General features: G+C 60.9%; 50 protein-coding genes (1 of these 50 running past the window's edge). 35 read left to right on the top strand and 15 right to left on the bottom strand.

The window, feature by feature from the left end:
• The 4 genes from K0U62_10820 to K0U62_10805 all read left to right on the top strand — a co-directional run.
• A protein-coding gene (locus tag K0U62_10820; protein ID MCH9802003.1) for a heme o synthase crosses the window boundary here: on the top strand, positions 1–849 show its 3' portion. It extends 123 nt beyond the left edge of the window; 849 of the gene's 972 nt are visible here — the last part of the coding sequence; its start codon lies off the left edge, out of view; it ends in the stop codon at positions 847–849.
• Positions 850–950: 101 nt separating this feature from the next.
• Entirely contained in the window at positions 951–2,258 is a 1,308-nt protein-coding gene (locus tag K0U62_10815; GenBank protein ID MCH9802002.1) for an MFS transporter, read from the top strand.
• A gap of 30 nt (positions 2,259–2,288) precedes the next feature.
• Complete coding sequence (locus tag K0U62_10810) at positions 2,289–3,488, top strand: FAD-dependent oxidoreductase (protein MCH9802001.1); 1,200 nt, start codon at positions 2,289–2,291, stop codon at positions 3,486–3,488.
• 117 nt (positions 3,489–3,605) lie between these two features.
• Positions 3,606–6,380, top strand: a complete 2,775-nt coding sequence (locus tag K0U62_10805; GenBank protein ID MCH9802000.1) for a cation-translocating P-type ATPase — start codon at positions 3,606–3,608, stop codon at positions 6,378–6,380.
• Between the two features lie 27 nt (positions 6,381–6,407).
• On the opposite strand, the gene K0U62_10800 is transcribed toward K0U62_10805, so the two are convergent.
• Genes K0U62_10800 through K0U62_10785 form a run of 4 tightly spaced genes read right to left on the bottom strand, consistent with a single transcriptional unit; the run spans position 6,408 to position 9,914 of the window.
• Entirely contained in the window at positions 6,408–7,397 is a 990-nt protein-coding gene (locus K0U62_10800) for a COX15/CtaA family protein (protein ID MCH9801999.1), read from the bottom strand.
• Positions 7,394–8,218: a tyrosine-protein phosphatase gene (locus K0U62_10795; GenBank protein ID MCH9801998.1), complete on the bottom strand. Its 825-nt coding sequence runs from the start codon at positions 8,216–8,218 to the stop codon at positions 7,394–7,396. Before K0U62_10795 ends, K0U62_10800 begins: the two co-directional genes overlap by 4 nt.
• Positions 8,206–8,979, bottom strand: a complete 774-nt coding sequence (locus K0U62_10790; GenBank protein ID MCH9801997.1) for an ABC transporter permease — start codon at positions 8,977–8,979, stop codon at positions 8,206–8,208. The genes K0U62_10795 and K0U62_10790 overlap by 13 nt, the downstream gene beginning before the upstream one ends.
• On the bottom strand, positions 8,976–9,914 hold the full coding sequence (locus K0U62_10785; GenBank protein ID MCH9801996.1) for an ABC transporter ATP-binding protein: 939 nt from the start codon (positions 9,912–9,914) through the stop codon (positions 8,976–8,978). Before K0U62_10785 ends, K0U62_10790 begins: the two co-directional genes overlap by 4 nt.
• On the opposite strand from K0U62_10785, the gene K0U62_10780 reads away from it, so the two are divergent.
• The 12 genes from K0U62_10780 (at position 9,892) to K0U62_10725 (ending at position 21,305) form a co-directional block, all read left to right on the top strand.
• Complete coding sequence (locus tag K0U62_10780; protein ID MCH9801995.1) at positions 9,892–10,785, top strand: helix-turn-helix domain-containing protein; 894 nt, start codon at positions 9,892–9,894, stop codon at positions 10,783–10,785. The genes K0U62_10785 and K0U62_10780 overlap by 23 nt on opposite strands.
• Positions 10,782–12,191: a Fe-S cluster assembly protein SufB gene (gene sufB / locus K0U62_10775; GenBank protein MCH9801994.1), complete on the top strand. Its 1,410-nt coding sequence runs from the start codon at positions 10,782–10,784 to the stop codon at positions 12,189–12,191. Before K0U62_10780 ends, sufB begins: the two co-directional genes overlap by 4 nt.
• A complete protein-coding gene (gene sufD, locus K0U62_10770; GenBank protein ID MCH9801993.1) occupies positions 12,188–13,315 on the top strand; it encodes a Fe-S cluster assembly protein SufD in 1,128 nt (375 codons plus the stop codon). The genes sufB and sufD overlap by 4 nt, the downstream gene beginning before the upstream one ends.
• On the top strand, positions 13,312–13,659 hold the full coding sequence (locus tag K0U62_10765; protein ID MCH9801992.1) for a non-heme iron oxygenase ferredoxin subunit: 348 nt from the start codon (positions 13,312–13,314) through the stop codon (positions 13,657–13,659). Before sufD ends, K0U62_10765 begins: the two co-directional genes overlap by 4 nt.
• Positions 13,656–14,414, top strand: coding sequence for a Fe-S cluster assembly ATPase SufC (sufC, locus tag K0U62_10760; protein ID MCH9801991.1), 759 nt, complete (start codon positions 13,656–13,658; stop codon positions 14,412–14,414). The genes K0U62_10765 and sufC overlap by 4 nt, the downstream gene beginning before the upstream one ends.
• Complete coding sequence (locus K0U62_10755) at positions 14,414–15,700, top strand: cysteine desulfurase (GenBank protein ID MCH9801990.1); 1,287 nt, start codon at positions 14,414–14,416, stop codon at positions 15,698–15,700. The genes sufC and K0U62_10755 overlap by 1 nt, the downstream gene beginning before the upstream one ends.
• Before the next feature lie 14 nt (positions 15,701–15,714).
• Positions 15,715–16,188: an SUF system NifU family Fe-S cluster assembly protein gene (locus tag K0U62_10750; GenBank protein ID MCH9801989.1), complete on the top strand. Its 474-nt coding sequence runs from the start codon at positions 15,715–15,717 to the stop codon at positions 16,186–16,188.
• Positions 16,185–16,508, top strand: coding sequence for a metal-sulfur cluster assembly factor (locus tag K0U62_10745; protein ID MCH9801988.1), 324 nt, complete (start codon positions 16,185–16,187; stop codon positions 16,506–16,508). The genes K0U62_10750 and K0U62_10745 overlap by 4 nt, the downstream gene beginning before the upstream one ends.
• Positions 16,509–16,611: 103 nt before the next feature.
• Complete coding sequence (locus K0U62_10740) at positions 16,612–18,207, top strand: ATP-binding cassette domain-containing protein (protein ID MCH9801987.1); 1,596 nt, start codon at positions 16,612–16,614, stop codon at positions 18,205–18,207.
• Positions 18,208–18,302: 95 nt separating this feature from the next.
• The gene (locus K0U62_10735; protein ID MCH9801986.1) at positions 18,303–18,521 is read left to right on the top strand and encodes a transcriptional regulator; all 219 of its coding nucleotides are present in this window, start codon (positions 18,303–18,305) and stop codon (positions 18,519–18,521) included.
• 6 nt (positions 18,522–18,527) lie between these two features.
• Positions 18,528–19,337 carry an enoyl-CoA hydratase/isomerase family protein gene (locus K0U62_10730; protein MCH9801985.1) on the top strand — a complete coding sequence of 270 codons (810 nt, stop codon included), beginning with the start codon at positions 18,528–18,530 and terminating at the stop codon, positions 19,335–19,337.
• Between the two features lie 87 nt (positions 19,338–19,424).
• The gene (locus K0U62_10725) at positions 19,425–21,305 is read left to right on the top strand and encodes an ABC transporter ATP-binding protein/permease (GenBank protein ID MCH9801984.1); all 1,881 of its coding nucleotides are present in this window, start codon (positions 19,425–19,427) and stop codon (positions 21,303–21,305) included.
• Between the two features lie 61 nt (positions 21,306–21,366).
• Here the strand turns inward: K0U62_10725 and K0U62_10720 are convergent, their stop codons facing one another.
• From K0U62_10720 to K0U62_10705, 4 genes are all read right to left on the bottom strand, one after another.
• Positions 21,367–22,104, bottom strand: coding sequence for an SURF1 family protein (locus K0U62_10720; protein ID MCH9801983.1), 738 nt, complete (start codon positions 22,102–22,104; stop codon positions 21,367–21,369).
• 106 nt (positions 22,105–22,210) lie between these two features.
• On the bottom strand, positions 22,211–22,564 hold the full coding sequence (locus K0U62_10715; GenBank protein ID MCH9801982.1) for a DUF3099 domain-containing protein: 354 nt from the start codon (positions 22,562–22,564) through the stop codon (positions 22,211–22,213).
• 18 nt (positions 22,565–22,582) lie between these two features.
• Positions 22,583–23,974, bottom strand: a complete 1,392-nt coding sequence (locus K0U62_10710; GenBank protein MCH9801981.1) for a TldD/PmbA family protein — start codon at positions 23,972–23,974, stop codon at positions 22,583–22,585.
• Complete coding sequence (locus K0U62_10705; GenBank protein MCH9801980.1) at positions 23,971–25,470, bottom strand: TldD/PmbA family protein; 1,500 nt, start codon at positions 25,468–25,470, stop codon at positions 23,971–23,973. Before K0U62_10705 ends, K0U62_10710 begins: the two co-directional genes overlap by 4 nt.
• Positions 25,471–25,518: 48 nt before the next feature.
• On the opposite strand from K0U62_10705, the gene K0U62_10700 reads away from it, so the two are divergent.
• Complete coding sequence (locus K0U62_10700) at positions 25,519–26,022, top strand: histidine phosphatase family protein (GenBank protein MCH9801979.1); 504 nt, start codon at positions 25,519–25,521, stop codon at positions 26,020–26,022.
• A gap of 30 nt (positions 26,023–26,052) precedes the next feature.
• Here K0U62_10700 and serB read toward each other — a convergent pair whose 3' ends face one another.
• From serB to K0U62_10685, 3 genes are all read right to left on the bottom strand, one after another.
• The gene (serB, locus tag K0U62_10695) at positions 26,053–27,243 is read right to left on the bottom strand and encodes a phosphoserine phosphatase SerB (protein ID MCH9801978.1); all 1,191 of its coding nucleotides are present in this window, start codon (positions 27,241–27,243) and stop codon (positions 26,053–26,055) included.
• Positions 27,244–27,308: 65 nt separating this feature from the next.
• Complete coding sequence (locus K0U62_10690) at positions 27,309–28,208, bottom strand: DUF2236 domain-containing protein (GenBank protein ID MCH9801977.1); 900 nt, start codon at positions 28,206–28,208, stop codon at positions 27,309–27,311.
• A gap of 108 nt (positions 28,209–28,316) precedes the next feature.
• Entirely contained in the window at positions 28,317–29,030 is a 714-nt protein-coding gene (locus tag K0U62_10685) for a hypothetical protein (GenBank protein ID MCH9801976.1), read from the bottom strand.
• A 204-nt stretch (positions 29,031–29,234) separates the two neighbouring features.
• Here K0U62_10685 and K0U62_10680 point away from each other — a divergent pair, with 204 nt between their 5' ends.
• The 4 genes from K0U62_10680 (at position 29,235) to K0U62_10665 (ending at position 32,317) form a co-directional block, all read left to right on the top strand.
• The gene (locus tag K0U62_10680; protein MCH9801975.1) at positions 29,235–30,017 is read left to right on the top strand and encodes an ABC transporter ATP-binding protein; all 783 of its coding nucleotides are present in this window, start codon (positions 29,235–29,237) and stop codon (positions 30,015–30,017) included.
• Between the two features lie 110 nt (positions 30,018–30,127).
• A complete protein-coding gene (locus K0U62_10675; GenBank protein ID MCH9801974.1) occupies positions 30,128–30,553 on the top strand; it encodes an NfeD family protein in 426 nt (141 codons plus the stop codon).
• 22 nt (positions 30,554–30,575) lie between these two features.
• Positions 30,576–31,460: an SPFH/Band 7/PHB domain protein gene (locus K0U62_10670; GenBank protein ID MCH9801973.1), complete on the top strand. Its 885-nt coding sequence runs from the start codon at positions 30,576–30,578 to the stop codon at positions 31,458–31,460.
• A gap of 50 nt (positions 31,461–31,510) precedes the next feature.
• Complete coding sequence (locus K0U62_10665; protein MCH9801972.1) at positions 31,511–32,317, top strand: RNA methyltransferase; 807 nt, start codon at positions 31,511–31,513, stop codon at positions 32,315–32,317.
• Positions 32,318–32,343: 26 nt separating this feature from the next.
• On the opposite strand, the gene K0U62_10660 is transcribed toward K0U62_10665, so the two are convergent.
• Positions 32,344–33,729, bottom strand: a complete 1,386-nt coding sequence (locus tag K0U62_10660) for an amino acid permease (protein MCH9801971.1) — start codon at positions 33,727–33,729, stop codon at positions 32,344–32,346.
• 130 nt (positions 33,730–33,859) lie between these two features.
• Between K0U62_10660 and K0U62_10655 the strand changes: the two genes are divergently transcribed.
• The 4 genes from K0U62_10655 (at position 33,860) to miaB (ending at position 39,539) form a co-directional block, all read left to right on the top strand.
• The gene (locus tag K0U62_10655) at positions 33,860–34,399 is read left to right on the top strand and encodes an NUDIX hydrolase family protein (protein ID MCH9801970.1); all 540 of its coding nucleotides are present in this window, start codon (positions 33,860–33,862) and stop codon (positions 34,397–34,399) included.
• Positions 34,399–36,489, top strand: a complete 2,091-nt coding sequence (gene pta, locus K0U62_10650) for a phosphate acetyltransferase (protein MCH9801969.1) — start codon at positions 34,399–34,401, stop codon at positions 36,487–36,489. Before K0U62_10655 ends, pta begins: the two co-directional genes overlap by 1 nt.
• Before the next feature lie 4 nt (positions 36,490–36,493).
• The gene (locus K0U62_10645; protein MCH9801968.1) at positions 36,494–37,666 is read left to right on the top strand and encodes an acetate kinase; all 1,173 of its coding nucleotides are present in this window, start codon (positions 36,494–36,496) and stop codon (positions 37,664–37,666) included.
• A 421-nt stretch (positions 37,667–38,087) separates the two neighbouring features.
• Positions 38,088–39,539 (top strand): tRNA (N6-isopentenyl adenosine(37)-C2)-methylthiotransferase MiaB, encoded by a 1,452-nt coding sequence (miaB, locus tag K0U62_10640; protein MCH9801967.1) that lies wholly within the window; start codon positions 38,088–38,090, stop codon positions 39,537–39,539.
• 109 nt (positions 39,540–39,648) lie between these two features.
• Here the strand turns inward: miaB and K0U62_10635 are convergent, their stop codons facing one another.
• Positions 39,649–39,990, bottom strand: a complete 342-nt coding sequence (locus K0U62_10635) for a hypothetical protein (GenBank protein MCH9801966.1) — start codon at positions 39,988–39,990, stop codon at positions 39,649–39,651.
• Positions 39,991–40,049: 59 nt separating this feature from the next.
• Between K0U62_10635 and miaA the strand changes: the two genes are divergently transcribed.
• Complete coding sequence (miaA, locus tag K0U62_10630; protein MCH9801965.1) at positions 40,050–40,997, top strand: tRNA (adenosine(37)-N6)-dimethylallyltransferase MiaA; 948 nt, start codon at positions 40,050–40,052, stop codon at positions 40,995–40,997.
• Between the two features lie 36 nt (positions 40,998–41,033).
• Here the strand turns inward: miaA and K0U62_10625 are convergent, their stop codons facing one another.
• Positions 41,034–41,795 (bottom strand): PIG-L family deacetylase, encoded by a 762-nt coding sequence (locus K0U62_10625; protein ID MCH9801964.1) that lies wholly within the window; start codon positions 41,793–41,795, stop codon positions 41,034–41,036.
• A 96-nt stretch (positions 41,796–41,891) separates the two neighbouring features.
• Between K0U62_10625 and K0U62_10620 the strand changes: the two genes are divergently transcribed.
• The 4 genes from K0U62_10620 to K0U62_10605 all read left to right on the top strand — a co-directional run bounded on the left by K0U62_10620 (position 41,892) and on the right by K0U62_10605 (position 47,589).
• Positions 41,892–43,025: a glycosyltransferase family 4 protein gene (locus tag K0U62_10620; protein ID MCH9801963.1), complete on the top strand. Its 1,134-nt coding sequence runs from the start codon at positions 41,892–41,894 to the stop codon at positions 43,023–43,025.
• 2 nt (positions 43,026–43,027) lie between these two features.
• The gene (gene dapF / locus K0U62_10615; protein ID MCH9801962.1) at positions 43,028–43,894 is read left to right on the top strand and encodes a diaminopimelate epimerase; all 867 of its coding nucleotides are present in this window, start codon (positions 43,028–43,030) and stop codon (positions 43,892–43,894) included.
• A complete protein-coding gene (gene hflX / locus K0U62_10610) occupies positions 43,876–45,255 on the top strand; it encodes a GTPase HflX (protein MCH9801961.1) in 1,380 nt (459 codons plus the stop codon). The genes dapF and hflX overlap by 19 nt, the downstream gene beginning before the upstream one ends.
• Before the next feature lie 423 nt (positions 45,256–45,678).
• Complete coding sequence (locus K0U62_10605) at positions 45,679–47,589, top strand: ATP-dependent DNA helicase (GenBank protein MCH9801960.1); 1,911 nt, start codon at positions 45,679–45,681, stop codon at positions 47,587–47,589.
• A gap of 21 nt (positions 47,590–47,610) precedes the next feature.
• Here the strand turns inward: K0U62_10605 and lexA are convergent, their stop codons facing one another.
• A complete protein-coding gene (gene lexA, locus K0U62_10600; GenBank protein MCH9801959.1) occupies positions 47,611–48,333 on the bottom strand; it encodes a transcriptional repressor LexA in 723 nt (240 codons plus the stop codon).
• A gap of 229 nt (positions 48,334–48,562) precedes the next feature.
• Between lexA and K0U62_10595 the strand changes: the two genes are divergently transcribed.
• From K0U62_10595 to K0U62_10575, 5 genes are all read left to right on the top strand, one after another.
• Positions 48,563–48,973, top strand: coding sequence for a LysM peptidoglycan-binding domain-containing protein (locus K0U62_10595; GenBank protein ID MCH9801958.1), 411 nt, complete (start codon positions 48,563–48,565; stop codon positions 48,971–48,973).
• 196 nt (positions 48,974–49,169) lie between these two features.
• Positions 49,170–49,628 carry a transcriptional regulator NrdR gene (gene nrdR, locus K0U62_10590; protein MCH9801957.1) on the top strand — a complete coding sequence of 153 codons (459 nt, stop codon included), beginning with the start codon at positions 49,170–49,172 and terminating at the stop codon, positions 49,626–49,628.
• Between the two features lie 103 nt (positions 49,629–49,731).
• Entirely contained in the window at positions 49,732–52,566 is a 2,835-nt protein-coding gene (locus K0U62_10585) for a vitamin B12-dependent ribonucleotide reductase (GenBank protein ID MCH9801956.1), read from the top strand.
• Positions 52,567–52,872: 306 nt separating this feature from the next.
• Positions 52,873–56,397: a choice-of-anchor D domain-containing protein gene (locus tag K0U62_10580; protein MCH9801955.1), complete on the top strand. Its 3,525-nt coding sequence runs from the start codon at positions 52,873–52,875 to the stop codon at positions 56,395–56,397.
• Positions 56,398–57,079: 682 nt separating this feature from the next.
• Entirely contained in the window at positions 57,080–57,379 is a 300-nt protein-coding gene (locus K0U62_10575; GenBank protein MCH9801954.1) for a fibronectin type III domain-containing protein, read from the top strand.
• The last annotated feature ends 292 nt before the right edge of the window (positions 57,380–57,671 follow it).

The following is a 57,671-nucleotide window of genomic DNA, read 5'->3' as shown; positions in this document are numbered from 1 at the left end:
TATCTTGCCCTAACCAAGCCACGGATTATTGAGTTGCTGTTGGTGACGACCGTGCCAGCCATGCTGTTGGCTGCTGATGGCTGGCCGCCGTTTGGGGTAGCAATCGGAACTTTGGTAGGTGGTGCACTCGCTGCTGGTGGCGCCAACACCTTCAACTCGTACCTGGATCGTGACATTGATGCGCTCATGCATCGCACCGAAAACCGTCCCTTGGTCTCGGGTGCGGTACCACCCCGTCACGCGCTGATTCTCGGTTGGACGCTGGCGGTGCTGGCGGTAATCATTCTGGCGGCAACCAGCAATCTAGTCGCCGCTGCGCTGGGTGCCGCTGCCATCGGGATGTACGTTCTCGGCTACACGTTGCTGCTGAAACGGCGCACGCCGCAGAATATCGTCTGGGGCGGTGCCGCCGGCTGCATGCCAGTGCTGATTGGTTGGTCAGCCGTTACCGGCGGGCTCGCCTGGTCACCAGTCGTGCTGTTCATGATCGTCTTTTTCTGGACCCCCCCGCACTATTGGCCGCTCTCGATGCGATACCGCGAGGACTATGCCGCGGCTGAGGTGCCGATGCTGCCGGTCGTCAGCGAGGACACCACGGTCATGGTCCGCATCATGCGCTACTCCTGGCTGATGGTCGGATGTTCGCTGCTGTTGATACCAGTGGCGGGAATGGGATGGTTGTACTCGGTAGCGGCAGTGTTACTCGGGGCTGGCTTTCTCTGGCAGGTATACGTATTGCGGGGTCAAGTTCGTGCCGGGGTCCCGCGACCCATGCGGCTATTCCACGGCTCGATTACCTACCTGTCGCTGCTTTTTTTGGCGGTTGGTGTCGACCCCTTCGTCGGTTAGTCGCTACTGTTTGCGCAATGAAAAGCTGCTGATTCATATGCCAAGCGATGGCGGTTGTCCGCAGGGGAAATCCGCGTTTTCGTTGATCTGAGGGGAGACTAATGAGTCGGCCGATGTCCGATCACAAGCCCGCTTCAGGGCGCGACGGGCGATTCCTTGGGTACCTGATCTTGTCAGCGGTGAGCTCCTTGGGTGCGACCGCGGTCTACCTCGCCACGGCTGTCCTCGCGGCTACGGCGGCCGGTGATGATCTTGGCGAGAAGGCCCGGATCACATCGCTGGTCTTTTCGTTGAACCTGGTGCTCCGGTCGCTCGCGATCCCCTACGCAACCCGGATTGCCCGCAAGATCGGGACAGTAAGAACTATCTGTCTGGTCAAGATCGGCTCGGTGTCGGTCACCTTCATCGCGGGAATCTTGCTCACCATCGACGAAGCCGGTGGTTCGATCCTTCCGGTGCTCCTCGGCTACGGCGGTTTGGTTGGTCTGCTGAGTGGCATCAAGAAGCCGCTCAATCCGCCGCTGTTGGAGTGCTACTCGGGTTTGTCGTTGGACGATGCAACCGCGCAAAACCGGATGTTCTATGGCGCGGCTTCTGCCGTCGGTGCCTTGGCTGGCGGCTTTGCGATCGATGAATTTGGTGCGGAACCGTTGTACTTCGTAGGCGCGGTTCTCGCGATTCCAGCCGTGATTTTCCTGGCCCTGCTGCCCCCAAGAACGACGCTACCGCGCCCCAAGACGGTGGTTCACCCCTGGCGTGACATGGTGAATTGCCTACGCTCCTCGCGACCGCTGCGCTCTGCGGTGTGGCTGGGGTTGGCCTCTGCGATCCTGTTAGGCCCACTGATCACCATGATCGTTCCGATCTTGAACCAGTTGGGGCACAACGATGCCAAGAAGGCTGGCCTTGTCCTCACGATTGTGGCCGCCGGACAGGTGCTCACCCCGTTTGTAGTTCGTAGATTGCAACGCGGCCGGGCCTCGCTGGTGGCAGCAACCCGTGCAGTCCAGATCACCAGTGTGGCCTTGCTGTTGTTGAGCGGACTCGTTTTCATTGGCGCTTCCGACCGGTTCTACCTGCTGGTCGTTTGCCTGTTCATTTTCGGTGCGGTGTTCTTCAGCGTGTCCTCATTCTTGTATGTCTCTGCAACACGTGGGGTCTCCGGCGAAGAGGAGAATGAGTATCTGGCTACCTACATGTTGGTTACCGGTCTAGGCGCTCCGGTCGGCACCCTCATCTGGGGGCACGCGCTGGGCTCGGTATCGCTAGAGATTTTCTTCCTCGCGGTCAGTATTGCCGCTGCAATTATCGTGCCGGGTTTGCTGCGCCGAGCATTGCGACGAGCGAATGCCAACAAACAAGCGGATCTACAGGCTGCTCAGGCTGAGAGTAGGTCTGACTCGCGTTAGTCTCGGGAGGCTGCGTCAGAAAGGTTGATAATGGCTGCCATTCACCGAGAAGTTGTCATAGTTGGTGGCGGGTTTGGCGGCTACTACGCAGCTCACGAACTCACCAGCCACGATATTCCGGTCTCGTTGATCGATACCAACGGCAAGCAGACCTTTCAGCCGCTGCTATATCAGGCTGCTACCGGTCTTATCGATCCGGACACGCTAGATTTCAGTTTCGCTCGGATGGACAAGGTCACCGCCATTGCCGATCGAGTCGTCGCGGTGGACCTGGCGAACCGCGAAGTCACCACGGCGGATGGCGAGCAGGTAAGTGCTGATCACCTGGTGCTAGCCACCGGCGCGACGGTGAACTTCTACGGAATCCCCGGTGCTGCCGAGCACAGCTACCCGCTCTACACCGGCGCGCATGCCCGCGCGATCAAGGCCCGGCTACAGGAGTTGGGCCCCACCGTTGCTGGGCCGATTCAGATCGTGGTTGTGGGAGCGGGTGCGACCGGAGTAGAGATCAGTGGCGCCCTTACCGATGTGGTGACCAAAGTCCTGCCGCGCACTTTTCCGGAGCTGGACTCGCGCTCCATTAATCTACATTTGGTTGACCGGGGTGAGGTTCCGCTGCCGGCTATGGCGGCAGAGAGTCAACAGTTCGCTGCCGAGGAAATGTCGGAGGCTGGAGTGCAGTTGCACCTCGGGCATGCAGTCTCGGAAATCACCGAGTCGGAAGTCCGGTTCGACGATGGCTCGTCGCTGCCCTCACATCTCACCATTTGGGCGGGTGGGCTATCCGTGTCCGGACCTGCAATGGACCCAGAACCGGAGCGGGGTCATGGCGGCCGCTACCAGGTGGACGAATCGTTGCGGTTGCCCGGATTCGAAAACGTATTTTGTGTCGGAGATGCCGCTATTTCTGCCGAACAGCCGCTGCCACAACTTGGCTCGGTAGCTAAGCAGCAGGGAACTCACGTCGGTAGGGCAATTAGGAGGCAGCGAAAGGGTGACGACCCGGGCACGTTCCGCTATCGGGACATGGGGGACATGGCCATGGTCCGCCACAACGCGGCGGTAGTGGAGATGGGCAAGCAGCATCATGTCGTGACTGGAACTCCTGCCTTCTTCATGTGGCTGGGTTTGCACGCCTACTTGTTGCCGGGAGAACGTCATCGGGTCGAGGCGGTCCGCGATTGGATGCACACGCTGCGCACCGGCAAGTCGAACTATCTGGGCTCGTAGCGGCCTGCGGTTGTCAGCCCCAACGCCCAGAGTTCCGAGTGGGCTGCTCCGATGCGTCGCCCAATGAAGTCAGCCGGTCCGATACGCTCGCGTTGTTGACTCTGAAATGGAGCGTAAATGGCTGATACGGCTACAGAATCCGCAGTTGAAACCGCCTGGTACTCACAAGCCACGGATCAGGTGCTCGAAGCACTTGGTACCAGTGCCTCCGAGGGATTGAGCAGTCAGCAGGCGGAATCAGGTCTGTCACAGTACGGCCCCAACGAGATCATCAGCGAACCGCCGCCGTCGGTGTGGGCGGTCGCCTTGATTCAATTCAAAGACTCCATGAACCTGATGTTGGTTGCCGTCGCGATCGTCAGCGTGCTGATCGGCGAGTTCGGCACTGGCATCTTGGTCGGACTGCTGGTGGTGGTCAACGTCATCATGGGCACCCAGCAGGAGATGAAAGCTCGCGCCAGCGTGGATGCGCTCGCCAACATGCAGATTCCCCAGGCCCGAGTCGTGCGCGACGGATCGCTGCGCGAGATACCCGCTACTCAGTTGGTTCCGGGCGACATCGTCAATATTGAGGCAGGAGATCTAGTTCCGGCTGACGGTCGACTTTTACGCTCTGCCTCGTTGGAAACTCAGGAAGCCGCGCTCACCGGCGAGAGCGCCCCGATCAGTAAGAACCCCGCCACGCTCGAATCTGACGACGTCGCGCTGGGTGACCGCACGAATATGGTTTTCCAGAACACGTCGGTGACCCGAGGAACCGGCGCCATGGTCATTACCGAGACCGGCATGTCCACCCAAATGGGCCGGATCGCGGCGATGCTGTCGGCAGTCCCGCCGAGCAAGTCGCCACTACAGCGGGAACTAGACACCCTGACCAAGGTGCTGGGTGGCATCGCCTGGGCCGCGGTAGCCCTTATCGTCATCCTCGGGCTGGTCCGCGGCGAGACATTGCAGTCAGTGATGTTGCTCGGTGTGGCCATGGCGATCTCAGCCATCCCCACCGGCCTACCCACCTTCGTGCAAGCCATGCTGTCCTACGGCGCCAAGCAACTCGCCGCTGCGCAGGCAGTGGTCAAGAACCTCACCGATGTCGAGACACTAGGCGCTACCAGTGCCATTAATTCCGACAAGACCGGCACGCTCACCAAGAACGAGATGATGGTGCGCAAGCTGTACTACCGGGGGAACTGGTACGGCGTGCAAGGTGATGGCTACGCCAAGACCGGTGCCATCGAGCACGTGGCTGGTGAGCCGGAACCGGACTTCACCAACTTGGCCTACGGTCTAGCGTTGGACAGCGATGCCACGGTGTCGGACGACGGTGTCGTGGTCGGCGACCCCACCGAGGCGGCTCTCGTTGTACTGGCAGCAAAGATCGGTGTGGACGCCGAAGAAACTCGGCGTGCCTACCCCCGGTTCGCGGAAGTTCCGTTCGACTCCGCCTACAAGTTCATGGCGACCTACCACCACCTACCTTCCCCCGACGGGGAGCGTTGCCTGGAACTGGTCAAGGGTGGCCCGGACGTGGTGTTGGCGCGTTGCTCGAAGGTGCTCAACGCAGATGGGAGCACCACACCACTGGCCGAGGTCCACGACCAGGTAATGGACGCTAACCGCACCATGTCCGAGAAGGGGCTGCGCGTTTTGGCTTTCGCGGTCCGTGACGTAGCTGGTCAAGAGGACGCGGTGAAGAATGATCCGATGTCCTTCGTCGAGGACCTCACCTTCGTCGGCATGGTGGGCATCATCGATCCGCTCCGCCCCTCGGCTATTGAGGCGGTGCGAGTCGCCCACGAAGCCGGTATCGAGGTACGCATGATCACTGGTGATCACGCCATCACCGCGTCGGCCATCGGTGCCGAACTGGGCCTGGGGCCTGGTGCGATCTCCGGTGCGGAAATCCAGGAAATGTCTGACGACGAACTGCGAGCAGCGCTACCCAATCTGCACGTGTTCGGTCGGGTAACACCGCAGGATAAGTTGCGGCTAGCTCGCTTGATGCAAGAAGACGGCGACATTGTGGCCATGACTGGCGATGCGGTCAACGACGCAGCCGCGCTCAAGCAGGCGGACATCGGCGTGGCGATGGGTTCTGGCAGTGAGGTCACCAAACAGGCCGGCAAGATGATCCTCACCGATGACAACTTCGGCACACTGGTGACGGCTATCCGGCTCGGCCGCAGTATCTACGACAAGATCGTGTCGTACGTCCGCTACCAGATGAGTCAGTTGCTGTCGTTGGTGCTGCTGTTCTTGACCGCGAGTATCTTCAATATCAATGCCGGGGTTGCGTTGACCCCGTTGATGGTGCTGTTCCTGAACTTCTTCATCTCGATTTTCCCGGTCATCGTCATCATGCGGGATCCACCCAACGATGGGCTGATGTCGAAGCCACCTCGTGACCCGAATCTGACCATTTCCAATCCCCGTGCGATCACCCAATGGGTGGGCTACGGCGGCACCCTGTTCCTCGTCGCGTTGATCGCTTTGCTCTTTGGGCCGGGGGAGGCTAGCCCCGATCAGCCCAGCACCCCAGTAACCATGGCCTTCGTCGTGATGGCACTGGGCACAATCTTGAGTGGTCTGGCGATGCGACGTGATCCCGGGTCCGGTTTGGCTGAACCGATCCTGCCAGCGCTGCGGGTCCTCGCCATTCCCACGCTGATCGTCGTCGTTGCGGTGGAGTGGACCTTCATGCAGCAGATTCTGACTACGACATCGTTGACTGGTGGCGAGTGGTTGGTGTGTGTGCTGTTGGCCCTCGTCGTCCCGATTGTGGTTGAGATCAGCAAGCTCATTCGCCGGAATAAGGCGAAGCAGACTGAGGCTGCGGTGGCACTAGATTCCGAAGCGGTAGTAGTACCGGAGCGGGCTCGCACCGGTGCCCACTAACGGCTGACGCGGGTAGCTAGCCGGCTGCTACTGCGGGAGTTTTGCTGGCTGTGGCTCCGTGGGAATAGCGGGGGCAATCATGTCCACCGTGCCTCGCTGCCGCATGGCCAGCCGCACTCGGATGACTGCCACCCAAACCAGGCAAGCCAGCAGCATATGGATGCTGACGGCTAGCCAAGGTAGCCCGGTGGCAATCTGCAGATAGCCCACGGTGCCATTGGCCACCGTCAACCCAGTGAGGATCCAGGCGCGCCGCCGCACGACGTCGGGAGCTGCCACCAGATGTATAGCCAGTAGCAGACCCACGAGCAGACCCACGAACAAAAAGACAGTGTCGGCATGTACCCACGCCACGGTCTGTTGTTCAAGTCCAAACCGGTTGGCCACATCGGCGTCGCCGGAGTTCGGGCCACTGCCTGTCACAATCGTGCCCAGCGTGATGATCACCAACGCCAGTACGACCAAGGCATCACCGAGTCGACGCAAGGCGGTGCGCACCACCGGAGTCACCGGTTGATCGCCATCGTCATGGGCTCGATCCACCAATACCGCGACTCCGGCGATGATCCCGATTGAAACCAGGAAGTGAGCTGCGACGACTGCGGGATGCAGCCCGGTCAGTACGGTGATCCCACCCAACACGGCCTGGACCACGGTGCCGATCAAGGGAATCGCGGCCAACAGCACCAGCGGTTTCCTGCCCGGTGTGCCGGCGGCTCGCAGACGTCGATGCCATAGCAGGGCCCCGACGACCGCTGCGATCGCTAGCGCGGCCAAGATAAACGTCAATGTGCGGTTACCGAACTCCACCATCTTGTGCCAGGACTCTTCCTGGCGAGCGGTAGGTAGCAACGAGCCGTCCACGCATTCCGGCCAGGTCGGGCAGCCGAGGCCGGAACCGGTGAGGCGAACGAGGCCACCGGTCAGCACGATACCGACTTGCGCCACTAAGTTGGCACGAAAAACATTGAGCAGCCAGCGCGGTGCGCGCCGGTCGGTGGTGGCGGTGACGGTCACGGTTCTAGGGTACGCCGATCGCTCCTGTCGGCATCCGGGTCGGCAACCAGAGCGTGGGTCTGTAGTCGCTCGGTGAAATCGGCAGGTAGGCCCAGTCCGGCTGTCAGGTACTGCGATAGCGAACCGTATTCCTCAGTCATGGCGGTGAGAGCCGTATCTAGGTATTCCTCCCGGACCGACAGCACCATATCTACCGCATCGACGTTGCCCCCCTGTTCCGCTACCTTGCGGCGAATCGGCTCCAGCAATACCGCCACCTCGTGGGCACTCGCGAGATAGTCCGCCATCACGTCGTCGCGATCTACCCCCAGGGACAGCAGAATCAACGCTGTCGCCCAGCCGGTTCGATCCTTGCCCGCGGTGCAATGCAACAGCATCGGCCCCGTGCTGGGTGTGACCAGACTGGCCAAAAGTTGGCTGTACCGCTGTCGAGCCCCGGGACGGAGCGCGAACGTGCGATAGGCGTCCAGCATGATGCCACGAGTCAGGTCTGGGGTGATGCTGTCCGGGTCTGCAGGTGGCGATCCGGCAGCCAACCGCCCTAGCGACGCCGGCGCATCATCTGGTTCGTCGGCCAGGATGTCCAGATGCACTGTCTTCACATTGGCAGGTACGGTCAGCGGTTGGCCGGTTCGTTCTGCGTTGGTGCGGAAATCCACCACCGTTCCGATGGCCAACTGCGAAATGGCCGCGCTATGTTCGGCCGTCGTGGGCGCAGCCGACCGGAGTACCCAACTAGATTTCACTTGCTGTCCGCTCGCACCTCGATGTCCTCCCAGATCCCGAGCGTTAGGGAGTTGCTGGAGGGTTAGGACGTCCATCGGAACCAACGACGGACGACGAATGAGCCCAATAGCGCCCAGATGACCAGCACCATCGCCCCTGCACCCAAGATCGCGAAGTCTGTTTGAGCTGACATGGTTTGTCGCAACCCCTCCGCGAGTGCTGCTGAGGGGAGTGCTTCGATGAGCGTTTGCCACGGCTCCGGAATGCTGCTGCTGGGAATAATCACACCACCGCCCAGCAGCAGCAGCACGTACACCGCGTTGGCTGCCGCCAAGGTTGCTTCCGCTCGCAGCGTCCCGGCCATCGCGAGACCGAGTGATGCAAAGGCCAGCGTGCCGAGGGCGATGAGCGGGAGCGAGAGCCATACCGATCCACCAGGTCGCCAGCCGATGAGCAGGCCCACGCCTAAAATCACTACGAGCTGCACGACTAGTACGCCTAGCACCGCTAGGGCCTTGGCGTACAACAGACCAGTGCGACTCAGCGGCGTCGTGCCCAAGAACTTGATGGCTTCTGATCGACGATCGAAGCCGGTAGCGATGGCCAGGGCCGTAAAGGCGCTGGACATCACCGCAAGTGCGGTAATGCCCGGCACCAGGATTTCCAGTCGCTCGGAGCGACTGTCTGCTCCGAGATCAACGAACTCGGTCAGCCCGAGGCCGACCAAGAGGACAACGGGAATGATCAGCGTCAACAGGATTTGTTCCCCGTTGGCCATCATTAGTCGCCACTCCAGCCCGGCCTGGGCTCGAACGATTCCACCGGGGGATGCCGCCCGCACCCGAGTTGGGCTCATGGCGACACCTGCGGGGTAGACCGGGTGGCCTCGTGGAAGACCTGTTCCAGATTTCGGCGAGAAATCGTCAGTTCGGAGGCCAGTACCCCCTGCTCGGCACACCAAGCGGTAACCGACGCCATGATCGTCGGCGAAATCTCCGCTCCAGCGAGTCGGTAGTGACCTGGAGCGTCTTCGGTCAACTCGAACCCGGTGGGTAAGGCGCGCAACAGCGCCGCGCGAGCCAGATTCGGTGCCGCTCGGAAATGCAGCGTTTGGCTGTCGGGGTCGGAAGTGAGGTCAGCGGTGGTCCCACTCGCTACACATTGGCCGTTGTCGATAATCGCGACCCAGTCAGCCAACAGCTCGGCTTCCTCCAGCGAATGTGTTGAGAGCACGACGCTGGTTCCGGAGTTTCGCAGTTGCAGGATTAAGTCCCAGATCTCACGGCGAGTGCCCGGATCCAACCCGGAACTTGGCTCGTCCAGAATGGCTAGTTCTGGGCGCCCCACGATGGCGCAGGCTAGTTTCACTCGTTGTTGTTCACCGCCACTCATTCGGCGAAATGGCGTGGAACCAATCTTTTCCAGCCGCACCCTTGCCAGGAGTTCCGCCGGATCAATGGAGTTGCGGTAGAAGCGCGCGATATGCGACACCGCTTGCAATGCCGAGGCGCCCGACCAGATACCACCGGACTGCAGCATCACGCCGGTGCGCGCCCGCTGCTGAGCGCTAGCACGCCAGGGATCGTTACCCAGCACTGCGACGGATCCGCTGTCCGGGCGATGGAGTCCAGCGCAGATTTCCAGCGCGGTGGTTTTGCCGGCACCGTTGGGTCCGAGGAGTCCGGTAATCTGCCCCGCCTGCACAATGAGGTTCAACCCGTCGAGTGCGGTGGTCGACCCGTAAGACTTGTGCACGTCTGCCAGGTTGATGGCAGGTCGTTGCGTTGTCACCGTCCAAGTGTACGTAGCCTATGAATGTCGGGCACTGCGGCAGCCGCAATACCCGACGACATTGGTCGTAACCCGCTGTGCCCGACCGGAATCTGGTCGAAAGTTCCGGTTTCTCGCACCCCATTGTTGCGCCCACTGGTATTTAGGCAACAATGGTGTTGTGAAATCCCCAACCGAAGCAGGACGTCGCGTCGCGCGATCGCTGCTCGAGGACGGTCCGGCCACGGCGCCGGAACTCGCCGAGCGGCTTGAGCTGACTCCTGCGGGAATTCGGCGGCATCTCGACGTGCTGGAAAGTGAGAGCATCGTCTCCTCAGGAGAACGCCCGGCATTCGGTCCGGCACCCACGCGTGGCAGGGGCCGACCACCACGTATCTATTCCATCACCGAGGCTGGTCGGGATTTCTTTGGGCAGGCCTACGACGACCTGGCGGTCGCGGCATTGCGCTACCTGGCTGCCACTGGGGGCGAAGCGGCAGTGGCTGACTTTGCCCGTCATCGCGCCGCTGATATGGAGCGCCGCTATCTGCCGCTGCTCCGTAGTGCCGACACGATGGCTGGACGGGTGGAGACTCTTGCGCGGGCACTGGCTGACGACGGCTACGCAGCTTCGGTCAGCGATACGCCGATGCCCGATAGCGGGCCTGTCGCCATGCAAATCTGCCAACACAACTGCCCGGTGGCGCACGTGGCTGCCGAGTTCCCGCAACTATGCTCAGCCGAGGCAGAGTTATTTGCCCGCCTGCTGGACAGCAACGTCACTCGACTCGCCACCATCGCCCACGGGGACGGCATTTGCACCGCTGTAGTTGGCGCCGCACCCGCACAACCTGAACCCACCCGACGTTCCGCAGAGAGGACACCGTCATGAGTAACCCCGCTGATCAGTTAGAGGGACTTGGTAACTACGAGTTCGGTTGGAGTGATAGCGACTCCGCTGGGGCCGTGGCCCGTCGCGGGCTAAACGAGGATGTCGTGCGCGACATCAGCGCCAAGAAGAACGAGCCGGAGTGGATGCTGGAGTTACGGCTGAAGGGACTGCGCCTGTTCGAGAAACAGGCGATGCCGACCTGGGGCGCGGACCTGTCAGGTATCGACTTCGACAACATTAAGTACTTCGTGCGTTCGACTGAGAAGCAGGCGGAATCCTGGGAAGACCTGCCCGAGGACATCAAGAATACGTACGACAAGTTGGGTATTCCCGAGGCGGAGAAGCAGCGGCTGGTCGCCGGTGTCGCCGCTCAATATGAGTCTGAGGTGGTGTACCACAAGATTCGTGAGGATTTGGAAGAGCAAGGCGTACTGTTCTTGGATACCGACACGGCTCTTAAGGAACACGAAGACGTATTCAAGGAGTACTTCACTAGCGTCATTCCCGCGGGTGACAACAAGTTCGCCGCACTCAACACGGCGGTTTGGTCCGGTGGCTCATTCATCTACGTGCCGAAGAACGTCCATGTAGAGATTCCGTTGCAGGCCTACTTCCGGATCAACACCGAGAACATGGGTCAGTTCGAGCGCACGCTAATCATCGTCGACGAAGGCGCGTACGTGCACTACGTCGAAGGCTGCACGGCTCCGATCTACTCCAGTGACTCGCTGCATTCTGCAGTTGTGGAGATCATCGTGAAGGATGGCGCCCGTTGTCGGTACACCACTATTCAGAACTGGTCGACCAACGTGTACAACCTGGTGACCAAACGGGCATTTGCCCACAGCGGTGCCACCATGGAATGGGTGGATGGAAACTTGGGTTCCAAGGTCACCATGAAATATCCGGCTGTCTGGCTGATGGGTGAGCATGCCAAGGGCGAAACCTTGTCGGTCGCGTTTGCGGGCGAAGGGCAGCACCAAGATGCGGGTGCGAAGATGGTCCACGCGGCGCCGAACACTTCGTCATCGGTCATCAGCAAGTCGGTTGCCCGCGGCGGCGGTCGCTCCTCCTACCGTGGTCTGGTGCAGGTGCAGGGCAATGCCACCGGCTCGGCCAGCACCGTCCGATGCGACGCACTGCTCGTCGATGACATCAGCCGCTCCGACACCTATCCCTACAACGACATTCGAAACGATGACGTTTCCATGGGGCACGAGGCAACTGTCAGCAAGGTCAGTGAGGATCAGCTGTTTTATCTGCAGTCGCGGGGTATCGCCGAGGATGAAGCGATGGCGATGATCGTGCGCGGCTTCATTGAGCCGATCGCCCGTGAACTTCCGATGGAATACGCCCTAGAACTGAACCGGCTTATCGAACTCCAGATGGAAGGTGCGGTCGGATGACGGTACCCGTAACTGATCTCAGCCCGACCACCTCGTCCTTCGATCCGCAAGACTTTGGCGTCCCGACCGGCCGCGAGGAGATGTGGCGCTTTACCCCGATGCGGCGTCTTCGTGGCTTACATCAGCAAGCCGAAAGTCGCGGTGGTGTGACGTACCAACCGGGTGCCGCTACTGGAAACAACATCGCGATCGTGGACCGGGACGACCCGGCGCTAGCTCAGGCCGCTATGCCCACTGATCGCATCGCTGCCCTTGGCTGGGCCAACTTCGATCAGGCCGCAATCGTGTCCGTTGCGCCCGGTGAAGCTGTGGCCGAGCCGCTGCTCCTGACGGTGCAGGCTCAAGGGCAACCACATAGTTTTGGTCAGGTAGTCGTTGACTGTGGTGCGGACGCCAGCGCCACCGTCGTGATTGACCACACTGGTTCTGGCGCCTACGCCGGAACCACCACCATCCGAGTCGGCGATGGCGCGCGGGTGACTGTGGCCGTGCTCCAGCAAATGGATGCGGATGGTGTGCTCGTGAACAACGTCCGGGCCGAACTCGGCCGTGACGCTTCGCTGCGCTGTGTCGCAGTGACCTTAGGTGGCGACGTGGTTCGCCTGGCCACCTCCGTGGACTACACCGCACCTGGTGGCTCGGTGGAGCTGTTGGGTGCCTTCTTTACCACTGGTGGCGCTCACCACGAACACCGACAGTTCGTTGACCATTCGGTGCCGGACTGCAGTAGCGATGTGGTGTACAAGGGTGCGTTGGCTGGTACCAAGGCTCACAGTGTTTGGGTGGGGGATGTCTTGATTCGGGCGGCCGCCACTGGCACCAGCACCTATGAGACCAACCGGAACCTCGTATTGACCGACGGTGCGCGAGCTGACTCGGTGCCCAATCTCGAAATTGAAACTGGTGAGGTTGTCGGAGCGGGACACGCAGCGGCCACCGGTCGCTTCGACGATGAGCAACTGTTCTATCTGCAGTCTCGCGGGATTCCCGCCGAGCAGGCGCGCAAACTCGTCGTGCGCGGATTCTTTGCCGACATTGTGCGCCGTATCGGCGTCGCTGAAGTCGAGGCTCCGCTGCTGGCCGCAGTAGATCGTGAGTTGTCCGCTCTTGGGGAATCAACGTGAGTGGATATGAGACGGTGTGCGCCCTGACCGAGCTAGCCGACTGCCAGCCCCGGTCAGTGGTAATCGACGGCAAGCCAGTCGCAGTAGTCCGCATCCGCGACGAAGTGTTCGCGGTGTCGGATGTCTGCTCACACGCTGAAATTCCGCTGAGCGAAGGCACCGTCGAGCTTGCCGGAAAAATCTCCTGCTGGCTGCACGGTTCTCGCTTCGATTTGCGCACCGGCGAACCAGAAGAACTTCCCGCCTGGGAACCAATCAACGTCTACAGCACCGCACTCATCGACGAGGCCGGTGTCCAAAAGGTGGCAGTGTCGCTGTCACCGCGAACCGAAGGGGAATCATGACCGCTCTAGAGATTAACGACCTGCACGTCAGCGTCGATGCCGACGGTGAGGAGCGCGAAATCCTCAAGGGCGTAAGCCTGACCATCCGCAGCGGCGAGACTCACGCCATCATGGGGCCCAATGGCTCCGGCAAGTCCACGTTGGCCTATGCCATCGCAGGCCACCCGAAGTACACCATCACTGCGGGTTCGATCACGTTAGATGGCGAGGACGTCCTAGAGATGTCGGTCGATGAGCGCGCCCGGGCCGGACTATTCCTGGCCATGCAGTATCCAGTGGAGGTGCCGGGAGTGTCGATGTCGAACTTCCTGCGTACGTCGGCAACTGCAGTTCGTGGCGAGGCGCCGAAGTTGCGGCTGTGGCTAAAGGAAATGCGCAGCGCCATGAGTGACCTGTCCGTTGACCCGTCGTTCGCGGAGCGCAACGTTAACGAGGGATTCAGTGGTGGCGAGCGCAAACGAGCCGAAATCCTGCAGTTGGAGTTACTCAAACCCAAGATTGCCGTCCTAGACGAAACTGACTCAGGCCTAGACGTTGACGCCCTCCGAGTGGTGTCAGATGGCATCAATCGTGTGCGAGACACCGGGGAGACCGGCGTCATGCTTATCACTCACTTCACTCGCATTCTTCGCTACGTGCAGCCGGAGTTCGTACATATCTTCCTCGATGGCCGGATCATCGCGGAGGGCGGACCGGAACTCGCGGATCAAATTGAGGCTGAAGGTTACGAGCAGTTCACTCGGGAGCCCGTCTGATGGGTCAGTTGGACATCGCCGCGATCAGGTCGGATTTTCCGATCCTGAGTCGCACGGTGCGAAACGACAAACGCCTGGTCTATCTGGATTCCGGCGCGACCTCGCAGAAGCCGCGGCAAGTGCTGGCGGCTGAACGAAACTTCCTAGAAAACAGCAATGCTGCGGTTCATCGGGGCGCTCATCAGCTGGCGGAAGAAGCAACCGACGCTTACGAAGCCGCACGGGCAGCCATCGCAGGATTCGTTGGTGCCGAGGCGCGCGACCTGGTGTTCACTAAGAATGCCACCGAGGCGATCAACATGGTTTCTTATGGTTTCCTGAATGCAACGCTGCAGGCGAGCCGTTCGAGTGTTAGTGATCCGGTAACCCAACGCTTCGTGCTCGCCGAAGGTGACGAAATCGTGGTCACCGAGATGGAACACCACGCAAACCTGATCCCCTGGCAGGAGCTATGCGACAAGACCGGGGCGGTGCTGCGTTGGATTGGCCTGACCGAGGAAGGTCGCCTAGACCTTTCTGACCTGGACTCGATCATCACCGAACGGACCCGAGTGGTGTCGTTCACCCACCAGTCCAATCTGCTCGGCACTATCAACCCGGTAGTGCCCATCGTGCGTCGAGCGAGGGAAGTCGATGCACTCGTACTCCTCGACGCCTGTCAGTCGGTTCCACACATGGTGGTAGATGTCGCCGCGCTAGATGTCGACTTCGTCGCGTGGAGCGGGCACAAAATGCTGGGTCCCATGGGAATCGGCTGCCTGTGGGGTCGACGGGAACTGCTGAAAGCGATGCCGCCTTTCATCACTGGTGGCTCCATGATTAAAACCGTTGACATGACCGGCAGTACCTTTGCCGAGCCGCCGCAACGATTCGAAGCGGGCGTGCCGATGGTCTCGCAAGCGGTTGGCCTACATGCCGCTGTCGACTATCTGTCCGATCTCGGTATGACTGCCGTACATGATCACGAACTGGCGCTGGTGGGTCGAACGCTGGAACAGATGTCGCAAATTTCTGGCCTGCGGGTGATCGGTCCCCATGACCTCATTGATCGAGGCGGTGCAGTGTCGTTCACCGTCGATGGCATCCATCCACATGACCTCGGCCAGGTTCTTGATGACGCCGGCGTCGCAGTACGCGTCGGCCACCACTGCGCCTGGCCCACCTGCAAGCGTTTTGGTGTGCCCGCTACGACCCGGGCCACCTTCTACCTCTACAACGATGACAGTGACGTTGATGCACTCATCGAAGGCATCCGATCCGCCCAGCGCTTCTTTGGCGTCGGATAGCGGAGGAGTCAACTATGGATATGGCGGCGATGTATCAGGAAGTGATCCTGGACCACTACCGCAATCCCGAAGGTCGAGGTCTGCGCGATCCCTTCGACGCGGAAGTGATGCACGTGAACCCAACCTGCGGTGATGAGATCACCCTGCGGGTGCGGCTCGCGGACGGCGCGGACCCGATCCTCGCTGACGTTTCCTACGACAACCAAGGCTGCTCCATTTCGCAGGCCAGCGCCTCCGTGCTTTACGGGGAAGTCGTTGGTAAACCACTGTCAGCAGCGTTTGCCCTACTCGACGAGTTCGTGGAACTGATGCACGGCAAGGGTCAGGTTGAACCCGACGAAGATGCGCTGGGTGACTTGGTGGCGTTCGCCGGTGTTGCGCAGTATCCCGCCCGAGTGAAATGCGCTCTCTTGTCCTGGATGGCATTGCGTGACGCAGTAGAGCAAATCAATGGACCACAAGACACACCAGCGAGGGAGCAGGTATGACTGAGCAGACGATAGCCAGCGTTGATGATGTGATGGAGGCATTGCACGACGTTGTCGATCCAGAACTGGGAATCAACATTGTTGACTTGGGCTTGATCTACGGTGCCAATGTTAATGAGGACAACCACTGCATCATCGATATGACCCTGACCTCGGCAGCATGCCCGCTGACGGATGTTATCGAAGATCAAACTCGCGCTGCCCTTGATGGTGTGGTGGCGGAGTTCGTCATCAACTGGGTGTGGATGCCGCCGTGGGGGCTCGACAAGATCACCGACGATGGCCGCGAACAGTTGCGGGCCATCGGTTTCAACGTGTGAGAATTCTGGTTTTGGCGCCGACCACCTGGTCTGGTGTCGATCCAGCCAACCAACCGACCGAAGTGTCGGTTAGTGCTAGACCGAGTCGGGGGGTAGCGAACGCATGATTACAGTCAAGGATTTAGAACTCCGCGCGGGCGCACGATTGCTGTTGGGCGAAGCGGGATTCCAAGTGGGCTCTGGCGACAAAGTGGGTCTCGTGGGGCGCAATGGTGCCGGCAAGACCACCCTGACTCGGGTCATGGCCGGCGAAGCCGAGCCAGCCGCAGGTTTGGTGCAACGCTCCGGTGATATCGGCTACCTGCCGCAAGATCCGCGCTCGCCCGATATGGATCAAACGGCGCAACATCGCATCTTGTCCGCTCGCGGGATTCATGAAGCTCGGGAACGGATGGAGCGCGCTTCCCGGCGGATGGCCAGCGCCGACGATGAAACACGCGACAAGGCGATGCGCCGTTACGGCAACGCAGAGGAAGAGTTTATCCGGCTCGGTGGTTACGCTGCCACCGCTCGCGCCGACGCCATCGCCAGCAATCTCGCCTTACCGGAGCGGGTGCTAGAACAGTCGCTACACACCCTGTCCGGCGGACAGCGTCGTCGGGTGGAACTGGCCCGGATCCTGTTTGCCGAGGCTCCCACCCTGCTACTGGACGAACCCACAAACCACCTAGATGCGGATTCCGTCACCTGGCTGCGGCAGTTTCTGGCGGGCTTCGAAGGCTCGGTAGTGGTCATCAGTCACGACGTCGAACTACTCTCAGCCACGGTCAATCGAGTTTTTCATCTGGACGCCACCCGCGGCGTACTAGACATCTACAACACCGGCTGGGAACGCTATCTGAAACAGCGGGAGCTCGACGAACGGCGTCGGCGACGAGAACAAGCCAACTCGGAACGGCAGGCCACCGCGCTGCGTGACCAAGCAGAACGGATGCGGGCCAAAGCCACCAAGGCTCGCGCAGCGCAGGTGATGCTGCGACGAGCGGATCGACTCATGGATAGCATCGAGGTGCGGCAGGCTGATCGGGTTGCCCGACTGCGACTGCCCAAGCCAGCGCCCTGTGGCCGGGTTCCGTTAACGGCGGCCGAGTTGAGCAAGAACTACGGATCGCTGGAGGTATTCACCGACGTTGACTTGGCCATTGATCGCGGCTCGCGGGTCGTGATCCTCGGCCTCAACGGCGCCGGCAAGACCACATTGCTGCGGATCCTCGCCGGCGAAGATCCCCCCGACACCGGTCAAGTAGAACCCGGTCACGGACTGCGAATCGGCTACTACGCCCAGGAGCATGAGCAACTAGACACCTCAGCCACCGTGCTGGCGAACATGATGGCTGGTGCCGCCGACATTGGCGAACAGCAGGCGCGAGATGTTTTGGGGTCTTTCCTATTCAGTGGTGACGACGTCGAAAAACTGGCAGGAGTGTTGTCCGGTGGGGAGAAGACCCGGCTCGCGCTGGCGATGCTGGTGGTGTCGGGAGCGAACGTTTTGTTGCTGGACGAGCCCACCAACAACCTAGATCCGGCTAGTCGCGAGGAAATCTTGGCGGCGCTGCGGGACTATCAGGGGGCAGTGGTGTTGGTCAGCCACGACGAGGGAGCGGTGACTGCGCTGAATCCAGAGCGGGTATTGCTGCTGCCCGATGGTGTTGAGGATCACTGGGGAGCGGACTACGCCGACCTGGTTGCGCTGGCCTAAATGGGGGAACCGGGCGCTCGCCGCGCATCGCGGGCACCATTACAGCATCCTGTGACAGAAGAGCCCGACGTCGCTCAGCAGATCAGGGAGGACCCGTGCCGACACTCGCCAAAGGTAAACGAATTACCGGATCTGATCGAGACAAATTGGCGAAGGATTTGAAGAAGCAGTACCAGGCTGGCGCCAGTATTCGTGAACTTGCGAATGAAACCGGTCGCTCCTACGGCTTCATCCATCGGTTGCTCAGTGACAGCGGTGTCAAACTGCGTGGCCGCGGTGGCGCGACCAGGGGGAAGGCAACGGGCAAGCGCTAGGGCAGAATGGCCGTTATGGATGAACTGCCACAGATCGCTGACGGAGTCCGGGTAGAAACTAGTGACCGCGTAATGCGGATTACCTTGTGTTCCCCGGACAATCGCAACGCGCAAACCCCAGCGCTATGGCGTCGGTTAGCCCAGGCGGGGGAGTTCGCCGCTGAGACGGGTATTGACGTCGTGCTCCTTGCGGCGGAAGGCCCCTCTTTCTCCGCCGGCCTGGATCGTCGAATGTTCACTCCCGAGGGGATTCCGGGGGAGGGGTCGCTGGTGGAACTGACAGCGGCACCCGATGCTGAGATCGATGCCGTCATCGCGCAGTATCAGCACGGTTTCTCCGTGTTCACCGATGGTCCCTTTGTCAGTATCGCGCTCGTGCAGGGGCACGCCGTCGGGGCTGGATTTCAGTTGGCACTCGCCTGTGATCTGATTCTGTGCGCTGATGACGCACAATTCAGCATGCGCGAGGCGTCCTACGGTCTGGTGCCGGATTTGACTGGAACATCTCGGTTGACTCGCACGGTTGGTTATCAGCGGGCCATGGATATTTGTCTCACTACCCGCTGGGTCGTCGCCGAGGAGGTACGCAATCTCGGCTTGGCGGTGGACGTTCGACCGGTGGCTGAACTAGCTGCAGCGGGGGATGAGTTGGCTGCTGGCCTGGCCGGCGCGGTACCCGGCACTGCTCGGGACATGAAGTCGCTGCTGCGAGCAGCCGAGATCCGTTCGCCCCGAGAGCAGCGCGATATGGAGCGGCTCACCCAGATCCGGCGACTGCGCACGCTTGCCGAACTGGCGGCAGCGGCGGGATCGTAGTCACAATATCCAGGGGGTAATCAGTTTGGGCCGCGAGAGCACCCGCAGAAGTAGCAGCGCTAGCCGAAGAAGGAGTGCCATATGAGCATGGGCCCTATGGGCGGCAGCCGTTTGACCGCTTGGCGTTCCTATTCGCGCGACCGTGGGGTATTGAACGAAACTTTGCCACGAGACCTGTGGCGGCGAGTGCTTCGGTATGGCCGGCCGTTTCGACCGCTAGTGGTGCTGTTCCTCATCACGCTAGTCATCGGCTCACTGCTCACCGTGGCGCAGCCGCTACTCTTTCGCAGGATTGTGGATGATGGCATCACCCCGGGAAACGCGAGCATCGTCAGCTTCACCGCGATCGCTGTCGGAGTGGTGGCCATCATCGATGCCGGCATTGGACTGTACGGCCGCTATCTGTCGGCGCGAATCGGTGAAGGTCTGATCTTCAACCTGCGTGCCGAGGTATTCGATCACGTGCAACGACAGTCGTTGGCGTTCTTCACCCGGGCCCAGACGGGCGCGTTGGTGTCCCGATTGAACTCCGATGTCATCGGGGCCCAGCAAGCTTTCACCTCCACCCTCAGCGGTGTGGTCGGCAATCTGATCTCGGTGGTCGTCGTGCTAGTCACGATGTTGATCCTGAGTTGGCAGATCACCGTGCTCGCGTTGGTGCTGGTGCCACTCTTCCTGTTACCCGCCCGGTGGCTGGGTCGCCGTCTGCAAGTGCTCACCCGAGAACAAATGCAACTCAACGCTGATCTGAGTGCGCAGATGACGGAGCGATTCAACGTCGCTGGCGCCCTGTTGGTGAAACTCTATGGGCGCCCGCAAGAAGAGGATGAGCTGTATCAGGGCAAGGCCGCCGGCGTTCGGGATCTGGGAGTCCGGATTGCGATGGCGAACCGCTACTTCTTCACCGCACTGACGTTGGTAGCGGCGCTAGCCACTGCGATCGCCTACGGCGTCGGCGGCAATCTTGTCATCGGCGAAACCATCACGTTGGGAACTTTGCTCGCCATCGTTGCCCTATTAGCGCAGCTCTATGGTCCGCTGACCGCGCTGTCTAATGTCCGGGTGGACGTCATGACCGCGCTGGTCTCGTTTGATCGGGTCTTCGAGGTACTGGATCTTAAACCCCTCGTCGCAGACGAGCCTGATGCGCGACCGCTACCCGCCGGCATCGAGGCCCGGTTAGAGTTCCGAGACGTCGGTTTTACCTATCCACGAGCCAGCGAAGTGTCATTGGCCTCGCTGGAGGGGGTCGCACGCTCCACGAAAGAGGCGAGTGCAACGGCACCAGCACTCCACGAGATCGACTTCACCGTAGCGCCGGGAACTATGACTGCGTTGGTGGGACCGTCCGGTGCGGGTAAGACCACCATCACCGCCTTGGTGTCCCGGCTCTATGACCCAGACGCAGGTGCGGTGACAATCGGCGGACACGATCTGCGGGAGATGACCCAGCAATCTGTCCACGACGCGGTCGGCGTTGTAACTCAAGATGCCCACTTATTCCACGACACCATTCTTGCCAACCTGCGTTATGCCAACCCATCGGCGAATATCGACGAGGTGTGGGCTGCCTGTGAAGATGCCCGAATCGCTGAACTGATTCGTTCGCTGCCGGACGGGATGGACACGATGGTGGGGGACCGCGGTCATCGGCTGTCGGGCGGCGAAAAGCAGCGGTTGGCCATTGCCCGACTGTTGCTGAAACAGCCGCAGTTGGTGGTCTTGGACGAAGCTACCGCGCACCTCGACAGTGACAGCGAAGCCGCGGTACAGCGAGCTTTAGCCCGAGCCTTGTCTGGCAGGACTTCGCTCGTCATTGCCCACCGGCTGAGCACGATCCGGGAAGCAGACGAAATCCTGGTGGTCGACAGCGGCCGAATCGTTGAGCGGGGCAGCCACGCTGATCTGCTGGCAGCGGGCGGACTGTACGCCGAGCTATACCGCACCCAATTCTCGCAGCCTGATTAGCGCGTAGTCGTCCTAGTCTGCTGGCGTCGCTGCTGCCAGTCTGCTGTCCGGTGGGGTCTTGCTACCCCGTGGTGGTAGGAGTCCGTTCCGGTTCCGCGGCGGCAGTTTCTGCCGCCTCGCGCCGGAGGAAGAAGAACCAGCCGCCAATCACCACCGCGGCAAATAGTAGCCACTGTCCGGCGTAAGACAGATTGCGACTGTCGGTGGCTTCCGGGGGTGGCACCGCTGCTAGTTCCGGGTCATTAGTAGCAATCACGTACCAAGCAGCGGGTGCTGGCGCCGCCACTATTTCGGAGAGGCCGGTTGGATTCACTGCAGTGGCCTGTCCGGCCGGGATGTCATCGGCGCGGCGGGCGGGCTCGCCATCTGGGGCTCGGGCGTAACCATCTACCACGACGGTACCGGTTGGCGGTGCCGGTGCGCTGGTTTCACTACCTGCGGCTACTTGCGCGGGATACCACCCGCGCACCACCCACACCACACCGAGGTCGGTGCGCAGCAATGTGGTGACCCAGTAGCCGTTTCTGCCGTCCTGTGGCCGGTTTCGGATCAACAGTTGTGCGTCGGGATCGTACTCGCCAGTGAGTTCCACGTGTCGCCAGTCAACTTCTGGTCCGCTCGCCTGCTGCGGCAAGACCGTCGGGTCGGCCGTCATCTGCGCAGAAATGGTGGCGAACTCCTGGCGCTCTTCCTCGGCCCGGTTGTATTGCCAGTAACTCAGCAGCCCAAACGCGATAATCGCAATCAGCGCGGCGGCGGTAAATGCCTGCCAACGTGGGGATCGCAGCAGGGAGAACATGAGATCAGCCTAGATGACGTTGGGGAACGGCCGCAGCAGTGACGGCAGCGCTGCTGGGGGCGAGGACGCTGGTGACGGTCTGATGCCACTGCACTGTTGGGATGGATTACTGCCGTGGCTCATCGACGACGATGTCACCGGCTGGTAGTTGCCCCATGGGCTGTGGTGTGACTTGTTCCGGCCCGGCGAAGGTGTCATTTTCCCGACCCGCATTGGCCATGACCACTGCCATGTACGGCAAGAACACGGCCCCAGCCAGGAACACCCAACGCATCCAGCCGGTTGCAACCACAGCTGCGATGAAACAGATGGTGCGGATACTCATCGATATCAAGTACCGCCGAGTCCGGGCTTTCTGCTCCTGACTCAATCCAGTCTGGGCCGTAGTGATGCGGTGAACCGACTCATCGCTTTGCCGGTCGATCGGCTGCGGTTGAGCGGACTCTGCCGGAACTGTCATTCCGTTGCCTCCAAGCGTCTACCGGGCGTCGCTACTGGTGGACAAGTTGTAATCGGCCACCACCAGCGGCGGCACAGTAGCCCGGGCGAAGTAGTCGCCCAGTTCTCGGGCGAGGGTCCGTTCCGGGCTCCCACTGTCCACAATACGGCGGAGTAGGCCAACCGGCGATTCGTTGAACCGATAGTTGCCACAACTGCCCACTACTTCGCCATCCGCCACGAGGTAAACCCCGTCTCGGGTGAGGCCGGTGAGTAGCAAGGTTTCGGGATCAACGACGCGGTTGTACCACAGGCAGGTGATCAGCAAACCGTTCTCAAGTCGGCCTGCCACCTCCATCAGGTCGCCGTGGCCCACTGTGGTGCTCATGCTCAGGTTGTCAACCGTTGGGGCGTAGCCCAGACCGGTAGTAGCCGCACTAGCGCGAGTAGTTACCAACTGATTCAGTACCCCGTCGGCGATCCACTCCGTGGCTGGCTTGGGGCCACCATTGTCAAAGACTGACGTGGTCGGGCTGCCGCCAGTGACGGCGACGAAATCAGCGCAGCGCATAGTGGGGTCCGGGTGGTGGGGATCGCTGGCCAAGGTAATACCTTCGCCCAACGGTTCACCGACTCGAGTCCCGCCGTTACTGCCACTAAAGACGCTGCGGCCCGCTGCAGCCGACTCCGCATCGGCGTACCAATAGAACTCCACCATCAGGTCCGCAACTGCACTAGGTGACAACAAAACGGTATGGCGTCCTGGCGGCACCTTCACCTGTCGCTGCTGCCAGGACAACTGGGTTGCCAACGTGTCAGCAACAGTGGCGAGATCGACGGAGCGCAGCGAGTTGCCTGCCTCACCGTGCCAGGCCGATCGGGCTCCGGCGCTGTCTCGAGCGGTGGTCTCCAATCTGCTGCTGTGTTGCGTCCAGCGCAGTCGGGCTCCAGCAGTGGATCCCAAGTGGGTGGTCGTCACATCGTGCTCGGCGTAGCCGAAGTAGCAGGTGTCGCGGGCGGCACCCGCTCGAAACATCTCGCCGAGATCGACGGCCAGGTCCCTAATCTCGTGGGGACCGGTACCTGGTGAATCGTGGTCCCAGTCGGGGGAAGTTGGCTGTGACTGGGTGGGTAACTCTGCCGCGTCCGCTGCCACTGCGGCCGTTTGGGCGGCCTCACGTGCCCGCGCCACAAGCTGGTCGACGTCAGCCGCGTCCGCCACCTGTCCGGAAACCGTGGCGGTACGGGTGCCCGCCCGGTCACGGTGGCAGGCGATGATGTCCACGGTCTGACCGTGGACATGTCCATTGGTGGTCAGAGTGCTGTTGGCCCACCGCAGATTGATTTGGTCGGTGTCTTCGACTAAGACCACCATGGTTTCGCCAGCAGCGCCGCGCAGCGCCCGGTCTACGATCTGTTGCGGCTGCATCACGCGCCTGACTCCTGTCGGCTGTTAAGGACGTTGACCTCGGCAAAGACTGCCGCCGGGCTGCCATGGGACACCGGGGCGGATTGGCCTGGTTGGCCTTTGCCACAGTTCAAGGTGCCACCGAGTTCCACGGTCTCCTCGCCGCCGACAGCGACCATCGAGTTCCAGAAATCTGTCGTGCGGCCTTGGTAGACCACGTCCTGCAACTGACCCACCAAGCGACCCGACTTGATCCGATGAAACTGCTGCCCGGTGAATTGAAAGTTGTATCGCTGCATGTCGATGGACCAGGAATCGTCACCCACCACGTAGATGCCATCCTCAACTCCGGCGATCAGATCCGCCACACTGCCACCCTCCGGTTGCGGTTGCAGAGTGATGTTGGGCATGCGCTGCAACGGGATGTGACTTGCGGAATCGGCGTAGGCGCAGCCGTTGCTGCGCGGGAGGCCGGCAGCCGCAGCCATCGCCCGATCGAGTTGCATCCCGACCAGAATCCCATTGCTGATCAGTGGCCATGTTTGTGCTGCCACTCCCTCGTCATCCCAGGCCACAGTTGCCAGGCCGTGCGGAGTGGTGCGATCGGCTTGCACATTCATCAGTGGGGAGCCGTACTGCAACTCCCCAATGTCCGATGGCGTGACGAAAGAAGTGCCAGCATAGTTCGCTTCGTAGCCTTTGATCCGATCCAGTTCGGTGGCATGGGCGATGGATTCGTGAATGGTGAGCCAGAGATTGCTGGGGTGAATCACCAGCGTGTACTTGCCGGGCTGGACTGACGGGGCAGCCGCCTTGGCAGACAGCAGTTCTGGTAACTCTGCCAACTCGTTGGCCCATGGCCACGTGGATTGTTCGTCGGTGAGAAACTCCCAACCTTGGCCAACTGGTGGCGCCAGCGTACTCAGCTGTGTAAATCCGCCGGCATCGTCTAGTTGTACTGCGGTGAATGCTGCCTGCAGTCGGACGCGAAGTTGGGAGGTGTGGGTTCCCTGGCTATCCGCGTAGAGCGTCTCCTCCCGCACTGCGTTGGCCGTCGCGTCCACGTGCTGCACCCGAGCATCAGCCAGCAGCTGCTCACATCCCCATTGTAAGAACTCCATGCGTTCTGCTGCGGAAATCTCGAACGGGTCAATGGAAAAATCGCTGCGCCAACTGCCCTGGTGCGTCGGTTCCGCCGCGAGTTCCACCGGCTGATCCACCGTTGCCGCAGTGGCCGCCGCCAACTCCATTGCCTGCCGGGCGGCGGCAGTGGCTTCCGGTATGGCCAGGTCATCGGTGGCTGCGAAGCCCCAACAACCGTCCTGCAGGACCCGAACTCCGAGTGACCGCTCGCTCCCGTCTACATCAGCGCGGGCGTCCCGGTCTCGTCTGGTCTGAAACGACGTGCGGGTGCTAACGAGGCGCAGGTCAGCATGATCACAGGAGTCGGTGGCCGATAGGACTGCGGCGGCAAGTTCATCGAAGTCTGGAGACGTTGCCACAGCAGCATCTTGCCCTATTTGGGCAGTTGGCGCGCTAGCGACCTGCTACGGACCTAGGCTGACTCCATGCACCGACTCATCGTGATTCGCCATGCGAAATCCGACTGGCCGGAGGGTGTTCCGGACCACGGCCGTCCACTCGGCGAACGTGGTCGGCGGGATGCACCGGCTGCTGGTCAGTGGTTGCAGAAGCACGACCTCACCCCGGATATCGTGGCGGTCTCCACCGCCACGCGTACTCTTCAAACGTGGCAATTGCTGGCGGAACAGTTTCCTGTGGCACCGGACTCGTTCAGTGAAGACCGGGTGTATGCCGCCAGTTGGCAGGAACTGCTGGCGGTGGTGCAGGAGTTCCCGGAGGACTGTCGCACTGCAGCTTTGGTGGGGCACAACCCAGGTTGTGAAGAACTAGCCACTTCGCTGGCAGGTAGCGGGAGCATGACTGCCCGCACTGCCATGGCCCGCAAGTATCCGACATGCGGCATTGCGGTATTGCGGCTTGTCGAGCCGTGGGCGCAGACCACAACGGGGAGTGCGGAACTCGTGGAGTTTCACATCCCCCGGGGCTGATGGCCCACAACGGGATATCCGCGCGAAAGGCTACGACTCTGCGCCGCTATGCGCAGCCTCAATTTCCTCGCGTGACAATCCCATCAGAAAGAGCACTGAGTCCAAGAAGGGCACGTTGATTGCGGTATCGGCTGCCTCCCGCAACACCGGCTTGGCGTTGAAGGCCACCCCTAGGCCAGCTGCCGCCAACATGTCTAGGTCATTGGCACCATCGCCGATCGCCACCGTCCGCGACAGCGGAATGTTAGCTTCGGCCGCGAACTCCTGGAGCGCAGCGGCCTTGCCCGCCCGGTCAACGATTGGATCGATCACCCGACCAGTGAGCACCCCGTCAGCCACCTCCAAGGTGTTAGCCCGAACGTGGTGCACTCCTAACTCGTCAGCGAGCGGTTGGATGACTGCCGTGAAACCGCCACTGACTAGCGCCACCTGATGTCCCAACCCCGTCAAGGTGCGGCACAGCGTTCGTGCGCCTGGGGTGAGGCGGATTTGCTCGCGCACTTCGTCGAGTACTGTCGCTGGCGAGCCCGCAAGTAGTGCAGCTCGTTCTGCGAGCGACTCGGCGAAGTCTAGTTCGCCACGCATCGCGCGCTCGGTGATTTCAGCCACCTGGGCAAGCGTGCCGGAATGAGCGGCGAGCAACTCGATGACTTCGTCTTGAATCAGAGTGGAGTCGACATCGAGCACGATCAGTCGGCGCCCAAATCGGTTGATCGATAACGGCTGTGAACTCACGTCGACGTTATGAGCGCTGGCTGCCGCTGCGGTGGTGCGGCGCAGTTGTTCTGGGTCCGCGTCAACCACAGTGATCTCTAGGGCAGTGACCGGATACGCCGCGATGCGGGAGATTCGTTCGATGTTTCCGCCGCTATCGCGAATCGCCTCGGCGATGGCGGCTATGGCACCCGGTGGCAGCGGGGCGGCTAAGACCACGACCTGTTGCCGGCCCAGTTGCCGATCGTTGGGCAGGTCTCGGGTAGCGGCGATTTCCACGTCGAGTGCCAGTTCCTCGGCGAGTTGGGCTAGGTGTTGTCGAATCTGGTCTGGCTGATCTGGGACGAGGAGCACCAGCTGCACTAACCGGCCGGACACCACAGTCTGCTCTACATCGAGTACCTCACCCCGCAACTGTTGGAAGATACGTGCAGTCAGCCCAGGACGATCTCGGCCGCTGACAGTGATCAGCAGTGAATCCTGAGGAACATTCGATGTGTCAGCCATGGCACGCCCACGATACCGACTCGGCAACCCGGGAATGGCTAGCCCTCGGCGATTGACCCGTGGACTTACCCCGCGTGGTCCCGCTCCGGGAAAGTACCGAGGTCCTGCAGTGCAAATCCACCGGGATAACTACGCATCCGCGCGTAGTTCTCCGCCAGCGCTCCGGTCCGGCGAGCAGGGAAGAGGCGCAAGATTCGGCCCCGTGCCGCCAGAAGCGCATGAGTGGCGCGATAGAAAGCCGTTGGTGGGCGCTGGTAGGCCAGCGCCGCCAGTAGTGGCGGATCCATCATCGACCGTGCCGCAGCCTGTACCAGCGGCATCAGTGGCCGCGGATAGAAGCTAGTTAGCAAGTTGAGGGTGGCGTCAGCAACGCGGCGTGATGCGGGATTTGTTCGGAAGTGCTGCCCCTCGTAGTCATCCATCAAGTCGCCGAACTCCTGATAGTCAGCAGGGATGTCCTTGATCCCCATCATGCGCCCGAGGTGCTGATAGAAGGCCACTGTCGCCCGCACCTCACCCGGATCCAACGGGCGCTTGCCGTAGTCGGCAATCCACCGAATCGGAACCACGACGAAAGTGCTGAGAACGTAGCGCAGGTCGTTGTTACTGATGTCGTAGGCCCGATGCATCTGGTTGATCCGTCGGATTGCTGTTCGGCCAGCATCGCTATCGAAGCCAGCGGTGGTCGGTTGCTCCAAGAGCAGCGTGGTGTCGTCATACCGCTTTTGGGTGTGCCGTTGGAACTCTTGAGTGCGATCTAGTAACTCGCCGATGGTGGGTACTGCAAAAGTGCGAAAAAGAGCCAAACTCAGCGACTGCAGAATCTCCCACGGGAACTCGTACTGCGCAATATTGCGGTAGATCTCCGCATAGTCGCGCTGTGGATCGAGTGCCGCATTTCGCCGCCGCCAGTAGTCGCGCGGGACCCCACCGAAATGGTTTCCCCCGACTCGGAATCCACTCATATGCTGAACCTAGCGGCATCGCCGCTGTTTGGTCCGGCAGCTCATCGGTTACCCGCCGGACTTCGCCATCGTGTCGGCTGACTCCCGTTCAGGTGTTCGCTGACTGGGTCAAGCCGGTGCGAGCAATGGCACGCTGAAAGCGGCAGCGCTGGCCCGACGAGCCAGTGGTCGGAGTTCCCGAATCTGCTGCGGGGGATTCGCCCCCCGGCGCTGGGCCAGTTCCTGCGCCACGCCAGTCAGCCACCAGACCCGCAGGGCAGACTCGGCCAGCTGCGCGGCGCGTGGTGGCAGTCCAGGTGGTGGGTCGGGTGGTCGCCAGTCGCGGTAGCGAGACAACTCGGCCATCGCGACCTCATCGGGTTCTAGCCCGGTCATGCTGGCGGAGATCTGCAACATGCCCTCCCGCATCAACGAGTGCGCCTCACCGAGAGAGCCCAGCTGGGCGATGGGATCAATCCGCTGCGAACTTGGTAACACCAACCAGTCCAGCGGTGGTTCGCCATCGGCGGGAATCATCGTTATCGAGCCATCGCCGGCGACAATAGCCACCCCGGCCCCTACCGCTGCTTTGGTGATGGGTGCCGGTCCGGGTAGTCCCAGTGGATCGCCCGCCTCGACCACCGCCAGCACTGCTCGATCGACCCCACGACCTCGCAACGCGCCGACCAACGCAGGCCCGGCGACTGGAGCTTCAGCGAGTCCATGGCAGGTGCCGAGGATCTTGCCAGCGGCATCATCTGGTGAACAGATTTGAGCCAGCACCGCATTCAGCCACCACACCATTTGACCGCTGGCGGCAATCCGGCGCACCTGACTGGTCACCGTTTCCTCCCAGCGGTGAGTCCGGTGGGGTTGACGATGGTGGTTTTGCACCAAGTCAACTCGGCACCGGTGCCACGAGAAATCGGTATCACGGCGTCACTTTGACACACCAGGGCCGATCGCGACAGTAGGTCATGGTCACGATGACTAGCCGCCGCGGTTCAATCAGCGATCCCGGCGAATTCGCCAGGTATGGTGCGGAGCGTGACCACGGTGATCCGGGTGGAAGCAGCCTCCGTTCAGCGCGAAGGTAAGCCCATCCTGTCCGAGATCAGCCTGGAGGTGACGGCTGGCCAGCGCTGGGCGATTCTGGGTCCCAATGGTGCGGGAAAGACCACGCTGTTGGACCTGATGGCTACCCGGGTTCATCCCACCACTGGTGCCATCTCAGTTTTGGGGGAGCCGTTGGGTCTGGTGGATGTCTTTGACCTCCGGCCCCGGATTGGGCTGCTGTCCGCGCGCGCCACGGATAGCATTCCCGCCCACGAAAGCGTTATCGACACGATCATCACCGCCGGTTGGTCGGTTTCGGGCCGTTACCTGGAAGAGTATGACGACGTCGATCTGAAGCGCTGCGACGAGCTGTTGTATTTCATGGGCTTGGAGCACCTAGCGGATCGCCGGTTGGGCACGCTGTCAGATGGCGAACGCAAGAAGGTGCTGTTGGCGCGGGCGTTGTTTCCCAATCCGGAACTGCTGTTGATGGATGAACCAGCAGCTGGCCTAGATGTTGGGGCGCGGGAGAACCTGCTAGATCGGCTGTCTGCCGTTGCGCGGGACGAAACCGCGCCCGTGCAGGTCATGATTACCCACCATGTGGAGGAAATTCCCGCCGGCTTCACCCACGCACTGCTGCTCCGGGAGGGACGAATGCTGGCCCAGGGGCCCATCGATGAGGTCATCACCGAAGAGCATCTGACCGCAGCATTCGATACCCCACTTCTCGTGAGCAAGGTGTTCTCCCGATTCTGGGCGTTCGGTAACTAGCTGCGGCTACCCGTCTGGTGGTAGACGTTGCGTGTTCGCTGATCGAGGAGAACCGCGTTCTCGCCGCTAGATGGCGTGCCGCAGCGGTGTGATACCCGTAGGCTGAAGGTATGGATGCATGGGTGTGGTGGACGATTGGGGCAATCGTGCTCGGCATCGCGGAGTTTTCCACCGGTGGCACGCTCATTCTGGGAATGCTGGCTGTCGGTTCGCTCGCAGGTGCGGGTACCGCGGCGGTCACTGGTTCGGATTGGCTTCCTTGGCTGGTTTTCGCCGGTACAAGTGCGGCTATGGTTGGCTTCGTCCGACCGGTCGCGCGGCGCCACATCCGACAACCGATTGAAACTCGTTCTGGAACCGCAGCCCTGGTGGGGGCTGATGCCGAGGTGGTGGCCGAGGTTGATGGTCACGATGGTCGGGTGAAACTGCGCGGCGAACTATGGTCAGCGCGCAGTTTCGACGGTGACACGGTCTACCCAGTGGGTGAGTCGGTCCAGGTCCTAGATATTGAAGGTGCAACGGCGCTGATCGGTTGATCGGGCGCAGGAAGTAGGAATCATGACCATCGGAGCAATTGTTGGGCTTCTTGTCGCCATTCTGGTGTTGATCATTTTGAGCCGGACCGTCAAGATCGTTCGCCAGGCACACGCTGGCATCGTTGAGCGGCTCGGGCGCTACCAGCGCACGCTGATGCCGGGCTTAAGCATCATCATTCCGTTTGTGGATCGGATGCGGACCCTCGTCGACATGCGTGAGCAGGTGGTGAGTTTCCCGCCGCAACCGGTCATTACCGAAGACAATCTGGTGGTACAGATCGACTCCGTCATTTACTTCCAGGTGACCGACCCGCAGGCTGCTACGTATGAGATCAATGATTACATTCATGGCGTCGAGCAGTTGACTGTCACCACGCTGCGAAATGTCGTAGGGGGCATGGATCTTGAGGAAACCCTGACCTCCCGCGAAGAAATCAACCTAGCGCTGCGAGGGGTGCTAGACGAGGCCACTGGCAAATGGGGAATCCGGGTCAACCGGGTGGAACTCAAGGCGATCGACCCGCCGCCGTCAGTGCAGGACTCGATGGAGAAGCAGATGCGGGCCGAGCGAGACAAACGAGCCGCGATCCTCAGTGCGGAAGGCTCCAAGAGATCGGCCATCCTCACCGCCGAAGGTGAGCGTGAGTCGCAGATTCTGTCGGCAGAAGGTGATGCGCGGGCCAGAGTTCTGCGGGCGGAGGCTGAGGCGGAAGCCATCGCCCGGGTCTTCGGCGCAATTCATGCTGCCGACGCCGACGAGCAAGTTATGGCGTATCAGTACTTGCAGCAACTGCCCAACATCGCTAACGGAACTGCCAACAAGGTCTGGGTGGTGCCCGCCGAGTTGAGTTCGGCCATGGCGGGCTTAGGCCAGGCCTTCCGCAGTAGTGGCGGGAAAGAGGATTAGTTCGACCGGCTGGATCGGGTTGTCGATCATGGCCCAGCTAAGCCGAGACCATGGCTGAGTTGAACCTGGTCGCTGTCGATGATGCTGCTGACGAGCGAATCACGGCGTACACGAACCTCACCGACGTGCGGCTACGTTCCGTCCGGGAACCTGCCGAGGGGTTGTTCATGGCTGAGTCAGTCCCGGTGATCACCCGGGCTGCTGCCGCTGGCTATCCGGTCAGATCGGTGCTGACTGAAGAGAAATGGTTGGAGCAGTTACGCCCGATTCTGGTCGATCAACCGCAGTTGCCGATCTACGTAGCCAGCCAAGAAGTCATCACCGCCACCACCGGCTTTCGCATGCACCGCGGGCCGATGGCTGCGATGGCGCGACTGCCGTTGCCGACCCCCACAGCGGTACTTGCTCATGCTGACTGGGTGGTCGTTCTCGACGGTTTGGTCGATCACACCAACGTGGGAGCGGCCTTTCGTTCGGCAGCGGCGTTCGGTGCGGGGGCGGTGCTGGTGACCCCCACTTGTGCTGACCCGCTCTATCGCCGCAGTGTGCGCGTGTCGATGGGTACGGTTTTCCAAGTGCCCTGGACCCGCGCTGAATGGGAGTCGGGTCTACCCGGAGTGGTCACGGTAGCGCTGACCCCAGATCCGGCCGCGCCGGAACTGACGCAACTTCTCGCCGATAACGCGGACCAACGGCTGGCACTGGTGGTGGGAAGCGAAGGTCCTGGCTTAGCTGCGGGTGCTCGCCAGGCGGCGGAACTCCAGGCGCGGATTCCGATGAGTGGTGGAGTGGATTCGCTGAACGTTGCTGCGGCAGTTGCGGTGGCCTGTTTTGCGGTAGCGCAGTCGCGCAGCTAGTCCAGTGCAGTCAGCAACAGCCGGAACTAGATGCTGTAGGGCTCAGCGGGTTCCTCATTGGCCTGGCCGTCTTGTTTCTGTCGGCGCCACAGGATGAACACATACAGCGGCACTCCGATCATGATGATCATGAACAGCCAGTAAATCTCTTGGGTGCCGCCACCGTAGAGCGCGAAGATGCAGAAGGCCAACGCGATGACCGCTACCGTCATCTGTCGCACTAGATGTTTGACATCCATTTGGCCCCGGTCGATGAGCAACCATTTAATCTGTGCGGCTGCGGAGAAACTGTAGGAAATCATGGTGGCCACCGCTGACACCAGCACCAGCACCGCGACAGCGTTACCCAGCGATCCACCGGAGAACTGCAGGATGAGGATGCCGGCAGCGAGAGTTGACGAAATGAGCAGTCCGGTGGCTGGCGCACGATTGATGTTGAGTTTGCCGAAGACCTTGGGTGCCAGACCATCAAACTCGGCGGCCATCGGAATCTGGCCGGACAGCAGCAGTAGTCCGTTCATGGCGCCGAGGCAGGAGATCACCGCAAGTAGCGCCACTACCGGGCCGGCCCAACTGCCAAACATGTTCTCTGCGGCGATGCTGAACGCCGCATCGTTACTTTGCAGTTCTTCGTTGGGCACTGCGCCGAAGACGGCTGCGGTACTCAACAGATACACGACTGCCGCACCGATGGTGCCGATCATCGTCGCTCGGGGGATGGTCTTGTCCGGTTCGTGCACATCCCCGGCCGGAATCGTGGCGGCCTCGACGCCGATAAAGCTGAACAAGGTGTAGGCCATGACAGCGGCAATGACCTCCACCGTGGGTAGTTCGCTGCCATTGAAGGGACCGAGATTGTCCGGGTTGAAAGCGATGAAACCTAGGGTGCCGATCAAGAGCAGCGGTACAACCTTGAGAACAGTGAGCACCAGTGAGGTCTTCGCGCCGGTCACGGCACCTTTGCCGTTGACCCAGGTCAGTAACGCGATCACGGCAATCGCCGTGCCTGCACTGAGCCACTTGTTCTCCACTACCGGTGGAATCAATACCCCGAGGTAAATCACCATGGATGAGGCGATCGCTCCGACGGCAACCCAGGCTCCAATCCAGTAGGTCCAGGCCGATTGGAAGCCAACGAAGTCACCGAAACCGCTACGTGCGAACGCGTAGGGTCCACCAACGTCTGGAGACCGACGGGCTAGTCGGGCAAAGACCAACGCCAGCGCGATGCTGCCTAGCGCGGTCAGAGCAAAGCCCACCAAACTGATGGGCCCGTACTGGGCGAGCCAGGTGGGCTGGGTAAAAATACCCGCGCCGATGATCGTTCCCGTGACCAGCGCTGTCGCCGGCCACAGCGTCATTCCCCGCGGATTGGCATCCGCATTAGCTGGCTTGTCGTCGATGGCGGTCATGAATCGGTATCCTCCACATTCCGCGGGACGAGCACCGAACGTCTCGTTTGCCACTAACCTAGTGCTCGCCCGCCTGCTTATCTTGTCGTTCGGTCAGATAGCAGTAGCGGTGATCGTGGAGAGGAAGACTATGTCCGCCGACCTCACCCAGCCGCAGGGCGGCTGGCTGTCGCCCGCCGCCATGCAAGAGGCACGCGACCAGGTGCCGCTGGTGTACTTGGATGCTGTCCCCGTCCGAGTGGACGAATCGGGGGTGCTCACCCAGGTGGGGCTCCTACTGCGCGCTACTCAAGACGGAATGTTGAACCGCACCCTGGTGTCCGGTCGAGTGCATAAAGGGGAACGGATCCGAGATGCGCTGTTGCGTCATTTGGAAAAGGACCTCGGGCCGATGGCGCTGCCTCGGGTGCCGGTGTCACCGCAGCCGTTCACGGTGGTCGAGTATTTTCCCGATCCCGGTGTGACCGGGTTCTATGACTCCCGCCACCAAGCCGTTTCGTTGGCGTTCATCGTGCCGGTATTTGGGGACTGTGAGCCCACCCAGTCGGCACTGGAATTGGCTTGGCTTTCGCCGGAGGAAGCTATCAGTCCGGATGTTCTGGTCGAGATGATCGGTGGCCGAGATCGGTTGCTGCGCATGGCGTTGGCTCATGCCGGAGTGTTGCCCTGATGACTGCCGCGATCTACATCACCTCGCTAGCCCCCGGCAGCGGCAAGTCGCTGGTCAGCCTGGGAGCGATGGAGGCAGCTGCTACCCGCACAGCAAGAGTGGGATATTTCCGGCCAGTGATTTCTGGTGGTCATCACCCGGATGCTCAGATCGAGTTGATGCGACGCCGCTATCAACTTCAGCAGGACTATGAGAGCTCCTATGGGGTCACCACGGCGGAAACTCGAGTATTGGGTCAACGTGTCCCGCCCAGTCTGGTGCACCGCATTTTGGCTCGCTACGAAGAGTTGGCTCGTAACTGCGACGTGGTGATCGTCGAAGGTAGTGACTTCACCGGAGCCTCTGCTGCCTTCGAATTCGAGTTGAACGCAGAAATCGCGGAGAACTTGGCGGCGGCCACCGTGGTGGTGCTCTCCGCAGCGCACCATAATGCCGAACAGGTCTCGGCCGCGGTCACCGCTGCCCGCAGTAGTTTGGCGCAGCATCGGGTGACGCTCTTTGGCCTGGTCATCAATCGGGTGTCGCCGACGGATCGAGACTCGATTGCGTCGACTGTCGCCCAGCCTGACGGGACCCCGGTCTGGCTACTGCCGGATGAACCTGGGTTGGATCGGCCATCGCTGCGAGATATTGCCGCGGCGGTGGGTGCTGAGCAAATCGTGGGGGAGCCAGAGGTACTCGATCGCGGTATCGCCGGCAACGTCATCGGTGCGATGACTCTGCCGCATCTGATGGAGCGGATAACGCCGGATACCTTGATCATCACCCCCGGCGACCGGGCCGATGTACTGCTGCTTGCGCAAGCCTCGCGACTGGAAACGAGTCTGCCGGCAATCGCCGGGGTACTGCTCACCGGTGGTTACGCCCCAGACCCCATCATGATGGAGTTCATCCAGCAGTTGGGTGCTGAGTCAGTACCGGTCCTGCTCACCGAGCGAGGCACCTTCCAGACCGCCGACATCGTGTCGCAGGTGCGGGGAACACTGGAAAGCGGTGGTGACAGCAGGATTGACCTAGCACTGCGAACCTTTGCCGAGCACGTGACTGTCGACGAGTTGGCTGACCGGCTCATCGCTACCCGGCCAGATCAGATCACCCCGGTTATGTTCGAGCGGCAGTTGGTGGCACAGGCTAAGACCCAGCCCCAGCACATTGTGTTGCCGGAGGGTAGCGATGATCGAGTTCTCACCGCAGCTCACCGCATCAGGTTGCGCGAAGCAGCCAGGCTCACGGTGTTGGGCAATGTCGACGACATACAGTCCCGGGCCGATCGACTCGGTATTGATCTGGCCGGTGTGAATCTGGTTGATCCGGTGCAGGACGTCCAGCGACAGCGATACGCCGATGAGATTTTGCGGCTCCGGGAGCACAAAGGGATGTCGGCTGAGACTGCCTGGGAACTATCGGGTGATCCCACCTGGTTCGGAACTCTCATGGTGCAGTGCGGTGTGGCTGACGGGATGGTGAGTGGAGCCGTGCACACCACTGCGGACACGGTACGACCGGCGCTGCAAATCATCCGCACCTCACCAGATATTTCAGTGGTGTCCAGCGTCTTTTTGATGGTGCTTCCTGACCGCGTCTTTGTGTACGGCGACTGTGCGGTGCTACCGGACCCAGACGCGGCGCAGTTGGCTGACATTGCAGTGTCGTCAGCGGCGACAGCTCGGGCCTTTGGCATTGATCCACGGGTGGCCATGCTGTCCTACTCCACCGGGTCGAGTGGATCCGGTGCTGACGTTGCGAAGGTCACCGCCGCTACTGCGCTGGTACAACAGCGGGCTCCGGACATAGCCGTAGCGGGGCCGATTCAGTTCGATGCAGCGGTGGATCCGCAGGTAGCAGCCGCAAAGTTGCCCGATTCCGAGGTGGCAGGCCGCGCCACCGTTTTGGTCTTCCCAGACCTCAACACCGGCAACAACACCTACAAAGCGGTGCAGCGATCTGCTGGTGCGCTGGCGATTGGCCCGATCTTGCAGGGGCTGCGGCTGCCGGTGAATGATCTAAGTCGCGGTGCAACAGTGGATGACATCGTCAACACTGTGGTCATCACCGCCATTCAGGCACAGGGCCTCGGCGGGAGGGAGTAGCGTCATGGGCTTTATCCTCGTCGTCAACGCTGGTTCGTCGTCGCTGAAGTTCGCGCTACTCGACCCGAGCACTGGTGAACGTGCAGCTGAGGGGATCGTGGAGCGGATCGGGGAAGCATCTGGCGCGGCGAGCTATCAGGGCAAGGGCGACAAGCAGGAGTTGGAGCAACCGATTCCCGACCACGCGGCTGCGTTTGTCTTAGCTGGTGAGTTGATGGCGGCGGACGGCCAGCCGGAGCCGGTGGGCGTGGGGCACCGGGTGGTTCATGGCGGTGATCGGCTCACCCGACCAGTGGTCATCGACGAAGCAGTCATCGCTCAGATTGAAGCCTGCGTGCCGTTGGCGCCGCTGCATAATCCCGGTGCGTTGAGTGGCATTCGGGCGGCGCAGGAGCACTATCCGGCGGTGAATCACGTTGCGGTGTTTGATACCGCCTTCCACGCGACGATGCCCGCCGCCGCGCGGGAGTACGCTATTGATCGGCAGGTGGCGCGCGAACACTCGATTCGCCGATACGGGTTTCACGGGACTTCGCATCGCTACGTGTCCCGACAGGCGGCCAAGTACCTCGACCGGGCTGCGGAGGACACCAACGTCATCGTGCTCCATCTCGGTAATGGCGCAAGTGCGTGTGCGGTGCGAGGTGGCAAAAGCGTGGAAACCTCGATGGGAGTCACACCGCTAGAGGGACTAGTCATGGGTACCCGAAGCGGCGACATTGATGCCTCAGTTCCGGTCATGCTCGCGAGGGCCGGTTGGGATTCTGACGCAGTGGACGACTTGCTGAATCGGCGTGGCGGCCTCAAAGGGTTGTGCGGGGACAACGACATGCGAGAAATCTCGACCAGGGTCGCCGCTGGCGACGAGGATGCCGAACTTGCCCGGCAAGTGATGATTCACCGGCTGCGCAAGTATCTGGGTGCCTACAGTTTCGTGTTGGGCCGGGTGGACGCCGTGGTGTTCACTGCGGGAATCGGCGAGCACAACTCCTGGACCCGCCGCGAGGTGTGCCGAGACCTAGCCGGGTTCGGCATCGAGATTGACGAAGTGGCCAACGAGAACCTCGGCGACGACATCACTCGGATTTCGACACTTAACTCACCCACTGTCGTGCTGGTAATTCCTACTGATGAAGAACTGGCCATCGGGCGCGACGCCGCGGAGTTCGTCCACTAACGACATACCGCAGCAAGGGCCGCTGGCTAGCTCACGGGACGGATAGGGTGCCAGACCGTCGACTAGTTGGATGGCGCGCTTTCCGCCCGAATCATTCGGTAGTAGTCGATTTTTCGCTGTGATCATGAGGGATTAGGGCGGTGAGTGGATTTTCCTGCGGAAATCGTGGATGGCTGGGTTTAGTTCTGGGGTATCCGGGGCAGAACTAGGGTGGATCGAGTCTCCAACACCGAGATGACATCTTTGTCCGGTTGTCACGGCCCAACGATCCACTCGCTGTAATTCACGAATTCACGGGGGTATATTGCAGTGATTCGCGGGCGCGGCGGTATCCGCGCCCGCATTCCCTCCGCACCTCTCTTGGCCAGATGATGTCCGTGCGGCTTACTCTGATAGTCGACGAACTCGGGGACAGGAACTGATGACCACCACGGCCGTAGAGCAGACGCAACGCACGTACTCGGTGCGCACGTTGGGCTGCCAGATGAATGTGCATGACTCGGAGCGCATGGCTGGGCTGTTGGAAGAGGCCGGTTACTCGCCAGCTGCAGCAGAGTCGTCAGCGGACTTGATCGTCATCAATACCTGTGCGGTGCGAGAGAACGCCGACAACCGGCTATATGGGAACTTGGGCCATCTGGCGGCTAGGAAAAGAGAACAGCCGGATTTCCGGATCGCGGTGGCCGGATGCCTCGCGCAAAAGGATCGTGACACCATTTTGGAACGAGCGCCGTGGGTGGACGTAGTTCTGGGCACTCACAATATTGATGTGCTCCCTGTCCTGCTGGACCGGGCCGAACGCTCAGGTGAATCACAAGCCGAGTTCAGTGAGACCCTGCAAGCGTTTCCCTCTGACCTGCCGGTGCGCCGACAGTCTGCTCACGCCGCGTGGGTGTCGATCAGCGTCGGCTGCAACAACACCTGCACGTTCTGTATCGTGCCATCGCTGCGAGGTCGAGAACGAGATCGGCGCCCGGGTGAAATCTTGGCCGAGGTTTCTGCGCTGGCGGAGCAGGGCGTGCGAGAGGTGACGTTGCTCGGCCAAAATGTCAATGCCTATGGTGTCGAATTCGGTGAACGTGAGGCGTTCGCCGACTTATTGCGGGCGGTCGGCGCCGTTCCTGGTATTCGTCGCGTTCGCTTCACCAGCCCCCACCCGCGAGATTTCACCACGGCAGTAATTGCAGCTATGGCAGAAACACCCAGCGTCATGCCGCATCTGCACATGCCGCTCCAAAGTGGATCTGACGATGTACTGCGTCGGATGCGCCGTTCCTATCGTGCTGATAAGTACTTGGGCATCATCGCGGATGTTCGGGCTGCAATTCCCGACGCTGCGATCACCACCGACATCATCGTGGGTTTCCCGGGGGAGACGGAAGCGGACTTCGACGGCACCCTCGACGTGGTCCGGCAGTCGCAGTTTGCCGATGCGTTCACCTTCCAGTATTCACCGCGGCCCGGGACTCCGGCGGCGGATTTCGACGACCAGATCCCTGCCGAAGTGGTTACGGAGCGTTTTCAAAGACTGACCGCCTTGGTGACCGAGATCGCCTGGGACCAGAATCGGCAGCTCGAGGGTCGGGAGCTGGAAGTGATGGTGTCGGACAGCGACGGTCGTAAGGACCGCGACACTGAGCGAATCACCGGTCGCGCCCGGGACAACCGGCTTGTTCACGTGCTGCCGCCAGCAGAGTCAGTTCGACCAGGTGACCTGTTGGCAGCAACGATTACTCGCGGTGCCCCTCACCATTTGATTGCTGATGTGCCCGCTCGAGTGGTGGAGCGAGTTCCGGCCCAGGACGGTTGCGCGCCCGCCCCGAATGCCGCTCGGCAAGTGGGGTTGGGTATGCCCGAGGTCCCGCACCCCTGAGATCGCAATAGCCCCACGTGCGGACATTTAGGACATTCAGAAACAACGAATGCCGCCAAGTCGCCCCAGCGGCATTCGTTGGTCCTAGCGGTCGTCGACCGCGTTGGCTCTAGGCTTCGTCTTCTGCTTCTTCGCCACCGGAAACCTTGGATGCGGCATCTTGTGCTGCTCCCACTACGGTGTCCTTGGCGCCAGTGATGGCCTCGCCAGCCTTGCCGGCAGCTTCGGTGGCCTTCTCGGCGAGCTCGGTGGCCTTGCCGCCAGTCTTCTCATCCACGAAAGCGGTGGCCTGGGAAACTGCCTGCGTAGCCTGCTCTTGCAAACCGGCGGCGGCCTCAGTTGCCTTGCCAGCTGCCTCCTGAGCCTGCTCCTGCAGACCGGCAGCGGCCTCAGACGCCTTTCCGGCGATTTCGGCAGCCTTTTCCTTGATGTTGTCGGTTTGTTCGCTCATGGCACGGTCCTCCTGTGCGTTGCGATTACGTTGATACCTTACGGGATTATGGAGTCGTGATGCTCGGGAACGACACGAAAAATGATCATGATGCGCGGGAGCGACTCATCGTAGTGACTGGTCCGACGGCAGCTGGCAAAACAGAGTTGTCATTGAAATTGGCTCGGGCCGTCGACGCCGAAATCCTCAATGGTGACGCGATGCAGTCCTATCAAGGGCTCCAGATCGGCACGGCAAAGCCAACCGAAGCGGAGCGAGGAGGGGTGCCGCATCACCTGTTTGACCTATGGCGGGTGGATGAAACTGCTTCATTGGCTCACTACCAGCGAACCGCACGGGCGGTGGCGCAGCAGGTGTGGGCACGTGAGCGGCAAGTGATCGTGGTCGGAGGGTCGCCGCTATATCTGCGGGCGTTGTGCGATGAATTGGATATCCCGCCCCGCGACCCAGCACTGCGCGCCGAACTCGCAGAGCGAGCAGAGCGAGAAGGTGGCGCAGCACTTCACCGTGAGCTTGTGCAGCTGGATCCGCAAGCGGCGGCTGAGATTGATCCGCGAAATGTGCGCCGAGTGGTGCGGGCCTTGGAAGTAGTGCGATTGACCGGCTCGTTCACGGCCCGGATCCCAGACCCGACATCGTGGCGCCCCACAGTATGGCTAGGAGTGGATCTGCCTCGCGACGTACTCGATGAACGCATCAGGCAGCGTGCTGAGCGGATGTGGCAGGCAGGTCTGTTGAGCGAGACGGCTGACCTGTCGGCTAGTGGTCTGCGTGATGGCGCGACAGCGAAGAAAGCGGTGGGCTACCAGCAGGCGCTCGCGGTCCTAGCCGGTGATGCTTCTGAGGAAGAGTGGTTGGTCGATACGGTGCGCGCGACAAGCCGGCTGGCCCGCCGCCAGCAACGCACCTTGCGGCGTGACCGCAGGATTCACTGGTTGGATGGGGCTCTTCCGCCCGACCAGTTACTTGCTGCAGCCTTGCCGCTGGTGACGTCGCAGCGTGACTGACCGGGTTACCTGCCGGCCAGTGCTGGCCGGCGTTGATCATTGCAGTCGTCGGTAGAACTCAGTCCCCAATAGCAGACTGAACAGCGGTCGCGGCAATGCCAAAAGTGCTGACAGGGTCCGAACGTCGCCACCGGAAGCTTGGCTGGCGTGGGCCCGCAGCGCAGCCCGTTTGAAGTCCACGAAGTCGCGCACGTTGACTCGGTGGGTGATCTCACTTCGTGGCGTGAAGGCATTCATGAACTGTTCGGGATCGAAGTCCTCGGGCAAAGACAGATATCGATCAGCCAGTTGGGCGCCGATCGCAAACGGTTCCCGCGGAGCGGTAACGGCAAACACCTTGCTGGGGCCGGCGAGGTTCGCCGCGGCAACACCGACCTGGTGAATCCTGACGTGGTCGGGATGACCGTAACCACCCGCCTGATCGTAGGTAACGAGTACGTCGGCAGCCTCTTCAGCCAACACCTCCGCTACCCGAGTGGCGATCGCCATGACTGGCGCTTGGCATAGCGTCTTGGTGCCGTCGTCAGTCACTCGATCGCCGTGTAGACCGGAGTCTGCGTAGTGCAGTAGCTCCAGTCGTTGCACTCCCAACATTCGGGCGGAACGAACCAGTTCCTCCTCCCGGATGTCTGCCAGGCCCCGATCTTGCAGTTCATGCGCTGCCAGTCCGGCCTCGCCGCTGGTGGCGGTGATCAGCACGACTCGCTGACCCTCACTGGACGCGCGGGCCATCGTGCCAGCGGTCAGCAGTGCTTCATCGTCGGGGTGGGCGTGCAGGAACACCAAGGTCTGCGGCATACCGGTATCTTGCCTGGATTACGAGCGCTTCGCTGTTCCGTTAGCGTGGGGTGCGGGAAAGTTTGTCCATCACGGTGATGCGGAAGGTAGGTAGCCATGCGGATTACCCACATCAGCGACTGTTACCTCCCGCGACTCGGTGGCATTGAAGTGCAAGTAACCGAGTTGACCAGGCGACAAGCGGAGCAGGGTAACGATATTCATGTCCTTACCGCTACTCCCGGAGAGGACGTACGCAAAGGCACCGAGATCATCGACGGGGTCACGGTGCATCGTGTGACCGCCCGGATGCCGTTCGAACTCCCCGTCCACCCACGCACGCGAAAAGCGCTAGCGCCGTTGCTGGCCAGCCAATCACCTGATGTTGTGCATGTGCACCTGGGTGCGGTGTCGCCGTTTGCGTGGGGTGGTATTCGAGCTGCGCTGAAAGTGGGGCTTCCGGTACTCGCCACGGTTCACAGCATCTGGGGCAAGATGTCGCGAGCTGGCTATCGAGCCTTGGATGGATTGCGGGACTACTGCGATCGCGGGGTGCAGCCAGCAGCAGTCAGTCGGGTAGCGGCTGATTTGATCGCTGCGGCATTGCACTACTCCGGGGAGGTGTTCATCACCCCCAACGGTGTCGATCTTGCTGACTGGAGTCCACAGGGGAAGCTCCCCGGCGAGGCAGGCTCCCCGACGACCTTCGTGACCGCGATGCGGCTGGCGCCTCGCAAGCGCTCACAGCCACTGCTGGAGATGTTTGCGGCAGCGCAACAAATTGCGGGTCCGCAGCATCCCATGCGCTTGTTGGTAGCGGGTGACGGCCCACATCGAGCTCGACTAGAAAAGTATGTTCGTAGTCACGGGCTGACCGATAGCGTGACCTTTCTCGGTCGCCTTTCTCGGCCTGACCTGCATCAGTTGTATTTGCGCAGTGACGTCTTTGTGCAGCCCTCGATCAAGGAGAGTTTCGGTCTCGCCGCGTTGGAGGCCCGCACCAGCGGATTGCCGATCGTGGCTCGTTCGCAGACCGGGTTGTCGGAGTTCGTGCGAGACGGTTTGGAAGGCTTACTGGCAGTTGACGATCACGGAATGGCTGCCGCCATGGCGCTGCTAGCATCCGACGGCGTGCTGCGTGATGAGATTACCCGCCACAACGTGACCACACCGCCCGCGCAAATCTGGCCGGAGGTGCTTGCCGGGCTGCGCCGGGATTACCAACGACTGATGCGACCCGCTGAGCGGTGAGCATGCCCGTTGGGGCCTACTCTGGGGGAGTGGGTACGACAGTGGAGTTCCGTAAAGGACACGGCACCGGGAATGACTTTGTCTTGCTGCCAGATCCAACCGGAACCCTGGAACTGTCAGCCTCCCGGATCACGGCAGTGTGTGATCGACACTTCGGGCTCGGTGCTGATGGTGTGTTACGGGTAGTGCCGGCTGAGTTGGCTGATGTCGAATCGGACCTAGTCGTTGGCGCGGATTGGTTCATGGACTACCGCAACGCCGACGGCTCCGTCGCTGAGATGTGCGGCAACGGCGCTCGGGTATTTGCTCGCTACCTCGTCAGCGCCGGACTGGTGCCCGCTGGTGATTTCATCATCGGAACTCGCGGTGGCCCTCGGCAAGTATCAGCGGGGCTGACCGGCCAAGTGTCGGTGGGCATGGGTCCGGTTGCGGTGCACCCACTCGAATCAGCCACCGTTTCTCTCGCCGGTCAAGAATGGGCCGCCACCCCCGCTTTCGCTCCCAACCCGCACGCGGTCGCGATGGTGACTGCGCTGTCGGAGGTGGGAGAGATTGAGTCGGCCACGGCAGCGCCGGTGAATGCCTTTCCTGACGGGGTGAACATCGAGTTAGTCGAAGTGATTGATGCCGATCGGGTGGCGATGCGTGTCAACGAACGTGGCTCCGGGGAAACCCTTTCCTGTGGCACCGGGGCCTGTGCCGTGGCCGCAGTTCATCGTGCCACTGCTGGGGGATCGACACCGGTGACCGTGGCAGTCCCGGGGGGCGAAGTGGTCGTAGAATTCCGCGACGGCGAAGCCATTCTGTCGGGCCCCGCCGAACTCATCGCCAGTGGTGAGATCGATCCGCAATGGTGGGCATCACATTGAGTCAGCCCACCCCAGACACCGAACTCCACGTTGAGGAGCGGGCGGCGCTGCGCCGCGTGGAGGGGCTGTCCACTGAGCTGTCGGATATTTCGGAAGTCGAATATCGGCAGCTGCGGTTGGAGCGGGTGGTGCTGGTCGGGGTCTGGACCGAAGGAACTGCGGCCCAGGCGAAACTATCCATGGCCGAACTGGCTCGACTTGCCGAAACGGCCGGTTCGCAGGTGCTGGACGCGATCGTGCAGCGGCGCAACAAGCCGGACCCGTCGACCTTCGTCGGCAGCGGCAAAGTACTGGAACTGCGCGAGATCGTGGTGGCGGAGGAAGCTGACACCGTGATCTGCGACGGTGAACTATCGCCTGGACAGTTGCAGGCGCTGGAGAAGGCGCTGAAAGTCAAAGTGGTGGATCGCACCTGGCTGATTCTGGACATCTTCGCGCAGCACGCTCGCAGTCGTGAGGGCAAGGCACAGGTCGAGTTAGCCCAATACCAGTACATGTTGCCGCGATTACGGGGTTGGGGTGAGGCACTGAGTCGGCAGTCTGGGGGGATCGGTGCCTTCCGAGGACCCGGTGAGACCAAGCTGGAGATCGATCGCCGACGGATCCGCACCCAGATCGCCCGGCTGCGACGGCAACTTGCCGGCATGGTTCAGGCCCGACAAGTTCAGCGATCTGATCGTCGGCGACATCAAACTCCGGCTGTCGCGATCGTTGGTTACACCAATGCCGGCAAGTCCTCGCTGTTGAATCGACTTACCGATGCTGGCGTACTGGTGCAAGACGAGTTGTTCGCCACCTTGGATCCCACGGTCCGGCGCACCCGTACCGAGTCGGGCCGCGAATACACCCTCGCCGACACTGTCGGCTTTGTGCGGCATTTGCCACATCAGTTGGTTGAGGCGTTCCAGTCCACCCTGGACGAGGTGAACGACGCCGATCTGCTGCTGAATGTCATCGATGGTGGCGATCCAGAACCGCTGGGCCAACTTGCCGCGGTCAGGGAGGTATTGGCTGATATCGGTGCCGGTGAGGTTCTGGAACTCGTTGTGGTTAACAAGATCGAGTTGATCCCCTCGGACTTGCTCGCGGAAATCCGACACCGAGAGCCTAAGGCGGTGGGAGTGTCCGCGCATACCGGGCAAGGGATTGACGAGTTGAAGGCCCTAGTCGCTGAGCGTCTGCCGTTGCCAGAGGTCCGGGTGGACGTCGTGGTCCCATTCGACCGAGGCGATCTCACCTCAGCGCTACACGAACATGGCCAGATCTTGGCCAACGACTACACCGCAGACGGCGCTCGGATGAGTGCCCTTGTCCCCGGTTGGCTGGCCGCCCGTCTCGAGCCTTACCAGAGCAAAGGCTGACTCAACCCGGTTTCAGCACAGTGCCTGCGGCAGCGTGCCGGTCCCGCCAGTTCGGCCAAAATCACTTGTCAGGACAGGCCTACGCAACGTCGAAAATCGGTTCGCCGCAGTTGGCTAGTTTGTGTCAACATTTGAGGTTTACGGTGATCCAGGTGGGGCACACCCATGGCTAGGTGCACAACGCACCAGAGGTGAGACGTCAAGCACCAACGTCGTTGAGCCTCATGGTCGCCCCGGCCCATCCCCCGTGGTCGGGGCGACCCCTCCCAACTTGGCCGCCCGCAGCGGTTGAGTGTGGATTGCTCGTCGGTGGGTGGTGGTTTTCCACCGATCTGCCCCTACCGATGGCGTATTGACCTGGCCGCGTACGGTGATCCCGTGGATCAAACCCCGCTGGCGTTGCTGCGCAACATTGTCGAGCTGATGTCCGGGGTGCATCGGGTCGAGCAAGAAGAGATGGTCGAGGCTGTCGCGGCCGTGATGTGCACTCCGGAGCCACCGGATCAATCCGTGTTACTGGTGCAGGCGGGTACCGGCACCGGCAAATCACTGGGCTATCTCGCGCCAGCCATCACCGCCGCTGCTGAGTTTGACCGGCGCACCGTCATTGCTACCGCCACGTTGGCGTTGCAGCGGCAACTAGTGGAGCGTGACTTGCCCGCCGCCCTCGCGGGTTTGCCGGATGATGCCTCGGTCTCCGCGGAAGTGCTCAAGGGTCGCGGTAACTATTTATGTCGTGCCCGGCTCGATGGTCAAGGAACCGCCGATGATCAGGTCGAGTTGGAGTTGCCCGGTGGTGGCGGCCGACTGGAGCAGCAGGCAGCAGATTTGCGTGACTGGGCGCGTGATACCGAAACGGGTGATCGCGACGACTACGACAGTCCGCTCGACGCGCGCGTGTGGCGGGCGCTATCGGTGACTGGTCGAGAGTGTGTGGGGGCGAGTAAGTGCCCGTTCGCGGAGGAGTGCTTCAGCGAGATCGCACGTAGACGGGCCCGCGACGCTGACATTGTGGTGACCAACCACGCCATGCTTGCCCTGGACGCGCTGGATGGTGCTGATGTGCTGCCGGAGTATGAGGTTCTGGTCGTTGATGAGGGTCATGAACTAGTTGCCCGGGTGACGAACGCCGGAACTGTGCAGTTGGGGGCGGGCGTGGTGGAGCGGGCAGCGCGCGCAGCCCGCTCGTTGCTGACAGACGACTCTTCGGAGCGGCTTGCGGAAGCCGAGGATGCCCTCATCGCCGCGCTCGCGGAACTGCCACAGCAGCAGGAACGCCTCCCGGAACTTTCTGGACAAGTCGTGGACGCGCTAGGCCTGGTCAGGGATTCGTGCGCGATTGCAGTCAGTGATCTCACGCAACTGACGGGGGAGGAAGACGCTGCTCGCCATCGAGCGCAGGCTGGTTTGCAAGAGGTGCATGATGTTGCGGGGAAGCTGCTGTCCGGGGGCACCAGCGCAGGCGGAAGCGTGGTCTGGTTCGGCGGGGACTCAGACCAGCAGTTGTACTCCGCTCCGCTTCAGGTCGGTGATGTCATTGGTGGATACCTCGCAGATCGCCTGGCGACCGTGGTGACGAGTGCGACGCTCACGCTCGGGGGTGGCTTCGACACTGTCGCGGAGGATTTAGGGCTGCTCGACGATTGGGCAAGCCAGGATGTCGGGACGCCGTTTGACTACGCGTCGCAAGGGATTCTCTATGTGGCCGCGGATTTGCCACGCCCAGGTCGTGATGGTCCCGACCCCATGCTGCTGGAGCGGCTGCACCACCTCGTTTCAGCTGCCGGTGGACGCAGTTTGGTGCTGTTGTCGAGCTGGCGAGCGGTCGAGCGGGTTGAGCAGTTCCTGCAGGATAATCCCATCACCGATGTTGAGGTCTTGGTGCAACAACGCGGCGATTCCGTGGCTAGCTTGGTACGCCGCTTCAGTGATGATGAGACCAGTGTCTTGATCGGCACGATGTCATTGTTTCAAGGTGTTGATGTGCCCGGCGCAGCGAATCTGTGCGTGATCATCGACAAAATCCCATTTCCCCGCCCGGACGACCCAGTGCTGGCTGCTCGATCTGAGCAGGTGGACCGCAGCGGCGGCAACGGCTTTCGTGCGGTCTCGATCCCACGGGCGGCCCTATTACTGGCGCAAGGTTGTGGGCGGCTGATCCGCACCGATTCTGACCGTGGGGTAGTAGCGGTGCTTGACCCGCGGCTGCGAACTGCTGGCTACGGCAACTTCCTGCGGGAATCGTTGCCGCCGTTTTGGTCCACGACTGACACCGACAAGGTAGTAGGTGCGTTGGAGCGGCTCGTGGCTGAACCGGTACCCGACTCGGCCTAACCAGGTCGAGAGTTTCGCTGGTTAAAGCCGCCGGAATACCGACACGACTTTGCCCATGATGCGGGCGCTATCCCCCGGGATCGGAGCATAGGAATCGTTTGCGGGTAGCAGCCACACATGGCCATCTCGTCGCGACAACGTCTTCACAGTGGCTTCATCGTCGAGCAGAGCGGCAACAATTTCTCCGTTTTCAGCAGTCGGCTGGGAGCGGACTGCCACAAAGTCACCGTCACAGATGGCGGCATCAATCATCGAGTCCCCGCGCACCCGCAAGAGGAAAAGTTCGCCCTCGCCAACGAGTTCTCGGGGGAGCGGGAAGGTCTCTTCCACGGCCTGCTCGGCCAAGATTGGCCCACCCGCAGCGATTTGGCCTAGCAGCGGCACTGCCACGATTGAATCCGGCAGCGCATCACCTCTTTCTAGCTCCGGTTCAGCGGCGGATGTCGCTTTCGTATTGGGCAGTGGTTCAGCTCCGTCAGTCACCAGCAGGGCGCGCGGCGTATTCGGATCGCGGCGCAGATAGCCCTTCTCCTCAAGGACTCGCAGTTGATGAGCCACGCTGGAAGTGCTGGTGAGCCCCACCGCCTCGCCGATCTCCCGGACGCTAGGCGGAAAACCCTTTTCCTCCACCCGCTCGCGAATGAACGTCAAGATGGTGCGTTGACGCGCGGTGAGAAGCGGGACCGGCTGCTCGGTCGAACCATCGCCGGAATCGGTGTGGTCGTTTCGTGTCTTCGCGCTCATCGCATGCCTTCCTGCAGAACCGCACAGTGACAGGTTCTAGTGGCTCCACAGTGGCAGGTCACAGGCGGCTTTTCAAACAAATGTTCGAAAAACCCTTTACGTGTGTCGGAGCCCCCTGATAGGACTGGAGTCGAACGGGTGTTCGAACTATTGATGTTCGTTCGAAAGAGTTTCGAACGATGTAATCGAACGGATCGATTTCATCGCCACTCGAGCTGGAGGTCCACTCATGAGCGCAACTACTCCATCTGCATTTACTGTCCCTGCTTCACCGGCTACGGCCCGCCCGGCCATTTCACGTTCCTGGACCTTGGTGGGGCATTGGTTCGTTGCGCTCACGGTAGTGGCGGGTGTGATCACCGGACTGATCGCTGCGGTGGCGCTGGCGGTACCTGTTCTGGCGCAGGCAGCCGACCAAGCAGCAGCCAGTGAAGCAGTGCGTTCGGGAGACGGTGCCGTCGTACTACCTCAGCCCGCGCTGCGCGAATATCGGGTTCTTCCCGGGGACACCATCTGGTCACTAGCAGTTGCCAGTAGTTCTGCCGATCCGCGCGAGACAGTTGACCGGATCATGGAGCTCAACGGATTGGCCTCACCATCGCTACAGGTGGGCGAAGCGATCGTTTTGCCCAACGGCTGAGCGGGTTCGCGGCTGCGGAGAGCAACCACTTTGCGACACGCGGCAACTGCCTCTTGCGCATCTGCCCAGAAGGGCCTAGGTTCCCTACATCTAGTAGTTACACCAGTGTGGTTCATCCACAGATTGTGGTCGAAAGTCCACAGCTTGTCCCCAGGGAAGCCACAGGTTTGTACACAGCGAAGGAGATTTCGGCCCGATGAACTGCCCTTTCTGCCGGGAATCCGACTCCCGGGTCATAGATTCCCGGGCGACCGATGACGGCGCCTGCATTCGGCGTCGGCGGCAATGCTCTGTGTGTGCCCGGCGCTTCACCACCCTGGAGACGCCCAGCCTGCACGTACTGAAGCGCAGCGGTGTGCAAGAGGCTTTCAGCCGCAACAAAGTTATCTCCGGAGTTCGCAAAGCCTGCCAAGGGCGCCCGGTGAGCGAAGACGAGTTGGCGCTGCTTGCGCAACGGGTCGAAGACACCATCAGACAGGCAGGCCAGGCGGAGGTCCCCAGTGGGGAAGTAGGTCTGGCGATCTTGGCACCGCTTCGTGATCTCGATGAGGTGGCCTACCTGCGATTCGCTTCTGTCTACCGCGGCTTCAGCTCCTTGACCGACTTCGAAAAAGAAATTACTTATCTGCGGGAGGAACATGCTCCGGATTTGTGACACCGCTTACCCGCGATATCGGGTAACGACCAAAAGCCAACCATCCCCACAACCCACTGAGAAAAACCCAGTCTTCCCCCCGACTGAATCAAGGAGATAGTCAATGACCCAAACACCACATGAGGAAACGGTGCGAATCGACGAGGCTTCGAACGCCTCGGGCCGGGGCCTCAGCATCGAACGCGTATTCAGTACCGAAGGTGCGCACCCCTACGACGAAGTCGAGTGGGAGCGCCGTGATGTTGTCCAGTCCAACTGGAAGACCGGAGAAACCGTTTTCGAGCAGCGCGGTGTGGAGTTTCCGGTGGACTGGAGCCTCAACGCCTCCACCATCGTCACCAGCAAGTACTTCCGCGGTGCCGTTGGCTCTGACCAGCGGGAGTGGTCGTTGCGGCAGCTTATTGACCGCGTCGTCGACAAGTACGTGACAGCCGGTCGGGAGCACAACTACTTCGCTACTGAATTGGATGCGGACGTCTTCGGTCAGGAACTCACCTGGCTGCTGCTGCACCAGTACTTCTCCTTCAACTCCCCGGTGTGGTTCAACGTCGGCACGGTAAGCCCGCAGCAGGTCAGCGCGTGCTTCATCTTGTCAGTGGATGACACGATGGACTCGATCCTGAACTGGTACCGCGAAGAAGGCATGATCTTCAAGGGCGGTTCCGGCTCCGGACTGAATATCTCCCGGATTCGGTCGTCCAAGGAACTGCTGCGTTCCTCCGGTGGCACTGCCTCCGGTCCGGTGTCCTTCATGCGTGGTGCAGATGCCAGCGCCGGGACCATCAAGTCCGGTGGTGCGACTCGCCGGGCCGCGAAGATGGTCGTACTGGACGTCGATCACCCCGACATCGAAGAGTTCATCGACACCAAGGTGCGCGAAGAAGAAAAGATTCGGGTGCTGCGTGACGCCGGGTTCGACATGGACCTTGGTGGCAAAGACATCACCTCGGTGCAGTACCAGAACGCCAACAATTCGGTGCGAGTCTCTGACGAGTTCATGCGAGCCGTCGACAGCGACAGCGACTTCGGGTTGAAAGCCCGTACTGATGGTTCCGTTGTAGAGACAGTTCAAGCCAAAAAGTTGTTCCGGCAGTTGGCTGAGGCTGCTTGGGCCTGCGCTGACCCGGGTATCCAGTACGACGACACCATCAACGACTGGCACACCAACCCCGAGAGTGGTCGCATCAACGCGTCCAACCCATGCTCGGAGTACATGAGCCTAGACAACTCGTCATGCAACCTCGCGTCGATGAACTTGATGAAGTTCCTCGCCGACGACGACACCTTCGAAGTACAGCGGTTCGTTAAAGCAGTGGAGATCGTCATCACCGCGATGGACATCTCTATCTGCTTTGCGGACTTCCCAACCGAAGCGATTGGTCAAACCACTCGCGACTTCCGTCAGCTCGGCATCGGGTTCGCCAACCTCGGTGCGCTGTTGATGGCATCCGGTTTGGCGTACGACTCCGAAGGTGGTCGAGCGCTGGCCGCCTCCATCACCTCGTTGATGACTGGTGTGTCCTACCGTCGCAGTGCCGAGCTAGCGGGCATCGTTGGCCCCTACCAGGGCTTTGCTCGCAACGCCGAGTCTCACGCTCGAGTGATGCGTAAGCACGCCGCTGCGACTGACTCGGTGCGCACCGTGTCAGGACTGGACGGTGACGTGTTGCGGCAGGCCGTCGCTGAATGGCGTACCGGCCTGGACATTGGTTCCGAAAATGGCTGGCGCAACGCTCAGGCCAGCGTGTTGGCCCCCACCGGCACTATCGGCTTCATGATGGACTGCGATACAACCGGCATCGAACCTGACTTCTCGTTGGTCAAGTTCAAGAAGTTGGTCGGTGGCGGTTCCATGCAGATCGTTAACAACACCATTCCACGCGCGCTGCGCAAGCTCGGCTACACCGAGGAGACCATTGAGGCGATCGTGGAGCACATTGCCGAACACGGCAACGTCATCGACGCCCCGGGGCTGCGTGACGAGCACTACGCGATCTTCGACTGCGCGGTCGGCGATCGCGCCATCTCGCCCATGGGGCACGTGCGCATGATGTCGGCAGCACAACCGTTCCTCTCCGGAGCGATTAGCAAGACCGTGAACATGCCCAGCAGTTCCACGGTAGAAGATGTTGCTGAGATCTACCAGGAAGGGTGGCGTCAGGGGCTGAAGGCGCTGGCAATCTACCGGGATGCGTCCAAGGTGGGTCAGCCGTTGTCGAACTCTAAGGCCAGCGAGGAGTCTGCGGAAGAGACGTTGGTTGCCGCAGGTCCGGTACGTCGTCGGTTGCCAAAGCGGCGGCCGTCGCAGACCATCTCGTTCAGCGTGGGCGGTGCCGAGGGTTATCTCACTGCCGGGTCCTACCCCGACGACGGTCTGGGTGAAGTGTTCCTGAAGCTCGGTAAGCAGGGTTCCACCCTGGCGGGAGTCATGGACGCGTTCTCTATCGCGGTGTCGATTGCATTGCAGTACGGCGTCCCGTTGGAAGCCTTCGTATCCAAGTTCGTCAACATGCGGTTCGATCCAGCAGGTATGACCGATGATCCTGATATCCGGATGGCTCAGTCGATGATGGACTACATCTTCCGTCGGTTGGCGTTGGACTACCTGCCGTATGAGGACCGTGCCGCGCTGGGCATCTTCACCGCCGAGGAGCGAGCGGAAACTGTGTCCAGCAGTGCTCCGGCTATTGAGGACAAGCCGTCCGGTGACGTGGACGTGACTGCTTTACAGCAGTCCGCACCCGTAGAAGACGAGGTCGAAGAGGCAATGACTGTGGATGTGTCTGCTGCCGCCCCACATTCCACTGCTGAACTGTTAGAGGTCATCACTGGAAAGTCTGCGGATGCCCCGTTGTGCCTGACCTGTGGCATCAAAATGCGACCAGCTGGTTCCTGCTACGTCTGCGAAGGATGTGGAGCCACGAGCGGTTGTTCCTGATGTAAACGGACATTTAATTTCCAGCCGTAGCGGACATTAATTTCCGATGCGGGGGCTGGGATGTTGTCCCGTTGATGTGAACGTCAGCGTGCGGCGTCGAGTTGCGACTCGGCGCCGCATGTGGCGTTCGTGGGGGTGTGATGTGGGATTTGGGTGGTTGCGGTGGTGATCGGTCTGCCCGAGTTGTCCGTCTCCTGCACGTTGAGGCGGTGCTGAGTGTGGCGTTTTCGTCTCGTCGACGGCTTTGTCTGGATACGCTTCATGGTATCCGGGTGACGTGACACACCGGCCGTGAGGAGCACCGTCATGGTGACACCTGTTGGTTCGAAAACATTTGGTCGAGGGCTGCACCGCGGAGGTGTGCTGCTGGCGGTGGCCGTGGCGCTGGTGGCAGGGATGCTTGGGTGGGTGAAGACACCTGCATCCGCGGCTTCGGACGTTATTTCACTAGCAGAAGATCCTTGGACTTCAGCTGATGGCTACCAGTTGAACCGTAAGGCGAGTCTCGGCACTAACGAACTAGTATTAACGCCCGAACAACGGCAAGTAGTGGGATCGGTTTTCTCCACTCAAAAATTGCCACTTGAGGGCGGCGCTTCATTCAGTGCTGCGTTTCAGTTCACTTTCGGCCCACATGGTAACGGGCCTAAATCTGACGGTATCGTTTTCGTCCTCCAGGCCCAATCGAACACGGCGGGAGGAACCGCGGCGGGGATCGGCTACAGCGGGGTCAAAAAGTCGGTGGGTATTGAGTTCGACACCTACAGCAACGGGAATAGCTATAACGACTCAAACAATAACCATGTCGGTCTAGATGTCGACGGCAACATCACAAGTATCGCAACAGCAAACGCATCGGATGTCGGAGTAAATCTAGGGAACCAACAACCCAAGTTTGCGTGGGTGGACTATAACGGCGCTACGCAAAGGCTGGAGGTTAGGTTAAGCGATTCCTCTACCCGACCAGCTGCACCGTTGCTCGCCAAGGACAACTTCGACGTCCAGAGTTACCTCGGTGAGAACTATGCGTATGCCGGGTTCACTGCTGCAACAGGTCACTCGAAACACGCGGTCCAGAAGTTCTTGTTGTCCAACAACTACGTGGAGGGTGGGTTGGATTTGTCGGGGGGAACGGAGTATGTGGAGGCTTCGAAACCTACGGTGACACCCATGAGTGTGACGGCGAATCCGACAGTGACCACGTCGGGGCAGGTAAGCGGTTCCAGCGTGAACCCTTCGAGTGTTTCTTTCCTGAAGACGAGCGATCCTCACAGTGGCGCGTTGACGTTCAACTCCAACGGAGCGTTCACATATCAGCCGAATGACGGGTTTGTCGGCTCGGATAGTTTCACTTTCCAGGCCACGAATGGGTTTCAGTTGTCTGACCCTGCCACGGTCACGATCACTGTTCCTGCCTTGTTGACTGCTGACCCTGCCAGTTTGAATTTTGGTGACGTTCAAGTCGGTCAGGAAGCACAGCTTCCTGCAGTGTTGCGCTCTGCCATGGCACAAGGGGACGTTGCGTACACGATTGGAAAAGGCGGTCGCGGTGAGGGTCATAGGTTCACACCATCCTCACCGTGCAGCAACGACACCTCCAATGATGGCGGCACACTGAGTTTCGGTTCGAGGACTTCTTGCTCGGGAACGTGGTCCTTTGAACCTCTGGGGCCAGGAGCGCGGGCTGCCCAAATACGTTTCTCTCAATCGGGCTACGCCACGGAGTTGGCGGTAGCCGCGAACGGTATCCAGGGCTCGTTGACCAGTTCCTCGGATGTCACTCTAGGTGAGGTTCCGGTGGGAACGAGTAAGTCGGTGCCGGTGACGGTAACGAACTCTTCCGGGCAGTACTCAGCACCGGTCACGATTGCGGAAGTGGATGTCACGGGAAATGACCCAGGCTTTAGCGTCGATACAGCAGCATCGACATGTGCAAAGGACGTGACTCTCGCCAAAGGGGGGTCGTGTGAGGTCTCTGTGCGGTTCGCTCCTGATTTCGAGACGTCGTTCGTGGGGGACAAGCACGCAACATTGACAGTCGCTAGTAACGCGACAAATCCAGGGTGGACCGCAAACGTCAGCGCGACGGGTACTCAGGCTGAGGTTTCAGTTCCTGATTCGGTGAAGTTTGAGAACACGTTGTCAGGCAGCAAGCCGGTGACGGTGACAAATACCGGTGACGCGCCATTACAGATCAACACCGACAAGGTGGCGGTGACCGGCGACGACAGGGCTTTCTTCTCGGTGGATCCTTTGGGCTGTTCGGGTGCGGTGGTTCTGGGGGGGGACACCTGCACGATGACGGTGGATTTCGTGGCTGAGGATGAGGGGTCGTATGCGGCGGCGTTGGTGATTCCGTCGAACGCACAAGTACCCACAGGTGACAGCACACCTGACCCGGTGAAGGTGGGGTTGTCGGCGACCACACCTGCTGCGGTACTAGGCGCGAAGAAGACACTGGTGCCAGTAACGGGTGTGGATACTGTCACCAAGCACACGGTGGTTGTCGAAAACACCGATGATTCAGCAACCAAGATCATGCGTGTTGGGATTACGGGGAAAGATTTCTCCCTTGTGACCTCGGGTCAGAACCAGAACAAAAAGTTGGAGAAGTGTGAGGGTAGGCGGTTGCCTGCTGGGCAACGTTGTGCAGTGGAGGTGAAGTTCGAACCTACGAGCCAAGGCCGTCCGTTAGCGCTGCTGGAGGTGACCCGGAAAGGTCAGCTAGAGCCGGACATGTTTGCGCTGTCGGCTAGCGCTGCTTATCCGGTGATGAGTGCGCCGGTGGAGGAGTTCGGTCCGGTGCCGGTGGGGAACACCGCCACGCAGCAGGTGACGGTCACCAACACCGGTGTGGTGCCGTTGGAACTGGAAGAGGTGTCGGGCTATACCGGTGAGTTCGGTAGGAACCGGGACAAATGCAAGAATGACACGCTCGCGCCACGGGAGTCGTGTGTGGTGAAGGTCTCGTTTACCCCGGATCAGGTAGGGCCACGGTCGACCACGATCGAGGCGGAGATGAACACTGCTGCCGAGAAGGAAAGTATCGCGTTGACCGGTTATGGCACACAACCGGTGGTGACTGCTGATCCAGTGGATTTCGGGGAGCGGGAAGTGGGCACCGCAACCACGAAGACAGCAGTTATTGCCAACACCGGTGATGCCAAGTTACTGGTGGAAAAAGCTACGGTTGTGGATGAAAAAGGCGCGAACCAGGACGAGTTCGATGTCGCGAATGCCAGTGACTGCACGGATCGGGCGGTGAAACCAGGGGCCACGTGCGAGATTGATGTCCGGTTCTTCCCGCGCGACAACAATCAGTCCGCTGCCCGATTGAAACTGAAGTCGAACGCTGCCGCGTCACCGAACTCAGTGGCTTTGACGGGTACGGGATACACCGTAGTCACGCTGGAGGAGGTACTGGTATCGGGCAAATCGAGCAAGGTGCAAGCCGCTGAGGTGCTCGTCCCGCCGGGACCGGTGAAGAACCTGAAAGCACCAGCGAAAAAGCGCAAAGCAAACAAATTCACCGCGACGTGGAAGAAACCGAAGCAGATCGGCAGCGCGCAATCGGATTCGTACCTGACGCGGATTACGAAGAAAGGCACGCCGAAAAAAGCGTCGCGGGCCAAGACCTGGACGACGTGGAAATCCCAAGACTGGGTACCGGCACCGAACGGGAAACTGTCTAAGAAGTTCAAGAAACTCACACCGAACTCCACCTACAAGGTGCAAGTGCGTGCCCACAACATCGCCGGCAATGGCCCGAAGAGAACCCTAATCGTCACCAGCAACCGTAACGGGATACCGACGAAGTACGGCACCGGGTAAACCACTGCGGGACCTGATCTGGCTGACATGAGCAGCAACGGGATAACGCCAGCGGATAAATGTTGCAGGTCGTGCCGAACGGTGGACGCCATGCAGTGAGCGGCGTGACTGACGGGCTGAGAATTCGCGGTCTAGTCACTGGAACCCGAGTAAAGGCCGACGAAATGTCCCCAGTCGACTCCCTGCGTGAAGCGTGGGAATAAGGCGACGATAAAAATGTGCAAGTACTCTCCGGTAAAGCACGGCAACGGCTAAGAGTTGAGGGAACGTCTTTCAGGATTGTTGTCGGCCGTAGTCTCGGAATCAACCCATCTCAACTGCAACAAGAACCACGCCATCCGCGTACGTCCGCGAGACCTCAGCGGCTAGCTTCACACCAGGAAAACTGTTAACAGGGTCGGTTGAATTCAGCAGTAGTCCCCTCCTTCACTCAACGGGGGCGTTACATGCTGGATGGATATCGGCTATCCGATGACAATTGTGGACGGAACGAAAACCGTTAGACGCCACCAAATTCTCTATAACGGTAGGTAGCCCCTGGAAAGCCAGGGCAGCCGATAACTACGGCATACCTACGAACGGCGGCACTCGATGACTTCATCACACACGGTCACTCACCCAGGGGGGGGACCAGGGGGGGGACTTCACCACCGTTTCTGGGAGGGGGGGAGAAGGGCGGCAGATAAAGCAGATTGCGGCGAAGAAGGCTACGGCCAAGTGGAAGCGCCCCAAGGGTGACGTCCCTGTGACCGGCTACGAGACGCGAATTAAGAAGAAAAACGGCAACTGGAAGACGTGGTCGAGTAAGGACCCGGAGCCAAATCTGAACGGTTGGATTGACCGGACCTTTAAGAAGCTGTCGGCTAATACGAAGTACAAGGTGCAGGTGCGCGCCTGGTCCCAGGACGTGAAAGGCCCCAAGGACCGCCTGAAGTTCACCACCGACCGTAAGGGCATCCCCACCAAACCGGGTAACGGCTAAACCCTATGGGCCCGCGACGAACGACCCCCGATGATTTGTTGCGGGAGTGCAGCCACAGGATTTGCTGCTGATCCATCGGGCGATGCCGCTGCTGGCTAGTGACGGTTGATTGGGGTGCTCGTCAAAGTTCGCATCGCACTGGGTGACTGAATGCGCCTATCGCGACCCTGACCGTTGCGGAGCATGTGCCCCGACTGACGACTGAATGTCCGGGCATACCTGCCTCGGATTGAACGGCCGGTGTCGCTTTCCGGTATAGGTGCCCATCACCGTAGGGGTATTCAATCGTGCG

Source organism: Actinomycetes bacterium (genome assembly GCA_022599915.1).
In the GTDB taxonomy this organism is placed as follows: domain Bacteria; phylum Actinomycetota; class Actinomycetes; order S36-B12.
The sequence above is the reverse complement of the archived record's forward strand: the minus strand, read 5'-3'. Positions and strand labels throughout refer to the sequence as shown.

Coding starts and splice junctions, on each gene's coding strand:
- K0U62_10815 (MCH9802002.1), top strand. CDS start 951: ATGAGTCGGCCGATGTCCGATCACAAGCCCGCTTCAGGGCGCGACGGG.
- K0U62_10810 (MCH9802001.1), top strand. CDS start 2,289: ATGGCTGCCATTCACCGAGAAGTTGTCATAGTTGGTGGCGGGTTTGGC.
- K0U62_10805 (MCH9802000.1), top strand. CDS start 3,606: ATGGCTGATACGGCTACAGAATCCGCAGTTGAAACCGCCTGGTACTCA.
- K0U62_10795 (MCH9801998.1), bottom strand. CDS start 8,218: ATGGACGTCCTAACCCTCCAGCAACTCCCTAACGCTCGGGATCTGGGA.
- K0U62_10790 (MCH9801997.1), bottom strand. CDS start 8,979: ATGAGCCCAACTCGGGTGCGGGCGGCATCCCCCGGTGGAATCGTTCGA.
- K0U62_10780 (MCH9801995.1), top strand. CDS start 9,892: ATGGCAGGTCGTTGCGTTGTCACCGTCCAAGTGTACGTAGCCTATGAA.
- sufB (MCH9801994.1), top strand. CDS start 10,782: ATGAGTAACCCCGCTGATCAGTTAGAGGGACTTGGTAACTACGAGTTC.
- sufD (MCH9801993.1), top strand. CDS start 12,188: ATGACGGTACCCGTAACTGATCTCAGCCCGACCACCTCGTCCTTCGAT.
- sufC (MCH9801991.1), top strand. CDS start 13,656: ATGACCGCTCTAGAGATTAACGACCTGCACGTCAGCGTCGATGCCGAC.
- K0U62_10755 (MCH9801990.1), top strand. CDS start 14,414: ATGGGTCAGTTGGACATCGCCGCGATCAGGTCGGATTTTCCGATCCTG.
- K0U62_10750 (MCH9801989.1), top strand. CDS start 15,715: ATGGATATGGCGGCGATGTATCAGGAAGTGATCCTGGACCACTACCGC.
- K0U62_10745 (MCH9801988.1), top strand. CDS start 16,185: ATGACTGAGCAGACGATAGCCAGCGTTGATGATGTGATGGAGGCATTG.
- K0U62_10740 (MCH9801987.1), top strand. CDS start 16,612: ATGATTACAGTCAAGGATTTAGAACTCCGCGCGGGCGCACGATTGCTG.
- K0U62_10730 (MCH9801985.1), top strand. CDS start 18,528: ATGGCCGTTATGGATGAACTGCCACAGATCGCTGACGGAGTCCGGGTA.
- K0U62_10725 (MCH9801984.1), top strand. CDS start 19,425: ATGGGCCCTATGGGCGGCAGCCGTTTGACCGCTTGGCGTTCCTATTCG.
- K0U62_10720 (MCH9801983.1), bottom strand. CDS start 22,104: ATGTTCTCCCTGCTGCGATCCCCACGTTGGCAGGCATTTACCGCCGCC.
- K0U62_10715 (MCH9801982.1), bottom strand. CDS start 22,564: ATGACAGTTCCGGCAGAGTCCGCTCAACCGCAGCCGATCGACCGGCAA.
- K0U62_10700 (MCH9801979.1), top strand. CDS start 25,519: ATGCACCGACTCATCGTGATTCGCCATGCGAAATCCGACTGGCCGGAG.
- serB (MCH9801978.1), bottom strand. CDS start 27,243: ATGGCTGACACATCGAATGTTCCTCAGGATTCACTGCTGATCACTGTC.
- K0U62_10690 (MCH9801977.1), bottom strand. CDS start 28,208: ATGAGTGGATTCCGAGTCGGGGGAAACCATTTCGGTGGGGTCCCGCGC.
- K0U62_10675 (MCH9801974.1), top strand. CDS start 30,128: ATGGATGCATGGGTGTGGTGGACGATTGGGGCAATCGTGCTCGGCATC.
- K0U62_10670 (MCH9801973.1), top strand. CDS start 30,576: ATGACCATCGGAGCAATTGTTGGGCTTCTTGTCGCCATTCTGGTGTTG.
- K0U62_10665 (MCH9801972.1), top strand. CDS start 31,511: ATGGCTGAGTTGAACCTGGTCGCTGTCGATGATGCTGCTGACGAGCGA.
- K0U62_10660 (MCH9801971.1), bottom strand. CDS start 33,729: ATGACCGCCATCGACGACAAGCCAGCTAATGCGGATGCCAATCCGCGG.
- K0U62_10655 (MCH9801970.1), top strand. CDS start 33,860: ATGTCCGCCGACCTCACCCAGCCGCAGGGCGGCTGGCTGTCGCCCGCC.
- pta (MCH9801969.1), top strand. CDS start 34,399: ATGACTGCCGCGATCTACATCACCTCGCTAGCCCCCGGCAGCGGCAAG.
- K0U62_10645 (MCH9801968.1), top strand. CDS start 36,494: ATGGGCTTTATCCTCGTCGTCAACGCTGGTTCGTCGTCGCTGAAGTTC.
- miaB (MCH9801967.1), top strand. CDS start 38,088: ATGACCACCACGGCCGTAGAGCAGACGCAACGCACGTACTCGGTGCGC.
- K0U62_10635 (MCH9801966.1), bottom strand. CDS start 39,990: ATGAGCGAACAAACCGACAACATCAAGGAAAAGGCTGCCGAAATCGCC.
- miaA (MCH9801965.1), top strand. CDS start 40,050: ATGCTCGGGAACGACACGAAAAATGATCATGATGCGCGGGAGCGACTC.
- K0U62_10625 (MCH9801964.1), bottom strand. CDS start 41,795: ATGCCGCAGACCTTGGTGTTCCTGCACGCCCACCCCGACGATGAAGCA.
- K0U62_10620 (MCH9801963.1), top strand. CDS start 41,892: ATGCGGATTACCCACATCAGCGACTGTTACCTCCCGCGACTCGGTGGC.
- dapF (MCH9801962.1), top strand. CDS start 43,028: ATGCCCGTTGGGGCCTACTCTGGGGGAGTGGGTACGACAGTGGAGTTC.
- hflX (MCH9801961.1), top strand. CDS start 43,876: ATGGTGGGCATCACATTGAGTCAGCCCACCCCAGACACCGAACTCCAC.
- K0U62_10605 (MCH9801960.1), top strand. CDS start 45,679: ATGTCCGGGGTGCATCGGGTCGAGCAAGAAGAGATGGTCGAGGCTGTC.
- lexA (MCH9801959.1), bottom strand. CDS start 48,333: ATGAGCGCGAAGACACGAAACGACCACACCGATTCCGGCGATGGTTCG.
- K0U62_10595 (MCH9801958.1), top strand. CDS start 48,563: ATGAGCGCAACTACTCCATCTGCATTTACTGTCCCTGCTTCACCGGCT.
- nrdR (MCH9801957.1), top strand. CDS start 49,170: ATGAACTGCCCTTTCTGCCGGGAATCCGACTCCCGGGTCATAGATTCC.
- K0U62_10585 (MCH9801956.1), top strand. CDS start 49,732: ATGACCCAAACACCACATGAGGAAACGGTGCGAATCGACGAGGCTTCG.
- K0U62_10580 (MCH9801955.1), top strand. CDS start 52,873: ATGGTGACACCTGTTGGTTCGAAAACATTTGGTCGAGGGCTGCACCGC.